This is a genomic window from Shewanella gelidii (genome assembly GCF_014647855.1).
Classification (GTDB): domain Bacteria; phylum Pseudomonadota; class Gammaproteobacteria; order Enterobacterales; family Shewanellaceae; genus Shewanella; species Shewanella gelidii.
Genome location: NZ_BMPZ01000002.1, coordinates 627660 through 685330, shown reverse-complemented (window position 1 = coordinate 685330; position 57671 = coordinate 627660). Strand labels below are relative to the sequence as shown.

The following is a 57671-nucleotide window of genomic DNA, read 5'->3' as shown; positions in this document are numbered from 1 at the left end:
TCTTCACTAAAATTGATGAACGCCATTTTATCCTGCACGATGGACTCAAATCCTGACATCAAATGATTTTGCGCAATAATCTTCGATGTCGCTTCATTCGAATCAATGTTTGGAAAGCAGTTTTTGTCCCCGTCTCGATACAGCAATTCATAAGCGATCACCTTATTCTCAGCATCAAAAATAGGTTGTCGGGCAACATAGGTGTACATCAAAAACTCCAATCGAACAGGTTATTATTTCGGCGGAAAAACAGTGGGTATTCTGTTGTTGTATTCTTCAAAAAGGATGGTTGAATCAAATACTTTTGACTGACCTCATAAAAAGATGCAGCAAATATATCAGATTAGCTTTTGGATAGCGCAGACAAAGATCATGCTTTACATGTGTTTATGGTACGCATTTCTGTATCCAAGTAAATCCAATCGCCATAACTGTATTTACCTATACCAACTATAATACTTTCGAATGACAAAATGCAGTAATTTTGTATTACATCTTATATCTAAAATTTCCAGCCGAAGCCACATAACCGCGATGCACGCAAAAAATCTTTCGCTTAGCCCTATTTTTCACAGACTTGAGCAGAATTGTCTGGGGCTTAGAAACAATTCAAATTTACCGCTTTTCAAAAGATATATTGAGTCGATACAGAGAGTCCTCTATATTGCCTCGATACTATAAAATGATGGGGTTACACGACACATGAATCAAAATGCTTTCTATCCAATTGGCACGATGGGCCAGCCTTGGAGTGAAGAAGATAAACAAGCTTGGTATCAAACTTGTCAAATTCGTCGGAGCTACTTAGAAGAAGTGGCCAGTAAAATCCAACCGCTCTCTGAACAATTTGAATTGATTCAATATGGCGCCCTAACCTATGCCCCAGAAATCTATCCACTGTTTGCCTTGAAATCAAATAATTGGGACGACGACAAGCCAACTATTCTCATTACTGGCGGCGTACACGGTTACGAGTCAAGTGGTGTACATGGCGCTATCACCTTTGTACAAACAAAGGCGAGCGATTATGAAAAGTTTTTTAACTTTATTATCGCGCCTTGTGTCAGCCCTTGGGGTTATGAAACGATCAATCGATGGAACCCAAGTGCCATAGACCCAAATCGATCATTTTATCACGACAGCCCAGCAGAAGAGTCTGCAGCACTGATGCAACTTGTAGAAGATATTGAAAATCAACACAAGCCAATTCTCGCGCACATTGATTTACATGAAACCACGGATACGGATGAACTAGAGTTTCGCCCTGCTCTGGCAGCAAGAGATGGCGTGCCTTATCAAGCGGGTTCGATCCCAGACGGCTTCTATTTAGTGGGTGATACCTTGTCCCCGCAACCTGAGTTTCAACGTGCGATCATTGAATCCGTCGCCAAAGTAACGCACATTGCACCAGCTGACGGGCAAGGACAGATCATTGGTGCAGATGTTACACAACAGGGCGTGATCAACTATCCAACCAAAGCACTTGGACTATGTGCAGGCTTAAGTCATGCCAAATATTGCACGACTACAGAAGTATACCCCGATAGCCCTCAAGTGAATGCTGATGACTGCAATCAAGCACAAGTTGCGGCAATCGTAGGCGCATTGGATTATTTACAGGCTAAAGCTCAATCACCCAGCTGACTTAACATCTTCACATTAAAAAATGGCGCGATACAGCTTTAACTGTACCGCGCCAATTCAAAATAACTTTCGATATTTAGAGACTAGTTATTAGCCTTACTAGATCCGCCCCAAGCTTGAGTACCAAACAGTGGTACGCTCGATAAAGCATGCTTATGGCTACCTTCAGTTTCTTTGGTCGAATATGACAAGTAAAGCAACGTCTGATTTTGAGCATCATATATTCGTCTCACTTTGAGCGACTTAAATAGAATACTCAAAGACTCTTTAAAGACAACTTCACCATTCTTTGATTTATCAATGCTATCAATATCTTGAGGCAAAATAGGCCCTGTTTGGCGACATGCGATACTCATATCCGATGGATCGGCAAAATCTAAATCAGCCTCAACTCGGCTAATGTGACAAGTAACCCCTGCGATTTTGGGATCTTTCCGAGCGTCAATCACAACATCTTTTGTCGTAAATAACCCTAAGCTGACCTTACCAACATCATCACCACAACCACTAACACCGGCACAAAAAGCGCCAATCAAAATATATTTAGTATAAATAGCAAGCTTAGATTTCATCGTGTAGTCCTACTTTTTCGCGATTGGTGACAATATAGTGATAGATACTTTACAGGGAATCATTTATAGATGAAAAAGCTTTCTGAGCCCAATGCGTTAAACCTGCAGTGACACTGCCAAAATGGTCACCAATGACGACTTCTGTCTCAGGAAACAGCCGAGAAATTTGATTGTAGATCACCGGGCTTTTCGCCGTGCCCCCCGTAACATAGACTAAATCTGGCTCCACACCAGCTTGAGCTACGACATCTTTCATTAAACTAATGACTTTGCTCATAGGTGCAGTTACTGCTTGCGCAAGTATGGACTGGCTGGCTGAAGTTTCTAAATTTGCCTCGATGCAAGTTAAATCAATGACCGTTTGCTGTGCATCAGAAAGCGCGATTTTGCTCAGTTCCGCTTGGCGCACGATTAGATAGCCCAATTGTTGCTGTTGCACTTTTAACAATCGTTGCAACTTTTGTGGTTGCTGCGCATCTTTTATTAAACTTTCAATATTTTTGCGGCTCGTTAACGTCGCGAAATCCCGCTGCGCACTAATATCATTCACAGCAACTGCATTCCAAAACGGTTTACTCGGCATGGGGCGTCCGGTGACTAGATCACTATGCAGACCCATTTTTGGCATTATTCCATACATCGCCAAGGCAATATCTAAATCATTGCCTCCAATGCGTTGACCACTATGGCCAAGAAAGTCTTGTGCACGTTCAGTCTTGTGACAATGACTTGGCCCCATTCTCACCATAGAGCAGTCAGTTGTACCACCACCAACGTCCACCACTAAAACAGTTTTATCTTGTGTAAGACGTGCTTCGTAATCCATCCCTGCGGCAATGGGTTCAAATAGGAATTCCACCTGACTAAATCCAGCACGGTTCGCAGCTATGCGGAGAATACTTTGTGCTTGCTGATTACTGTCTTCGCCACCAATCGCTTGAAAATTCACGGGCCGACCAATAACCGCATGGGTCAATGTTTGATGTGTTTGCAGCTCAGCTTTACACTTCACGTGATGCATCATCAAAGTGACAATATCTTCAAACAGGCCTATTTGTTCAGCTCTTAGACCCGTGGCACCCAAAAATGACTTCGGAGAGCGAACATAAAACCCTTCCTCAGGCATGTCTAAGTAGGCCTCTAACGCTTGTTCACCCACAAAAACACCGACCTCATCCACATCAAGGTCTAACTCATGCCTTACGCGTTTTGCAAGACTCAATTGCGCGGATCGCGCTTGGCTATATTCCGCTTGCTGGTTCTTGGGCAAAATTCTTAGCACTGCTTCTGCAATTAATTCTCTATCCATTGCATAAAGCATTGAAGGCATATAAGCGCTATCGGCGGTTATTTTAACGAGTTCAACTTGACCATTCTGAATGATCCCAACCGCGCAATTGGCACTTCCATAATCAAAACCAACAAACATTTGAACAATTACCTTTGCGTTAAACAGTACACTTTACCTTGCAATAGATCTCAATCGATACATGCAGGCAGAGCGATAAAATGGGGCGCAGAAGGTACCATAAAAATTGCTTCTATAAAACTTGCTAAAACGACATCGTAAGCAACAAAACTGTGACAATAGGTGCTTCGCAAATACGGCGCTCAATCTCGCTTCAATCTTCAATAGAAACTCATCGACCATGCTGCAGTATATATAGCCAATCCATGCACCAAAGCAACCGTTCTCCCCTACAACAATCAAAGAAGAATTAAGAGGGTTTACTTTGCGATTTAATTCTAGCGGCTTTAGCTGCTCGGCGTTGCGACGCGACACGATTCACATCATCACCTAAATGAGATTCCCCTCGAGATTTAGCCAGCTGCATTTGACGTTCTCTTTCTTGAAAACGTTGCATCTGCTCCTCACTATGCGTACCGACACAATGTGGACATTGGATCCCTTGGAGATAATCCTCACTTTGCATATCTTCAGCAGTAATCGGTTTTCGACAAGCATTACACTGCTCATAACTGCCTTTTTGTAACTGATGATTGACGGCAACTCGATTATCAAATACAAAACATTCCCCACGCCACATGCTTTGTTCTGATGGAACTTCTTGTAAATATTTCAATATACCGCCTTCTAAGTGGTATACGTCTTCAAACCCTTGCTCTTTTAAATAAGCCGTCGACTTTTCACAACGAATGCCACCAGTACAGAACATAGCAACCTTTTTGTGCTTAGCAGGATCAAGTTGAGTTTTAACGTATTCAGGAAAGTCACGAAAAGAATCCGTTTGTGGGTTCAATGCATTAGCGAATGTGCCAATTTTGACTTCATAATCATTGCGTGTATCAATCACTAAAACTTCGGGATCCGCAATCAATTGATTCCAATCTTTGGGTTTTACATAAGTCCCTACCACTTGCAACGGATCAATTCCTTCAACACCCATAGTGACGATTTCTCGTTTCAGCTTCACCTTCGTCCTATAAAAAGGGAGAAGTTCATCGTAAGAAAGTTTATAGCTAATTTCACCCAACCCTGGTTGCGCTGTGAGCCATGTCAATAGAACATTAATAGATGACTTTGACCCCGCCACAGTGCCATTAATCCCTTCATGTGCAAGCAATAAAGTGCCTCGGATCTGGTGTTGAGTCATTAGCTCAAACAACGGCTGACGGATAGATTCAAAATGTGGCAAAGACACAAACTTATAAAGTGCACAAACAACAACTTTAGACATAAAATCCTCAAAGAGGCTAACCAAGACTTAAATCAGGGCGCCATTGAAATTCAAAAGTGAGCGCGGCATAATCACCTCGCAACGTGACGTAGATCACGCGCGCATTTTAAAGCAAAATAGCTGAGCTAAATACAGACAGTCTTTGTGGATATTTATTTGAATTGAGCAAGATCACCGCCTACACCATCGAGGACAATGAAGGATAAATGATGCCACTGCCGATTCTCTATTCGTTTCGACGTTGTCCCTATGCAATGCGAGCTAGACTTGCGCTGCACATCGCTAGCTGTGCTGTTGAACATCGAGAAGTCATACTAAAAGAAAAACCGCCTGCGTTACTTGCTATATCGCAGAAAGCCACTGTGCCAGTACTACAAACTGAAGATGGGAAAGTCATAGATGAAAGTCTTGATATTATGCTTTGGGCACTCAATTCAGCACCATCGAACCTAGCTTTGACCCACTATAAAAGTGCTCCCGACCGGCGCATTCTTTGGCCTGAGCAAAAAAAGCTGATTGCCGAGAATGATGCTGACTTCAAATTTTGGCTCGACCGTTATAAGTATGCAGACCGTTACCCAGAACACACTCAGCATTATTATCGCTCGAAGGCGGAAGAATTTATCCTTAAATTAGAGCAAAGATTAACTCAACAAAGCACACTAAATGCATCTACCCAAATCAAACCATACCTATTTAGCGATTATCAAAGCATTGCCGATTTAGCGATCTTCCCATTTGTAAGACAATTTGCTGGTGTCGACTCGACTTGGTTTCATCAGTCCTGCTACGTCAACGTGAAATGTTGGTTAAAACGCCAATTAGAGAGTGATTCATTTCGTCAAATCATGATAAAACACCCACAATGGCGAGAATCCAGAGAGATCTAGTACTTTTACATTTATCGAGACGAAAGCGCGGAAAACCATCGAATTTGATGTAAAAATGCTGATTTAAAATACAAAAATTTTAACTTCGTCATAAAACGACTAAAAGCGATGGGGTAGTATTGCTGCTGTTTTTACAAATCACATGAAGTTTTTTGCAGACAGAGATCTCCTATGGATAACTTAGATCTAACCATACTGACCATGATTGCTACACTCGTCGTCTTGCACTGTATATTTTTCATTGCAGCACTGACGTCAAAAGTCGATATCTGCTTAAATCGCAAGTTAGTGTGGAGTGCATTCAGCCTTATTTTTGGCCCGATTGGCTATTATGCCTATCAAGGCCGTATTCCTTGCGAAGTACTCGCTGGCGAATAAAGCAGTTTACTCAAGCATTCAACGGTTTTCGCATTAACTTCTTACAATCTTTTTCGATTCGTTTATCGCCGTCGTTTAGCCTTTCACGTACAATTAACGCTCTTAGTTATTACGCCCAAAAGTTGTATATCGATTGAATTCTAGCCCTTCACATACCTCGCCAAATATAGGCATGAAGATGATGTTTTTCATCCCTATGCTTTCCGCGATTGTCGCCATCACACCGCTTGCAATTGACATGTACCTACCTGCGATGTCAATGATTGCGACTAGTTTTAATTCAAACATTACAACAATAGGCCAATCTCTTAGTATCTATCTTGCTGGTTATGCGCTGGGCATGTTGTGCTTTGGCCCAATTGCAGACCGTATTGGCAGGCGACCATTAGTCATTGCTGGCTTAAGCGGCTTTACTTTAATCAGTCTCCTACTCGCATTTTCCCAATCCGTCGAAGTTTTTTTAGGGCTGCGATTTATACAGGCCTTTATTGGCGCTGCAGCTACCGTGGTTATCCCTGGCTATATAAAAGAGGTCTACGGTGAACACACAGCCAAAGGCATGTCCTATGTCAGCCTCGTGATGATGTTGGCTCCCTTGCTTGCACCAAGCATCGGCAGTTTACTTATGGAATTTGACGGTTGGCGAACAATCTTTTTCACTTTGTGCCTGTACGGTGCTCTGTTGGTATTGCTGGTCATCACCAAGTTGCATATGCCCAGTGACCAAGACACGAGTCAGCGAAGCCGTCGTTCCTTTTTTCATGCCTATATTAGTGTATTGCGAAAAGCAGGTGTTTTACCGCTAATCCTAAGTGGCGTACTCACTTCTTTTGCATTCTTTTGCTACCTGACAGCTTCTTCATTTGTATACATGGAAGTTTTTGGACTTGATAAGTCAATGTTTGCGGTTTTGTTTAGCATGAATGTAGGTGCCCTAATGCTCGCAAACATCATTAATACGCGTATTGTCACCCGATTTGGCTCTCGCCGAATGTTACGGGTTTCAACCTTTTTTGCGATGATTTCTGCAGTGTTATTGCTTTGGGTTAATTTGCTTAGCCTAAGTTACCACTTTACTGTCGCGATGCTGATCCCACTCATGGGATGCTTAGGGATCATGTCAGTCAATGCCGATGCAATAGTATTGATGAAATTCAAAAAACAAACAGGTACGGCAACCGCTGTCATTGGGACATTACGCTTTGGGTTTGGTGCGCTTGCAGGCCCATTGCTCGCATTACTTTACACAGGTACTGCGGTTCCATTTTCCGCACTGATGTTAATTGCGGTCATTTTAGCAGCGATATGCCAATGGTACGGTTTTCGGCTAAAGCACAAACACTAGGCTAAACCGAACTCACGAGATGTCATGGTATTCCCCTGTTTGGACCCTGTTATGAGTCGCAAAGGTTCCGGCTGTCACTGATGTGTCAATCGCTCGATTTTCACAAACAACCATGATCAAGTTCATAAACCATGCTCGCCATTATCTGCGCACCAAACTATTCAACTAAAGTCTAAGGTTTCATTTAGCTTTATTTAGAAAGTACTGAATTTTATTCATTTGCAGCAGTTTTTTAGCCAAAACACTTGAAAAAATAGCTTGATTGAATATGATGAAAATCTGTCCATTTTAGACAGATGCAAACTCCTAGTTAATGAAATTAGTAGAGTAGAATCAATTGGTATCGAATTGATTATGCAATTGGCGAGTAAGAATTACCTTTCTTACTTTATTTTTAGAGCGATTACCGTCGCTGTAACAAGATACTGTTTACCGTAGCGGTAACTTAAGAGGATTAACACATGGAGATGTTATCTGGCGCTTCAATGATCGTCCGATCATTAATCGATGAAGGCGTAGAACATATTTTCGGCTATCCAGGCGGTTCTGTACTGGATATTTACGATGCTTTACACCAAAACTCTGGCATTGAGCATATTCTCGTTCGACATGAACAAGCGGCAGTCCACATGGCTGACGGCTATGCGCGAGCAACTGGTGATGTAGGCGTTGTTCTCGTCACTTCAGGCCCCGGTGCAACTAATGCCATTACAGGTATTGCTACGGCGTATATGGATTCAATTCCAATGGTTGTGCTTTCTGGTCAGGTTCCCAGTACGCTCATTGGTAATGACGCATTCCAAGAATGCGACATGATTGGCATATCACGTCCCGTTGTTAAACATAGCTTTTTGGTCACTGATGCCAAAGATATCCCCGAAATCATCAAAAAAGCATTTTATCTTGCATCCACTGGGCGCCCCGGACCGGTTGTCGTTGATTTGCCAAAAGATTGCTTAAATCCAGCAGTACTGCATGAGTACCAATATCCAAAAGATATTAAAATGCGCTCATACAACCCGACAACATCAGGCCATAAAGGCCAGATCCGTCGCGGTGTCAAAGCACTGCTTGGTGCTAAAAAGCCCGTACTTTATGTCGGTGGCGGAGCAGTCATTTCCGGTTGTGATCAACAAATTATGAAAATTGCTGAACAACTTAATATTCCAGTTGTGAGCACACTTATGGGCTTAGGTGCTTTCCCTGGCACGCATAAAAATAGCCTTGGCATGTTGGGCATGCACGGCTGCTACGAAGCCAATATGGCAATGCATCATTGTGACTTGATTTTTGGTATCGGTGTACGTTTTGATGACCGTACAACCAATAATGTCGAAAAATACTGTCCAAATGCCACGGTGCTTCATATTGACATCGACCCGTCCTCAATTTCTAAAACGATTAAAGTCGATATCCCGATTGTTGGCTCTGCAGACAACATTCTTGACCATATGCTCGATATTATCGGAGAGCAAACGAACCAAGATCCATCAGCCAATGCGTCTTGGTGGAAAGATGTGGAAACATGGCGCGCTAAAGATAGCCTCGCCTATGACACTTCAAGCGAGAAAATTAAGCCACAGCAAGTGATTGAAGTATTACATAAACTCACCAATGGTGACGCTTATGTCAGTTCAGATGTGGGTCAACACCAGATGTTTGCGGCTCTATATTACCCATTTAATAAACCAAGACGTTGGATTAATTCTGGCGGTCTCGGCACCATGGGCTTTGGTTTACCGGCAGCGATGGGAGTCAAGATGGCCAAGCCAGATGACACCGTCGTTTGTGTAACCGGCGATGGCTCAATTCAAATGAATATTCAAGAGTTGTCAACCGCCTTGCAGTACGATACACCCGTCAAAATTATCAATCTCAATAACCGCTTCTTAGGCATGGTGAAACAATGGCAAGACATGATTTATTCTGGACGCCACTCTCACTCTTATATGGATTCAGTTCCTAATTTTGCAAAAATTGCGGAGGCCTACGGCCATGTTGGGATGACCATCACCAACCCTGCGGAGCTTGAAAGTAAACTTGCAGAAGCGCTCGCGATGAAAGATAAGCTCGTTTTTGTAGACATCAATGTTGATGAAACAGAGCATGTCTATCCGATGCAGATCCGTGGTGGGTCAATGGATGAAATGTGGTTAAGCAAAACGGAGAAAAGCTAATGCGTAGAATTATTTGTGTATTGCTGGAAAACCAGCCTGGCGCCCTTTCGCGTGTTGTAGGCCTTTTCTCTCAGCGTGGTTATAACATTGAAACGCTCACCGTTGCACCCACAGATGATGAAACCTTATCTCGTCTGACCGTTTCGGTAGAAGCAGATGAGAAAGTACTCGAACAGATTGAGAAGCAACTCCATAAGCTCATCGATGTACTCAAAGTTTCCAATATTACTGAATCGGCTCATATTGAACGTGAAGTGGCATTAATTAAGGTAAAAGCTGAAGGCAATATGCGTGAAGAAATCAAGCGAACTGCTGATATTTTCCGCGGCCAAATCGTTGATGTGACCTCTGGGCTATACACAGTACAAATGGTTGGAACGTCAGATAAGCTCGATGCATTTGTGACCGCTCTTGGAGAAACAACCAAAGTTATTGAAGTTTCTCGTTCGGGTGTCGTCGGTCTTGCCCGAGGTGAAAAAGTCATGAAAGCCTAAACCGGCTTTGCTGTTGCTTGAGAACCGCTATTAAAACTAAAAAAGGGAGCAAATTGCTCCCTTTTTTACGCTATCCAGAGTCGAATATGGTTAGCTTGATTAACGCTTCGCATCCAAAGGGCGAGAAGTGTTAATCTCAATCGTTCGCGGTTTTAATGCTTCGGGAATTTCACGAACTAAATCGACATCCAATAAGCCATTTTCAAGATTTGCGCCAACCACAGTGACGTAATCTGCGAGCTGGAAAGTTCGCTCAAAGCCTCGTTCAGCGATGCCTTGATATAAATATTGACGCTCTTCTTTGGATTCAGCTTTAGTGCCTTTGACGAGTAGTTTCTCGCCTTCGCTCGTAATTTCAAGCTCTTCCATGGTAAATCCAGCGACTGCCATCGTAATGCGGTAGCGATTTTCACCGAGCAATTCAATATTGTATGGTGGGTATCCAGAGTTGCCTTTGTTTGACGCGGCATGCTCAGCCATTTGGGCTAAACGGTCAAATCCAATGGCACTGCGGTATAGGGGAGTAAGATCATAATTACGCATAATATATCCTTGTATAAAGCAATATAAATTAACAAAACCTAATCACCTTGATGTGTTAGGCAAACCAGAACCCCGAAGGCATTCTTTAATATTCAACAGCCCCTTTCAGCGACTGTAATTTATATATGGCGTTGGCATTTCCAATTTCAAGGTCAACAATAAAAATAATTAAGTAACCAATCACAAGGCCAATACCTAGCCTCAATTGGTGACTTTTGCTAAAGTGTCTCCATTAATCACCGTTCTGAGGATATTTGATGATTGTAATCAAGCCCACCGGTGTTGTTAGGTTGCATACCGCTTAAATCCTGCAATACCCGGTTCCTACCGGGGCTCATGCCCCCAATTTTTTTATGCGCAAAAGTACCGAAATACTTTGCGTAGGGGTATATACATCATGACAAACTCTTTTACTTTAGCCGAACTCGGCTGGGGTCCTTTTTTTCAACAACAATTGACGCTTGAAGAACTTGAAGCCAATACGGTTGCTCGCGTCATTTCGCACCACAAAAGTCAATTACAGCTCTTAGCTCCTCTCGGAGAAACAGCACTCCATCTATCTCCAACCATGCCATCACTTTGTGTCGGCGATTGGATCGTAATCGATCAACAAGGTAGCTTTGTCCGCAAACTAGAAAGAATGACACTCTTCAGCCGCAAATCACCCGGCTCAAGCATCAACATCCAATTGCTCGCCGCAAATATCGATACGGTATTTCTCGTAATGTCGCTCAACCACGATTTTAATTTGAGTCGACTTGAGAGGTATCTGACGTTAGTGAATGAGGCGGGCGCTGAACCTGTCGTCGTCTTAACCAAAGCCGATCTCTGCAATCATACTGAGACTTTACGTAATCAAGTGCAGCAATTAGGCCCTCTGTTAAACGTCGTCTGCGTGAATGCGCTCGACTCAGACAGTACCTGTTCGCTAAGACCATGGTGCGCCCCAGGTAAAACATTGGCGGTTTTGGGTTCTTCGGGCGTTGGGAAATCAAGTTTACTCAATACACTGCTAGGGACTGGCTCGTTAGCCACAGCTCGTATTCGAGAGGATGATAGCAAAGGTCGACATACGACAACTGCACGCTCATTACATGTTGTGAAAAACATAGGTTTATTCATGGATACTCCCGGCATGCGGGAACTGCAATTAAGTGATGTTGAAGAAGGTCTCGCGGTTACCTTTTCAGATATTGACGCTTTGATTCAGACCTGTAGATTTACTGACTGTAGCCATAAAAATGAACCCGGATGTGCGATATTAAAAGCGTTAAAATCGGGAGAGCTTGAAGAACGACGCTTGCAAAACTATCAAAAAATCTCTCGTGAACAAGCCTTAAACTCAGCCTCTCTTGCTCAACGGCGAGCAAAAGACAAAGCTTTAAGCAAAATGTATCGTGCGACACTCGCAGGCAACATGAAGCGAAAAACTTAACACCGTTTGTCAGTGATAGTTGTCGTAAAGGTGACAATCATCGATAGTCGCCCATAAAAAAAGCAGCCATGTGGCTGCTTTTTTCATTAGAATAATATAATCATTTTGATTAAATTACTCCGCAGTAATCAAGCACCCTTCGATACTTTCAGAGTTTGAATATGTCACATTACCTGCTACTGGCTCAAAGTCTGCTGCAACAATGTCACCAGTATCTTTTATAAAGGTGTAAAGTACTTCTGCATCAACATAACCAGTCATGACTGGTGTTAGTACTGGGTAACCATCACCACCTGCTGCGTTGTAGCTAGGAACCGTAAAGGTATAGCTAGCAGACGCATCATAGGCTTTGCCATTGATTTCACTAATCGCAACGGTGCTAGCAGCACAATCAACATCCATTTTTAAGCCAACAAGCTGCGCATAAGCACCAGCGCCAACTTGGAACGTGGCCACAGTATTCAAGTACTCAGTAATTTCAGCGCCTGTTAACGTACTAAGCGTAATACTGTTCCCAAATGGCTGTACCGTTAACACGTCTTTATAGGTAATCTCACCTGGCTCGATAGACGCACGGACACCACCAGAGTTCATCACAGCAAAATCTGCGGCTACTTTCGTGCGTTGTGCTTCAGCAATCAAATGACCAAGGTTGGTTTGCTGTGCTCGAACTACAGCGCGATCACCTTCAAGTTTCGCATCGGTGGTACCAATGACTTCACTGAGGCCCGCTTCACCTTTGTCTTGATACTGTTGCAGCACTTCAAGTACCGTCGCATCAGGAGTGATTTCTTCGGCGATAAACTGGCGATCACCATTTTCATCTTTTGCTTTTAAGTTGACCGGAACTAAGCTATATCCCGCCAAATGCAGTTTGTCGTTGTAATACTCAAAATCAGCACGACCTACATATTTACCCCATTCATGGGCTTGCATAATAAAGGTGCCATTTTGTACATCTGGAGCACACTCGCCACCAGGTGTAAATTCAGGATCATACGCATTGCCTTCCATACACACAGGATTTTGCGAGTGTCCACCAATGACCGCTTGTAAATCACCTTCAGTCATTGCACGGGCAAGCGCAACATCGCCGGGAGCATTGCTACCATTAGCGCCATCTGCATAGTGGCCCATATGTGTCGCTGCAAAGATCAAATCAGCTTCATCTGCAGCTTTAATGTCTGCAATAACTTTAGCGAGCTCGGCTTGCGGATCTCTAAAATCTAACTCACTAATAAATTCAGGGTTACCTAACTTAGCCGTATCTTCTGTTGTTAAACCAACAACTGCGATTCGTAAACCGTTTACATCAAATACTTTATAAGGCTCAAAGTACCGAGCACCAGAAGCTTTATCATAAATGTTTGCCGCAAGCATTGGGAACTCAGCAAGAGCTCGCTGCATGTCCACAACATCAAGAGGATTATCAAACTCGTGGTTACCGACTGCCATGGCATCGTAACCAATCAAATTCATACCTACAAAATCAGGACGAGCGTCTTGAAGATCTGATTCTGGCACCCCAGTATTGATATCACCGCCAGAAAGAAGCAAAGATTCACCACCATTGGCTTCGACTTCAGCACGAATTTGGTCAATCAATGTTTTACGAGCCGCCATGCCGTACTCGCCGTATTTGTTCTGCCAAAAGCGGCCATGGTTATCATTAGTATGAAGAACAGTGAACTTGGTACATGCATCACCCGCTTCAGCACAGCTTGCTGGTGGTGTAGGTTCAACAACTTTTTTGTGATCATCGTCATTACAACCAGCTAAAGCAGCTAAAACACTAACGGCGACGAGTCCCTTAATAAACTTGTTACTCATTTAATCAACCCCTTGATTATCATTTATGAAATAAAATCCATCATTTTCTAATTTTGAGAATTCTGTGTTCTCAGTGCCCCACATCATATCAAGAGTATTCAAAAAATGTGGCGAATTTATGAAAAATTGAAAGCTAAATGTGTAGTAAAACAAAGATTTACAACAGGGACGGACGTATAAAACAAAACAATAAAAACCCAAAAAGAAACCCCAGAACACGCAGATAAAATGCGCATTATGTAAACCTTTGTAAATTAACACCTTTGACAGGTTGGACCACCAGAGCAATTACGCTCAAATTTAAAACAAAAAAAAGCTTTCCTGAATAAGGAAAGCTGATCGTTACCGCATTACAGATTGTTTAATACTTGATCGGCATCACATTTAAGTGAGGCGTTCAGTAATCCAACGCCCTATTTCAGTCAATTGTTGAGGCAACAAGCTATGTAAAGCAGTATATTCACGCCACTCTGTATCATAACCAGAAGCTTTTAAAGTCTCATAAGCTTGCCGACCTGCAGAAACCGGAACAACATCATCATGAGAGCCATGATTTTGTAAAATCGAGGTAGAACGGTTGGCCTCAGACAGCTGTTCAGGTAATTGTTCACCACTCGCCAGATAACAAGACATTCCAATGATCCCAGCGAGTTTGTGGCGCAGACGCAGTCCAGTGTACAAGCTCAGAACTCCCCCCTGACTAAAACCCGCTAGAATGATTTTTGAACTTGGGATCCCCGACTGAATTTGCCCCTCAATAATCTCTAGAATGAGCTGCTCTGATTCATTTATTCCGTCCATGTCCACACGGTCACTCAGGCGTTCGCTTTTAATGTCATACCATGAGCGCATGATATATCCCGCGTTAATTGTCACAGGTTGCTCTGGTGCATCAGGAAGGACAAACCGAACATTCAGAGAATCATCGAGCCCAAGGTAAGGAATTACAGGAGCCATTCCAGCTCCACTGTCTCCAAGGCCATGAATCCAAATAACACATGCTTGTGCGCTCTCTTTTGGTTCAATAACAATTTTTTCTAACGACATGACTTATCCTAAATTCAAAAACGTTTTTATTTAATCTGGCTCTATCGCCAACTGCTCACAAATTTGCTGAACTTGTTCCTGATTATCTAAAGTTAGCGTCCAACGTACAGCACCTGCATCGGCAATCAGTAACAACATTTCATAGCGACACTGAATATCTTCGGCCATTGCGGTAAATGTTGCACCTTCCATACGCACTTGAACTTCGTGGGGCGTCACAATCAGTTTGCCCTTGGAGAAATTGATTACCATTAATTCATACTTCTTGAAAGTGGACGATTGTAGATGAGGAGGCCGAGTTTCCGTGCCTTAATTCCAGTCAATGGAAGCAGCTTACCATCGACTGGTCGAGTTTTGTGACTCAATAAAAGGAATCACTGGAAAGTGATCGCTAGGAGTGTTGGTGACCACCTACGCCGTGTGCATGACCATGAGCAATCTCCTCATCGGTCGCTGCACGAACTTCAACAATTTCAATATCAAAAGTTAATTCGCGCCCTGATAACGGATGGTTAATATCAACCGTTGCCATAAACTTTCCAACTTTTAGCACAGTAACCTGCCGCTGACCTTGATCAGTATTCACCAAAGCTGTCATGCCTGCTTTCCATGTCTTTGCACCTTGCAGGTGCTTCATGGAGACTCGCTTTTCACAATCTTCAATGCGCTCGCCGTATGTTTTTGTCGCTGGAAGTGTGGCAGAAAAACGCTCTCCAGCAGCTCTCCCACTAATCGCCTCTTCGACACCCGGCATCATATTATCGTTTCCATGTAGGTAAGCAATGGGGTCACTACCTTGATTCGTTTCTAGCACCTCACCTTGCTCGTCCCGTAGCGTGTAATTGAATAGTACAACTGAATTATCCTGTGCTTTCATCTTTTTTCCTTAGAACGACAAGTTTCTCTATTGAATGGATCTTAGCAGATTGACGCGTGAATTCACAAAACGAGCAAAAACAAGACAGCAGAGCTTTAAAGTCAACAGCTCCCCACGGGAGACTCATTGGCAATCAAAGCACTACCTTTTAAAACCAATTCATTGCGCACCAGGAACAATCGCTAATGGTGCAATTTTTTTCAATATATCGATATTGGCCAAAGCTAACTGACAAACACCGCTATTGATTCGGTGCCCTTTGGAGCAATCAACGCTCCACTGCCTCAATATATATGCAGCTAACGCTGCCCTGCAGCTGACTTTCAACTCACCATCGTGCATTTGGTAGTCCAAAGCTATGGCTTCTGGATGATGTAAACTCGGATGTGGTGTTAAAATCAATTCAACAATGTTCGACCAAGCTTCATCATGGCATTGCAATTCATGGTCACCGCCCTGTTGAGCACGGTTTTGGCATGATTGAATTCGGGTCACCACGAAATCACTAAATTGCTCGTGTTCTCGATCATAAGCCCGTACGTGCCAACGCTGACCATTATTCACGAGAGCATGGGGAACAATTTCCCGTGACTTTAATCCCGAAGAAGTAGAAACATAATTTACGTGTAGCACTTGCTGTTGCTGAATGGCACGCATCAATGCGGCAATAATATTTGTATCGGGATGAATAAGCTGAACAGCATCAATGCAAACGTCACTTGGATTAACTGCATGGGACAAACCGTCACCGAACCCCTTCGCAAGGCCATGTAAGATGACTTCAGGATCGTGATGAAAAAGAGGCTTAAACCCAGTTTGTCGGTGATAGCATTTCGTTCGATGCACAAGCTGCATATTGTCAGCTGCCAGCTCACGATAACTCGTAAAATCTCGCGTGGCTGCGGCTAAGCCGGTCGCGAACTTTTTAATTAAATCCTGCCGAGATATCTGACCAAAATATTGCAAAGAAAAATCGATATATGCTAAACGTTGACGTTGCGCATAACTAAGTTTTTCGAGTTTTGCATTTAGCAGTTGTTCACTTGAATCCATGGGTACCCTCTCCTCGTAAGCAATAATTCAACCTAAACCAAAACGCCCTCACATGCAATCATTATGATTGCATGTGAGGGCGTTTTCTGTTCTAAATTATAATTTTATTGAGAGCGCTTTAAACGAATCTTCACTTGGGTAACCATCAGCGATCATGCCTTGAGAACGCTGATATTGTTGCAATGCCGCAATCGACTGCTTGCCCATAATACCGTCAGCTTTTCCTAATTCATAACCCAAATCAATTAAGCTTTGTTGTAATGCTTTGATTTGCGCTCGACTAAGTCGGGTTTGCAAGGGTGGTTTTTTTTGCAAAGGCGCAGCACCGTTAATTCGATCCGCCAAATGACCAACAGCAATTGCATAATTTTCTGAACGATTCCAGCGCATAATGACATTAAAGTTTTCATAGGCTAGAAATGCTGGCCCTGCTTGCCCTGCCGGAACATATAGCGCTGCATCCATTTTCGGTGTAGAGATTGCTTGACCGTTCGCCTGCCGCACTCCAGCTTCCGCCCATTGGCTCAAAGGTAATCTATCTTTCGCACCCAAATATTTAAAATTGTAATCACTGGGTAATAACACTTCTCGACCCCAACGTTCATTACGTTGCCAACCTAATTCAGCTAAAAAGTTGGCTGCTGAGGTTAACGCGTCTTCAGTGCTATTCCATAAATCAACAATCCCATCACCATCACCATCAACCGCATATTGACTATAAGCAGAAGGCATAAACTGAGTATGACCCATTGCCCCAGCCCACGAACCAACCATTTGTTGCGGTTCGAAGCCATTTTTTTCCATTAGGCCAAGCGCAAGAATAAACTCCTGAGTAAAAAAGCTATCTCGGCGAGGATCACAAGCGAGTGTCGCCAATGCGTCTAACACTGGCATTTTCCCCTTATAACCACCGAAATTAGTTTCTAGCCCCCAAAATGACATCAAGTATTGTGGTGGCACTCCGTACTCTTTTTGCAACTTTTGCAATAAAGCGCGATGCTTCTTCAAAAGTTTTCGCCCTTGAGCGACCCGTTTTGAAGTCACTCGTTTGTTAAAGTAATCAGCAAAGGTTTGGCTAAACTCAGGTTGGCTTCGGTCTAATTTAATAACACGTTTAATGGGTTTAAGATCCCTGAGACCTTTTTCAATCGTACTTTGCTGAATCCCTTGGGCAACAGCCGCTTTTTCAAGCTTGACCTTACATTGGGAGAAATCCTGCTCTGCAGCAGATGCGCTAAAGCTCATTAGCCCTGCGCTAAACATCAACGGAATAACTGCAATTATCTGTTTCAAGAAGTGCTCCTTGGCCATAGTAATGAAGGCGGGCCTTTAGAAAAGTAGAATATTAAAAATGCCGACGTAAGTTTCTCCTTCAACACTACGCAGACTCAAAAGCAAGATATACTTTACTCTATGCCTTGAGACTCATACAACTCTTACAAGTTGCATTTGTCCAATAAAACTATTGAATTAATTGTTCTCAGCGCCACCGAAAATAAGTAGTAATCTACTGCAATTGCATAGCATTTCCGTATAATGCTAACGGTTCATTCATCCTAAGAGATCCAACATGATAGAAAACAAAGCGCTACTCGCTAAATTTGTCGCTAATGTGAAAGAAAGCCAAACACTTTGGGGGCTGCAAGATAAAGCCGGTGAAGGATGGGTCGTGTGCGATTCAAGTGAGTATGAAGAAACCGATGTGATGCCAATTTGGTCTAACAAAGAGCAGGCAGAAGGTCACTGTACACAAGAGTGGCAAGACTATGTCGCTGTTGCAATTCCTTTGGAAGAGTTCATGGAATACTGGGTATCGGATCTCAATGATGATGGCGTTCTTGTTGGGCTTGATTGGGAAGCTGAAACAGATTGCCTTGAAATGGACCCTATCGAGCTTGCTAAAGAGCTGGTCAATATCGAACAAGAGTAATATCCAGCTTGATGTATCGCGATAAATACCGTTAGGGCGTCACTTGTGAAGAGTCAAGTTCAGACGCCCCAAATTGATATTCCTTTTGCCAAGCGCCACAAGTGCTGGTTTTGTGAAGAGCCCTGTAACCTCACCTTTCAATATATCAGCACGTCCCAGTGTGCTCACCCATCGCTCAGTGTCCCCTGTTGCAAAGAATGTTTGCAATTTGCACAAAAAAATCAACTAAACTCCATTTGGAATTGTCGAGACGCTGTCAAGGATTCGCTGATGACTCGCTACCAAAAACACCTTGCGATAGGCATTAACTGGACAGAGCAAGAATTGGAGGAGTCAGAGTTTGAATGTAAGGCGCTTGGTGGTTTCAAAAAAAGTGCTTGGTTTATGTATACAGTGGCTCGCGACCGTATCAATGCACCGGGCTGGCCGATTTATATTAATGGCGTAGCCATTGATGATCATCAAGGTCACGATCCCTTTCAATTCGACGGCATGGCTTATACTTCGGTTTATCGAGCGATACAGCATTATGCGAAACATAAAAGCTTAGATCATAAATTTCTTGCAGACTTAGTGCGAGTATTAGGGGAACGGCGATTTGGTTTTTGCATTCGACTTGCTCAAATTCATATTGCGGCTAGCGCAGAGATGAAGCGTCATGTTCTTGCCGAACTACAGCAGCAAGAACATGACAATTAACACGTATTCAGCGTCCCAAAATTGATTTCAACTGTTCTTGGACCGCACCAACGAGCAGATCTGGTTGGAATTTAGAGATAAATCGATCACACCCGACTTTTTCAACCATGGCCTTGTTAAAACTGCCACTTAATGAGGTATTCAAAGTTATCGACAAACCGGACATTCTCGGATCGTTGCGAATTTCATCGGTAAGTTTATACCCGTCCATTTCAGGCATTTCTGCATCAGTAATTAACATTAATAAATCTTCTGCAGGATTACGCCCCTCATCACACCAAGCTTTCAGCATATTCCACGCTTGCAAGCCATCCGACGCCTCAGTGATTTCGATGCCTAATTGCTCTAATGTGTCTCTTACCTGACGCCGAGCGGTCGATGAATCATCCACAATAAGAATTTTTCGCCCGTGGAAAAATGGTAGTAGCTGCTCATCAAGCACGCCTTCACTTAAACGAATATCGTAGTCAATAATTTCTGCGAGGACTTTCTCTACATCAATAATCGACACGAGTTCAGTCTTTTCTTGATATTCAACACGGCTGATTGCGGTCAAATAGTTATTCTTGCCCGAAGTTTTAGGCGGCGGCAAAATATCGCTCCAAGTCATATTCACAATATGCTCGACCTTCCCAACCAAAAAACCTTGAACGCTGCGATTATACTCAGTGATGATCAAGTTGGACTCTTCATCTTGCGACATCGGCGTAAACCCTATCGCCCCCCTTAAATTAATCACGGGAATGGAGGTTCCACGAATATTGGCAACACCACTAATACTCGGGTGACTCCCAGGTAAAGCGCTCAATTGCGGCAGCTTCACAACCTCTTTGACCTTAAACACATTAATTGCAAATAGTTGACTACTATTAATTCTAAACAGCAGTAACTCTAAACGGTTTTCACCAACCAGCTGCGTTCGTTGATCTACCGAATCTAGGACTTTCGCCATATCAATCTCTTACTGTGGCACGATATTGTTTGAATGTTCTAATTATAGCGGCTAATCAAAATAAGAACCTGTTTCAGTTCGAATTTAATAAACAAAGATGCAAACAGCATGCAGATTTTATGTCAGTCACTAAATAGGGTTACTCATGTAAGTCATTGAAGTCGATGCGTCACTTTTGGCTTCGGGTATCCTGTCCATTTAAAATGATTGTGATCGCTTAAGGACTCACCGTACGTAACAGGTCTCAATAACCCAAATTGAGACGATTATGAAGTTACCTCTATTTCCGCTTAAAATTTGCTTGTTGCCCCAAGGTTATACGCAACTAAGAGTTTTTGAACCAAGATATCAACGCCTTGTATCCGAGTCACTCAAGGCACAAACTGGTTTTGGGCTTTGCATGCTAAACGATTCGCAGCAAATCTTATCCATAGGGACTTTGGTCAAAATTGTCGATTTTGAAACACTCGAGGATGGTTTGCTTGGAATCACCATCAAAGGAATTTCTCGATTGAAGATAAAAGAAATCTCAGTCGATGAAGATGGCCTGAAAATAGGAGAAGTCGAGCAACTCAATAACTGGCCAAGTGAGCCGATTCGCGAAGTAGATAAACCGATATCTGAGAAGTTACAAACATTACTTGCCCAGTACCCTGAGCACTTTCACCGCTATGAAATAAATGATTTTAAGGATGCATCTTGGACATGTCAGCGCTGGCTAGAGATCTTGCCGTTAGATAACCATCAAAAAGCCAAATGTATCCAAGCAAATAATCATCAAGCAACACTAGAAATACTGAGAACCCTCATCTAATTGCACTCTACAATTTAGACTGGTGAATTACATACTCAACAGACCTACACTTAAAGAGTCAATATGAAACCACGCCACAACCTTAACGAGAACACTGCGCACAAACACATTAGATACAACAACTTAAATCCACTAACACTCGCAAGCCTTATTAAAACTTCTAATTATTCGAGCCCTTGTTGATCTTCATTTTACTCATTGGCGTATAGAAAATTGTGCAACGAATGAGTTGATAACAAATGCGTAATGAGCACGCGCAATTTATGAAGAGTGTACAAGATGCCAGAATTGCAAACATATCGACGACAAAATCGCTATGATAACAACAGTAAATTGTTATCTGGGCGATCTATGGACAAAGACAATCAGCCTGTACCCCATGAGCATCTCGAAAAAATGATAGCGCTTGTAGCAAACCAACGCGATAAACAGGCCTTTGGTGTTTTGTTTAAGTTTTTTATGCCCAAAATTAGAAGTTTTGGCATGCAAAAGCTCGGGCACCAAGGATTAGCAATGGATTTGGTTCAAGAAACCATGCAAAACATATGGACCAAGTCTCATTTATATAACGGAGACAAAGGCGCAGTCACCACATGGGTGTATACCATCATGAGGAACCGCTGTTTTGACATGCTCCGAAAAATACAACACAACCGAGAAGATACTTTTGGTGATGATATCTGGCCAATCTTTGAGTCCGATGAGTCAATAGACACTCAACAAGATAACGATCCCCTGATGTCTAATTTACTCATGCAGCATTTAGAGCAGCTTCCCCTTGCCCAGCGACAAGTCGTCAAAGGGATCTACTTACAAGAGTTGAGCCAACAAGAGCTCGCTGAAAAATTAAACATACCGCTCGGAACAGTAAAGTCTCGACTAAGACTCGGACTTGAAAAGCTCAAAAGCTTTTTGGAGAAACATCATGATTAAACATCATCCCCAACAAGCACTTCTTGATGCTCACGCACAGGCACAGCTCCCTTTGTCCATGACAATTGCAGTGGCAGCCCATTGTGAAATGTGTCCAACTTGTCAACAGTATCTAGAACAGAGACAAGACTACATCGCGGCACAAACTCTCACATCAGCAGACAACTGCACAGATGATAGCAATGGCGACGAGATAGATTTACAAGACGACTGGTCAACAATGATCGATGATATTACCGCACTCCCGCCTGAAGAGCTTGCTCCCTTCAAGCCCGACATCGTCGAGATTAAGCAAAGAAACTATCATTTACCAAGAGCGTTCAAGCACCGCGTCAGTCGTGACTGGAGTACGCTGGGCAAAATTAGTCGCATGCGTCTGGGTATCGATGAAAATGACTCGCGAGCGAGCCTATTGCACATTGATGCCGGCGGAGATATCCCTGAGCATGGCCATGGTGCGCAAGAAATGACATTACTTTTGGCGGGCGAGTTTAGCGATGAGTACAATCAGTACCAAGCAGGGGATTTCATCGTACTCGATAAAAATCACAAACACTCACCCTCCACCATTGAAGGGTGTTTATGCTATACCGTTGTCGATGCACCGCTTCACTTCACGAAAGGGATCAGTAAATTGCTTAATCCTATCGGGAAGTTGATCTATTAACTCAAAGAAATGAGATGTAATGCAAAGTAATTGTTTGACAAGGCTGACGCCGGCTATATAATGACCGGCGTTTTGAGATTTGAGTGATTACCTGCTACATCTATCGCCTGTATCACCCCGCTAGTACAGACTTTTAAGTTGTTTTCTTCGTTTACTCATCTACAAGCTGTGTCATGTCCCCGTCATAATGATGTGCTTAACTGATCAATATTCTTAGATTGAATATTTGCGTTGCGGTGCAATTAGAGTGATTTTGTGACTTACGCTTGATTTTATTTGAAAAAACATGCTTGATTTGGCATTAAAACAAAGATAACCTCAAAATCCACTAATGATTCATCTTTCGCATAATTGCTAAGGATTTTTTATACATAAACAGTGTCACCAAAGGGTGATGTAACAAAGGAGTATGGCATATGTCATATCATGCAAACGGACATGAAATTACAGTAAACTTTCCAGTTGACTCAATTTCAGTCAATAAAACATCAATTGCTTTCACTGACAGAGAAGGGAAAAACAAAAAAACCTTTTCTAAACGTACTGAAGCAATACAATTTATGAAATGGTTAATTACCAGCAACAAATAATAACTTGCTCAATAATCGAAGTTTCATAGTAAAAGATTTAAAACGTTCGACAAGCTAAGTGTGTTTTTATTCTACGATACCCTTCCTCTCACTGTATCGGCATACTTTGCAAATCAATCCGTTGGATTCTCATTTGGCCTAGGTTGTATCTCTTCATAGAGACTCACCTAGCCAAGTGGCGATGACAAATCTCCTCAATCTCCAACAATAAATCCCTTCCCTTTCAATCACTACGAATATTTTCTTTGATACCTTGGCAGCATCGTTTGATTACCCAATACGCCCCCTTGATGAATGTACAGCACATCACAAGCACCCTTACTGCTTAAAAAATCCCTTAACGCAATGAATCCAACAGGGTCATAGAGCAACTCAAATTCAATTCCCTGCTCGCAAACTTGGCACCACATTTTGTAGCAATCTGAATGGAGTTTGCCAAAATGGTACTTTTTAGGCAGGGGGAGAATCTGTGGGTAAAAGGTTGAATCAGGGCTTAGCTGACGAAACTGTAGCGTTAAATACTCTTCATCACCAACCGTCGCACAAGTGATAACTTGGATGTTACAGCCCTGCTCTACGAAAAACTTATTTAAAAACAGTGCTGTTGTTCCCGTTCCAGAAGGCAAACAAACATAAAGATGTGGCAATGCCTGTGCTCCTGCCCATTGCATGATTTCTAATCCAAGTTGACTAACACCAAATTCCGCATATTCACAACGCCCCCCTTCTGGAACAAACAAAGCGGCTGGCTCATGGGGGAGTACTTGCTGTTGAATATATTCAATCGTCGTTAGACTCGGACTTAAAGCAAGTGCAGACACATCAATGACATTGGCACCAAAGGCGATAGATTCAGCATAGTTGCCCACGACGCTCTGCTTCACTTGTTCAGAGATATGGGCGACATAAAAATCTAATTGCCAGCCCTTCAGCTTTGCCAATGCAGACATGGAGTACAACGAATTTGCTTGCGCGGAGCCATGCCCAATCAGCTTTTTAATTCCTTTAAACTCATGTTCTAAAAAGTATGCAAATTTACGCGCTTTGTTTCCTGAAAAGTGAGGGTGAATGAGGTCATCTCTTTTAACAAAGATATCCTGCCCAAATAGGTTGATTTTATCTACTGGTGTGCTTGGAAACATGCGACGTCTCATCAATTGGCGAGTGATGAGCATTCTAACCCTTGTCATAAGTTTGAAAAACCCTAAAACCTAGTAAAACACACCAATCCATGCTGAGCACCTGCGTTAGACAAACAAATAAAAACATGAAAAACAAATAGTTAATTTATTGGCATGAATTGAGCATGGAATTTAATAGCTTATGAAATTTAGGGGAAATAAATGGCTGTTTTACGCTTACTATTTAACATTGCTTGGTTTGTATTGGGTGGATTCTTGATGGGCTTAGCGTGGTGGCTTGCGGGCATCTTATGCTATATCAGCATCATTGGTATTCCGTTTGGACGTGCATGCTTTGTCATTGGTGAACTCACTTTTTGGCCTTTTGGACAAGAACAAATGAATAGACGCCGCCTTACTGGAATGGAAGATATCGGTACCGGTACGTTTGGCACCGTTGGCAATATTATTTGGTTTTTGCTGTTTGGAATTTGGTTAGCAATTGGACACCTCACCCATGCGCTCGCTTGCTTCGTTTCAATTATTGGCATCCCATTTGGTATCCAACACTTGAAGCTCGCAGTTCTTAGCTTAACACCAATAGGGCAAACTATTGTCACTGCCGATCAACATTAGAGTTTGGCAAGTGCTGAGACATAATGGCGACGGTATCTATTTTTGCAAGACCTGCATCAAAGATATCCCGCCAGCGCCGGCCTTCAGCGGTATTTCTGAAGCCAATATATAACTGCTTTTCACCCAGTAAGCGCTGGTTAATTTGAAGTTTGGAGCGCGTTGAGTTGAACTGTTTACCCGCTATCAAATAGCGCAAAACGTGAGTGTCGATAGCCGCAGCCTGAACACGGGCTGACGCTACTTTTTGAATATTGTGTATATCTGAACTGGCAACCTCTACAGGTTGATCGCCACTGGCAATCATTTGATCAAGTTCACTGGTATTCACATATCCTTCAACGACGCCTAAATAGTATTGATTCAGATCGGCGACTTTATGCCAGCGGATTGGATGCGACTTACGCTCGACCAAACCCAAGGGGCTTGAACCCATTGAATCAGTAAAAATGAACTCCTGAGTCTGATATGAATACTCGGGAAAATAGCCTAAATACTTGCTTGATGACATTTTGGCGAGCTTTTTGGCACGACTCCACGGATAGAAATCAACCACGAGTTCGTGTCCCATCGCTTTGAGAGCTGCGCGAGCAACAGCGACACAGGCACCTTGGTGTTTGAATTCCTGGCTCGAGTAAGGTGGCCAATGCAATGAAGTTAAGTACAGCGTGTCGGCCCGTAGGTTGAAAGAAACAACAGTTCCAACACACAGTATGGAAAGGACAAAGCACAGAGACTTAATCAAATAAATCGGTTTGAAACACATGGCGTTCCCTTTACCTGCAAATGAGTCACATGGTGATTAGACCCTACAGAGTATAGTCAACTACGTCGAATGGGGGATACAGAGAGTAAAAGTTAAGCGGTAGCCACAGCTTTGTTCAAATTTATTAGAAGAGAGAAGCACATGAAAAAAACTACAATCACCCTTGTTGGCGGCACAATAACTATTCTTGGGCTCATACTGATTATTGTTCCAGGGCCTGCTTGGTTGCTACTTCCAATCGGACTTGCCATCCTAAGCATTGAGTATCCTTGGGCCAAAAAATGGCTAAAAAAAAGCCAGCGGCACATGAAAGAAAGTGCCCGCTGGCTAGATGACAAAATTGCGAAGTTAAAGAAAAAATAAGTCAACGGCTTTTAACACCTATATTCAGCGTGTTAAGGTGCAGCCTTCAAATCAGCAACACCGATACAGTCTGCGACACGATTTATTTAAGCATTAATATCTTGATGTAATTCTTGATACATCAACTCACGCATTTTAAATTTTTGAATCTTACCAGTGACTGTCATTGGATATTGTTCTACAAATTTAATATAGCGTGGCACTTTAAAGTAGGCGACTTTCTCCTGTAGAAAGTGTCTCACTTCATCAAGAGTAAGACGACTTTGGGGTCGGAGTTTAATCCAAGCACAAACTTCTTCACCATATTTTTCGCTCTGCACACCAAATACGGCAGCATCTAAAATTTCAGCATGGGTATAGAGCTTCTCTTCTAACTCTCGAGGATAAATATTTTCTCCTCCTCGAATAATCATGTCTTTTATTCGACCCACAATTTGCACAAAACCTTCTTCGTCCATGACCCCAATATCACCAGAATGGAGCCAGCCCTCAGCATCGATAGTGTCTTTAGTTTTTTGCTCATCATTCCAATAACACTGCATAATACAATACCCGCGACTACACACTTCTCCTGGATGTCCTACGGGGACAAGCTCACCAAACTCGTCCACAATTTTAACTTCGGTATGGGCTAACGCTCTGCCAACGGTGGTCACACGCTTCACTAGTGGTGAATGAATTTCTGTCATATGATTAATTGGGCTGCACTCTGTTTGACCGTAACCAATTAATACTTCCTCCATATTCATTAGTCCCTGAACCCGTTTCATCACCTCTTCTGGGCAGGTTGCACCAGCCATCACCCCGGTACGAAGGGAACTTAAATCGTAATCTTCAAAGTTTTCCAGCTCTAGCTCGGCAATAAACATTGTTGGCACACCATGTAAAGCTGTACAACGTTCTTTTTCTACAACCTCAAGGGTCACTCTCGGCTCAAATGAATCACTGGGAAAAACAGCTGCCGCCCCTTTCGCGATACACACAAGATTGCCAAGCACCATGCCAAAACAGTGATAAAGGGGAACAGGTATGCAAAGGCGATCATCCTTGGTCATTGCCATTGCCTCAGCGACAAGTAAGCCATTATTAAGAATATTGTGATGAGATAAGGTTGCCCCTTTCGGGTTGCCAGTGGTACCAGATGTAAATTGAATATTGATTGCATCTTGGGGGTCTAGCCCAGCAGCAATCCGTGTCATTTCCTTATAATCTTCGCTGGTCCCTTTCGCCATGACTTCAGCAAAATTAAACATGCCAGCACTTTTTTCTTTACCCATACGTATCACCATTTGCAGGCTTGGCAAACGGTGTGATGTCAATTGACCAGGAACACTACTCGCTAACTCAGGAGCCAATTCATTTAGCATTTGCAAGTAATCACTAGATTTAAACTGATCCGCGCAAATGATCGCGCGACATCCAACATTATTGAGCGCGTATTCAAGCTCTTCTGGACGATAGGCAGGGTTAATGCAGACCATAATGGCGCCAATTCTTGCCGTTGCAAATTGGGTTAAGCACCATTCAATATTATTCGGAGACCAGATCCCAACGCGATCACCAGGTTTTATACCGAGGGATAACAAACCACTGGCTAGTTCATCGATTTTTTGCAGGTATTGGCTGTAATTCCAGCGGATCCCTTGATGATGCATAACGATGGCAAGCTGCTCGGGATAGCGACTCGCGATGTCTCGCAGATAATCACCAATGGTTTGGTTCAATAGAGGTGTCTGGTAATCCCCCGCAAAATAGCTCTGAGTTAAAGGAAGTTTATCTTGAGAAAGAGTGCCTACAACTGACATAAAGCCCCCGGTATTGGTGAAAGTTCCAGACTAATCTAACCAATACAGAGAGTTAACTACAAGGCGAACACGTCGATTCTAGACTAAAGCACTACGTAACACGATCAACAAGGTTTTTGTTTATTGAGTGTTTGCAAGCGCTCAATAATTGCAATGAGAACACCTTTACGACGCATATTATCCAGTACACCAGGACTAAACCTTTCCAGTCGAGTCATTGCTGTCAGTAGCAACATACACTCATATCGAGATGCACTCGCAATGTACTCGGGTCTGTCAACTAAGTGGCTATTTTGATACCAGTCAGCCCAATCAAATTGAGTTAATAACAGTCCTTCTTGAGCAACATCTTCGATAAAATCCTGAATTCGACCTTGAGCAACGATATTATTGCCGCTACGAAATTCATCAATATATTGATTTAAAAATAGTTGTCTTGTTTGCTCTAAATAGGTTTGCATGATGCACCTCCGACATACTAGCTCAAGAATTCACTGCATCAGAACTAGATGTTGATTAACTTCTGAGTACTCTGCATAAGCTATACCAAGTCATATACTTCATTAGCACTTTATGAATAAGCAGCTGAACTTGCGCTTAACAAACCTATAAATGCAAAAACTTTAGAACCATTTTGTCGCAAGTCTAATCAATTGCCATGTTAAGCCACCGCCCCTCCATAACGACACTTATTTAGTCTATTTATTTCAATAACATACATAATCACACCGCTATGTACGGGTAAAAAAACAGGTCCAAATACAAGAATGACAAAGGATATTAATGCTGATCTAGCGGCGAAGAAATAAAGAAAGTTTAAAGAAAACAGCTCGATTCAGCGAAAAGAAATCACCACTTAGAAACCAAGTAAAGATCGCCGAACTTCCGCTGTATTGAAAGAAGATATCGACCTTCGACCAATTTATACAGGTCGGCTTCGACGGAACGTTTAAAATGCATTGCAAGATGCAAATCTGTTTCAACTTATCAAAAAAGGGCCAATGATGGCCCTTGATTCACTTAGCTCAACATGGATTTAACGACCATCAAGCATACGGCCAATGCCCCCGAGCACCGAACCTTCCCCGCGATCGCTACCGCCCATCGATGGTGCATGTCCAATAATTCGGTCTGCCATCCGAGAAAATGGTAAGCTTTGCAGCCACACCGTACCATGTCCACTCAAGGTTGCTAAAAATAGGCCTTCTCCACCAAAAACCATGGACTTGAGCGAACCAGAACGCTCGATGTCATAATCAATTCCCGCAGCAAAGCCCACTAAGCATCCAGTATCTACACGCAGTGTTTCACCATTCAGTTCTTTTTTAATCAGAGTTCCTCCGGCATGAACAAAAGCCATGCCATCCCCCTGCAGGCTCTGGAGAATAAAACCTTCGCCACCAAAGAACCCCGTACCCAGCTTGCGGTTAAAGCGCATACTGACAGACGTACCCATCGCTGCAGCTAAAAAGCTATCTTTCTGGCAGATAAGTTCACCACCATGCTCATTTAAATCTATCGCCAATATCGTTCCGGGATACGGCGCGGCAAATGAAACGCGCTGCTTTCCCGCACCTTGATTACTAAAGTGCGTCATAAAGATGCTCTCGCCGGTTAAAACTCGCTTGCCAGCCCCAACGAGCTTGCCGAAAAATCCGGAATCGGGTTCTGAGCCATCCCCCATTCGCGCTTCAAAATGAATACCTTCTTCCATATAAGTCATGGCACCAGCTTCGGCAATCACGGTCTCATGGGGATCAAGTTCCACTTCAACCAACTGCATGCTGTGACCTTTAATTTCGTAATCCACTTCATGACATTGCTTAGACATAGTTTCTTCCTTATCAATAAATGAGGTCCAATAACTCAAACGGCTTCAACGTGCTTTTAACCAAGTGAAATGTTACCTTTCCATGAGTGACATATTATGTCAACCTAAGAATGTATCAAGATAATTCAGCCCAGTTTGCTGAACGCTTTTCGAAGAACGCATCGACACCTTCTTCACATTCAGCAGATAACATGGCTTCCATCATACATCGACTCGCAAAGGTCAAAGCATCTTTGGTTGGCAAGTCTCGCTGGAGGTAAAACGCAGGCTTACCACTCGCGATTCCCAGAGCAGATTTAGATGCAATTTTCTGTGCCAATGATTGAGTTTGCTGTTTTAGCTCGACCGATGGCACAACGCGGTTGACTAATCCAAAACGAAACGCATCTTGCGCACTAAACATGTCGCCAGTGAGCGCCATTTCCATGGCATGTTTGCTTGCGATATTGCGACCAATTCCAACAAGCGGTGTACTACAAAAAATACCGATATTTACACCTGGAGTACAAAAACCCGCGTCTTGGCTCGCGATGGCTAGGTCGCACATAGACACCAACTGGCATCCAGCAGCCGTCGCAGCTCCTTGAACACAAGCAATGATAGGCTTTGGAGATTGATTCAATGACAACATCAACTTTGCGCAGGTGTCTAACATCGTATTTACGGTTTCTTGTTGGCTACTGCCTTTTAGGTTCTTGCGACCACTCGCTTCTTTCAAATCATGCCCTGCACTAAAAACGTGGCCGTTGGCTGCAATTACGATGACTTTTACTTTCGGATTATCATTGGCCTGCTGTAGTGCATTGGACAAGTCGGCAATCATGCCGCATGACAGGGCGTTTCGTGATTGGGGATGATTCATAATCAGCCAGTCAACGCCATTCAGATGCTCAACGTTTACCTGACGAAAACCCGAGACATTGCGCTTAATTTCTTTATTCCCACCACGATTACCTAACATACCTGCTCCATTTTCATTAGTTGTCTACTACTATCAAAAACAGATTGAATTGAATGAAAGATGATGACAACTATGCTTTAGGATGAAAGTCTAAGATTATTTTCAAGCAATTAAACTCATAATGTTCATTTTAAGCGACACTTCACACCATAGACACACATACTTCAATATGCAAAATTTTGTGACATATCACTCAGTATACATACTATTTGGTAACCATTAACTTTGATTTATATTACTGAACATGTACTTTGTAGTACCGATATTCAAAAACCAACATCAATTAACAGCTTGAAATCTAGGGCTTAAATTCGCGGGAATAAATAGAAAAGGCGACAAAATGAATCAGTATTTAAAATATGTTTCATCTCTAGTCATAAGTATTCTTCTTTTTGGCTGCGCACAAAAATTAGAGTCCATGTCGGCAGACAGTGACCAAAAGCTAGAAGAAAACATTGGTTATCTGCTATTAGGAATCGACACGAACACCGACTTGCATAGCATCACAATAGGCGGTGAAAACTACCTAAAGTTGACACAAAATGACCTTCGGCATGGTTCTAAATATATACTCGTCGATATTCCTTCAGGAAAATATAAAATAAACGACATTCGGTTTGCCAAGCGTATATATATGAAGCTAATAGACGGGTACTGGGACTTTGAGGTTAAGCCTGGCGAGGTAAATTATATAGGTGACATACATGTAGATGCGCAATCTAACGGCTTCCGAGCACTTGATATTTCAGCTACTTTGTTCTTACAAAATCGATCGACAGCAGCACTAAATTATCTAAAAACATCATTCCCCAAAGTTTTTGATTCTAAAAATGTTAGATATGTAGGCCCAGGGAACGATGATTTCCTAGAGTATGCAGAAAGTCTGGCTAAAGAAAAGGACAATACCCAATGAGAAAGCTAATATTTGTATTATGTTTGTTTACGACATTTATTGCTGAATCAAAGCCAATCCCAACAACAGTTCTTTATCAACCACCAGCTATTGCTCAGATACAGTTTGCCCCTATAGAAGGTCACCTTTCAGCATTAGTTACGGAAAATGGTCAGCAATATTTAGCACTTATTGATATTGAAAGTAAACAATACAGGCTTTTGACAAAGTTTGAGCGCTACGATCAGTTAGAAGAGTATGTCTGGATTAGCGGAAACGCGATCTACATCAACATGCACCGTAAAAACAAAAACTACAAAATTCTTCTTGAACTGTCCAATTTAGATGGAAAAATTAAAACAAAAAACTATTCTCTACCTAAGAACGGTTACTTAGTAAGTACCTTAAATAGTGAACCAAACCTCCTTCTCTATGCACAAAAAAAAGACAAAGGCGAGACAGGTAATCAATTATATAAAATATCGATCAAGCAGCTAATTGAAAAAGACTTTAAGCAATCAATAATAATTGAAAGCAAACTAAAGGATGTCATCTATTTTGCTCATGACGATACAAGCAACATGTTATTTGCAGTTACTTATCAAGCAGAAAACAATACCATCAGTGTAAAACATAGAAATTTAGAACAACAAGAATGGAACGATATTTATCAGATTAATGATGCTAACCAAACATTTCAACCAATCAGCTTCATCGATAACAAAACTTTAGCTGTACTTAGTAATGAACAAACAGATAAAGTCGCGCTTTATAAATTTGACATACACACTCAAAAGTTAACTGACATCATATTTGAACATCCAAAATATGACTTAGTCTACGCTACTCCAAATAATAGCACCGGCAAAATAGAATCTGTCTCCTACTTTGAACATGGAGTATTAAAAAGACACCACTTGGAAAAGGTGCATTTTGATGAAACTGTAAATACGAGCATTTCATCTAAATTCCCTAGTAAAAACTACAATATTATTACTACCAGTACAGATAGAAAAAAATTAGTAGTTTTTGTTTTTTCGTCTTCGGATCCGGGAAGTTTCTACTTACTCGATAACGAAGACAAGCGTTTTAGTTTACTGACTGAAATATCGCCCGAATTATCTAAGTATGACTTTAATACCACCGAGGCTTTTGTTGCAGAAAGTGAACTCGGAATCAATATTGAGGGCTACTTAACTTTACCAACAACCTCTACAGCTAATAGAACACTGATAGTTATCCCACATGGTGGCCCTATAGGCGTTAGAGATTATAGTGGTTATTTTAATGAAGAAACTCAATTTTTCACTAGCCGAGGTTACGCCGTACTAAGAGTTAATTTTAGGGGATCGCTTGGTTACGGAAAAAAATTCATGGAAAGTGGGAAAGGAGAATTTGGAAAATCCATAGAAAAAGACATTACAGCAGCGGTAAACCACGTTAATAAAACTCACCAGTTTAAAAACAAATGTGTCATGGGAGCAAGTTATGGTGGATATTCATCTATGATGCTTGCGATTATGCATCCAAATGAATACCAATGTGTTATAGGAGCTTATGGTGTATATGATTTACCTTTACTTTTTAACAGTTACAACTTTAATATGTCGGATGACGCTAAAAAGTCAATAGAAGAAATTGTTGGTCTAGAAAATTCTGAACTCCTCAACTACTCCCCCGTATATTTAGCTAAATACATTAATTCACCTGTTCTTCTCATTGCAGGTAAAGATGACCTAATTGCTAGTATTGAACACTCTTTGCGAATGGAGTATGTACTAAAACACTTCAACGCTAACGTAGAAACTCTCTTTTATGATGAGACAGGCCACGGACACATTTCTACAAAATGGCGTAGGCATGAACTTGCGTATATTGCTGATTACATTCAAAGACAATTAAACCACGAACAGAAACCAAAACGAACTCCACTAGATCCTGTTGATGAACAATTGCTTGCAAAAGACATTGCTATGATCGCAGATGGCTTTAACTTCGACAACCGAGCTCCATCAAATATAGATAAAGCACTAGAATATTATCTAAAAGCTGACAAGATGCTACATACTCGCTCTGCAAATAATGCTGGGTACTTACTATTAAGAAAGGGGGATTTAATTTTAGAGGAGAGTAAACACAATCAAAATCCGATCTCTGACGCTATTCCTCCAAATGCACAAAAATACATTGCTGACGCTATAAAATTTTATAAAAAAGCAGCAAACAAAAACGATGTCAATTCGCATACATCTTTAGGACATATATATCGAGAAGGACGTTATGCAGCGAGAGATTTAGAACAGTCTTTACATCACTATTCTACAGCTGCGAAACTTGGCTCAAATGCAGAAGTATTTATTCAAATGGCAAAAATCTACTGCCTTTATTATGAAAGCAATAGGGATGTAGAGAAATGTACACAACTATTGTCATTAAAAAACATTAAAAGTGATTCAGAAAACAAACCATTTAATGCGGTCAATAACAAAACGAGAAACACCCAACGAGAAGCTCTAGTTCAAATATTCACTGAGGGTAAGTTCGACTCCTCTGAGCTAAAATTGCTTCAAGAAATGGTAGCTAACGAATTCAAATATAAACACCATGAGTTTGAAATTGATGACATAGAGTTTGGCCTAGCAGAACATAGTAAGCGCCATTGGAGATGGGACATAATCAATTCCCCAGAAAGACTCAGCCGTACCAAAAATGTTGATTTGGCACTAATATATGAAATTGATTTTTTGCATGCTTCAAGAAGTGACAAAACAGCGCTCTTTGCGACTTGGACACATATTTCTCCAAACGGATACAGGAAAAATATTGCTCGCCACTTACTTTATGGAAATGACAAGGGTCAATGGTCCTCTAAAGTAAGCGTCGGCGGGCCAAATGAATGGCCAGGAAAAGTTGAAGCTACATTGGTAGATTTAAATGGCAAAGTACTAGTCAAGAAATCCATACAACTTTTTTAATAATGACGGTGAGAGAAGTATGTTCTCTCACCCCTTTCGATGAATAAAAAAGGTTGCTCTCAAATATTGCTCCAATGTTTTACAGGTACTCATTAAATCACCTTATTCTATGGAACCGGTATGAGACTCATGTTGCATAGCTGAAAACTCTTCTGCTACAAGCTGAGTGAACAGCGCACCAGCCCGCCCCAGTGGCCGCTCGAGCGTAGCAACTAATTGTGGAGTAAAGCTAAAGCGACTGCCCCCGACAAAGTCTACCTCGACTAGTTCACCTGCATCTAAAGATTCTTTAACCATAAAGTCTGGCATCCATCCATAACCCAAGCCCATACTCAAAGCGTTTTTTTTCATAATAAACCCCGACAGATAGAATACTTTATCGCCCCCAAACTGCATCTCATCTCGAAACGTTTTCTCTGGTGACGAGTCTTCAATCGTTAATTCAACATGTTGTTGCAATTCATTTAAATTGACATTCGACTGCACCGATAATGGGTGATGGCGCGATACAACTAGCACGCTGGTGATTTTGGGTAATGTTTGCGGTACATATGCAGGGCCACTTCGGTAGTCTTTAACTAACATTAAATCGGCTTTATCACGTTCGAACCGATGTTGAACCCCTCCTAAAAATTCCATGTTCAGCTGGATTTTTGTAGGAATTTGATGCTCGGTCATCCGTTTCAAAGCGATCATGATGGGCTCCATGGGCAGCGCACCATCAATAATTATCGTTAGCTTCGGTTCCCAACCTTGACTATAGCGATCTGCTAGGTGCTCAATATTGGCGAGCTGCTGTAACAGCCTTTGGCCCTCTGTAAGAATCGCTGCACCCTCAGCCGTCAATTGAGCGCGATATGGGTCTCTATCGAATAGCTTGACACCAAGGTGGCGTTCAAGCTTTTTCACTTGGTAACTCACCGCCGATTGAGCCTTATGAAGTCGCAGCGCGGCTTTTGCAAAACTGCCCTCTTCAACCAGCACTTGAATAACATGAAAAGCTTCGATATCAATTCGCATTTTCTTATCCCCTTGGTTATAAATCGCACTTCACGTTATCAATCAACAAACACCTTTTTATAACAAACAATCATATTTTTTGATTAAGACAACCAATTTATTATTCTTTTTTTTGTTCTTTCGAGCAACTAAATTGTTAACTAGATCACATTAAATAAGAAGCGATGTTCAGCGCTCCCTGCCACCAATTGTCGTGGCTTGCTATGGAAAGGAAGATGATTCATGCCATTTTATATATCACAAGGCGATATCCCACCTAAGCGCCACACCACGTTTGAAAAGCCAAACGGAGAACTCTACCGAGAAGAATTATTTTCGACCCACGGGTTTGCCAATATTTATTCCAATAAATACCACCACAATATGCCCACTAAGACGTTGCAAGTCCGTCCATACCAACTCTCTCATGGGGATAGTTGGCATGATCCATTAGTCCAAAACTATAAACTTGATTCTCGATTAGCGGACACTCAAGGCAACTTTTTTAGCGCACGCAACAAGCTCTTTTTCAATGCTGACGTTGCGATGTATACCGCAAAAGTAACCGAAGACACGGAAGAGTTTTATCGCAATGCCTACTGTGATGAAGTGATTTTTGTCCATGAGGGTCAGGGGGAATTGCGAAGTGAATATGGTGCGATTGCGATCAAGAAGTGGGATTACCTTGTCATTCCTCGCGGCACCATCTATCAGTTGAAGTTTAGCGACTATAAACAGGTTAGGTTGTTTGTGATTGAATCGAGTTCTATGGTTGAAGTGCCCAAACACTTCCGCAATGAATATGGCCAACTACTTGAGTCAGCTCCATATTGTGAACGAGATATTCGTACACCCACCCTGCAGCGCCCTGTCGTTGAACAAGGCGAATTTCCACTTATCAGTAAATTTGGCGAGCGATATCAGCAACATGATTTAGAATGGCATCCCTTTGATTTAGTCGGTTGGGATGGGTGTGTCTATCCTTGGGCATTCAACATTGAGGAATACGCCCCTAAAGTTGGCAAAATCCATTTGCCTCCTTCTGACCACTTGCTATTTACCGCTCACAACTTTGTGATCTGTAATTTTGTGCCCCGTCCCTATGACTTCCACCCTCAGGCAATACCAGCACCCTATTACCACAATAATATTGATAGTGATGAAGTGCTTTACTACGTCGATGGTGACTTTATGAGCCGTAGCGGTATCGAAGCAGGCTACCTCACATTGCATCAAAAAGGAGTTCCCCATGGGCCACAACCTGGGCGAACCGAAGCATCCATAGGTAAAAAAGAAACCTATGAATACGCCGTCATGGTTGACACTTTTGCCCCCCTAAAACTCACAGAACACGTTCAATCAACGATGAGCACAGACTACAACCGCTCATGGCTTGAAAACTAAAACACTTTTATCAATGACGCGTATGTAATACGCCAACTAACGCAAGACAACACTGACAGAGAATCAGTGCAGAAAAGAGGAAATTGACATGGCTAGCGAACAAAACCCTTTGGGCTTACTTGGAATCGAATTTACCGAGTTTGCCAGCCCTGACGGCGATTTTATGCACCAAGTGTTTTTAGACTTTGGCTTTTCCATGCTGAAAAAGGCGAAAGACAAAGACATCGTGTATTACAAACAAAACGATATTAACTTTCTGCTCAACCGGCAAAAATCTGGATTTAGCGCGGAATTCGCCAAAAGCCATGGCCCAGCAATATGTTCGATGGGCTGGCGGGTAGAAGACGCGCAATTCGCGTTTAACCTCGCTGTGGAGCGCGGTGCCAAACCGGCGACGGAATCAGCAAAAGATCTGTCTTATCCGGCAATTTATGGCATTGGCGACAGCCTGATTTATTTTGTAGATACATTTACAGGTGACAATAACCTTTACGCAACGGATTTTGTCGATTTAGAAACTCCGATTCTCGTAGAAGAAAAGGGTTTTATCGAAGTCGATCACCTCACCAACAATGTTTACAAAGGCACCATGGAAAAATGGGCCAATTTTTATAAAGACATTTTTGGCTTCACCGAAGTGCGCTATTTCGACATTAAAGGCTCTCAAACTGCGCTTATTTCTTACGCTTTGCGCTCGCCAGATGGCAGCTTTTGTATCCCGATTAATGAAGGGAAAGGCAATGATAAGAACCAAATCGATGAGTATTTAAATGAATATAACGGCCCAGGTGTGCAGCACTTAGCATTTCGGAGCCGTGATATCGTCGGTTCGCTCGATGCGATGGAAGGTACATCAATTCAAACGCTAGATATTATTCCTGAATATTACGACACAATCTTTGACAAATTGCCACAAGTCACCGAAGACAGAGAGCGCATTAAACATCACCAGATATTGGTAGATGGCGACGAGCAAGGTTACTTATTGCAGATCTTTACCAAAAACCTGTTTGGGCCAATTTTTATTGAAATCATTCAACGTAAAAATAACCTTGGTTTTGGAGAAGGTAACTTCAAGGCTCTATTTGAATCCATAGAGCGTGATCAGGTCCGGCGTGGCGTGCTGTAAGTTCAACACACAAGAGTTTCTATTTTAAGCTCAGTTCATCTTGAATAATGAGCATTATATAGGGCGTTTAGACCTTGGGGCTGAGCGCCTTTTTCTCTATTTTACCTTTGCCTGATTAGCTAGGCTCCCAATGCACTGTCAAGCTTAACATTAAGCTACAAAGCTGCTTCTTTCACACCGACGGATCTACTACACTATGGCCTTTCTCATTGCCTATACGAATTTTAATGCCTGATTTTACGCTGCTCGCGGTATTCCTCCCAACTTTCTTCTTTGTTTCTATTACCCCTGGTATGTGTATGACACTGGCAATGACCTTAGGCATGACAATTGGCGTACGTCGCACGATGTGGATGATGCTAGGAGAACTCGTCGGTGTGGCCTTAGTCGGAATCGCTGCAGTAATGGGAGTTGCCAGTGTGATGCTCAATTACCCCGAACTTTTTAACGCGCTCAAATATATCGGTGGGCTTTATTTAGGGTTTGTGGGTTTTCAAATGTGGCGGGCAAAAGGGCGTATGGCGAACTTAAATGGCGAGCCCATATCAACCACTCGAGTTGGCCTAATTTCCCAAGGCTTTATAACCGCAATAGCCAATCCCAAAGGCTGGGCATTTATGATCTCGCTGCTGCCGCCTTTTATCAATGTGGAATACCCTGTCGTTCCGCAACTTGCGGGCCTTTTAGCCGTGATTACAGTCACTGAATTTACCAGTATGATGGCCTATGCTAGCGGAGGAAAAAGTTTGAGACTGTTTCTAGCCCGTGGTGACAATATCAAATGGATGAATCGAATTGCTGGCAGCTTAATGGTCGGCGTTGGTTTATGGCTCGCACTCGGCTAGTCTGATCATCAATACTCCTGCCTATCAATTTATAATGCTTACCCATTCAGTGGCAGCTTCTCCTTTCCTTTTCTCATTAGAGAAATTAACTCACGAATTACCCATCAACGTTGTCCCCTTTTTTAAAGGGTAATGCTGCCTGAGACTGTTGCAAATATACCTTCATATTTCGTCGTTCCTGAGCCGTATACTCGGCAATCGCTTGATAAAATTCAGGATGAGCAATTTGATGATTGGAGTATGTTTGAACCGGCTCAAAGCCTCTTGCTAATTTATGCTCTCCCTGAGCACCCGCATCAAATACCTGTAATCCATTGGCAATACAGTAGTCTATTCCTTGGTAATAACAGGCTTCAAAATGCAACCCTTCCACCTCTTCCAATGCCCCCCAATAGCGACCATAAAGATGCGTCTGGCTTTTAAAAAATAGTGAAGAGGCAACTAACCGACTTTGAGGCTCGACATTGTCGTCACTGAGGTCTTCAGGTGGAACGCTTTGCGAAGTTGGCCCAAATAACTGCGGCTTAAGCTGTTCTTTCCCCTCGCTCGATGCAACCCGTTGTCTATCGAGTACTCTCAGCATTAACACTTGCTCAGGCATACTCATCACTAAGTGTTCAAAAAATGCCAAATTGAGATACCCATGATGCCCTGAGCGCTTCAAATAAGTCACTTGATAACAATGATAAAACTCTTGAATTTGGGCTTTACTCAGTCGTGTTCCTTCCACAAATTCAAACTCAAACTTCATCGATTGCGGCGTTTGACTAGAAGCTCGCGGTGCAAACACAGCCCGCTCTTTACGGATGTTTTTACGCTTTCTTGAGGTGAGTGTGGCCAAAAAGTCTTCAAAACATCGATAACCTTTATTTTGCCAATGAAATTGTACTCCGTGACGAGCTAACCCGTATGCTGGCGACTCCGGATCAGCGCAAGCAGCAATCGCCCCCTTAGATGACAATGTCATCACTGACTGGGGCTTGCCGTCGGCGTGTTGCCCCATCAACTGTCGCCATTGATTTTGAGGCAAAAAAAGACAATGCCAGCTCGATAAATCAAGCTGCAACATCAGTTGATCGAGTTGCGTTCTCAATAGCTGATAAACTTGATCAATTTCTCCCTTGGCTAACCATGTGGCGATTCCAATTCGATTTCCAGCAACTGGCGTAAAAGGGATTGACGATAACAGCTTGGGATAATACTCAATTTGATGTCGCTCATAGGCCTTAGCCCACGCCCAATCAAAAACATACTCACCATAGCTATGACTTTTTAAATAGAGCGGCATGACCGCAACAATATGTTGATTACTCTTCAATACTATATGCATTGGGCGCCAACCCGTTTTGGCCGATACACATCCGGATTGTTCGAGCGCATGCAAGAAATGATGGCGATTAAATGGATTCAAGCCTTCAGGGTGACCGTTCAGGCTTATCGAATCAGAATCTGGATTTCCTAGCGATGCCATCAAATCATCCCAGATTTTCGCGTCGATTTTTCCGATGCTATCTAAGGTTTCAAGGGTCAAAGATTCAAGCAATAAAAAGTGCCTCCAATTGGTTGCAATTCAGGTGCATAACCGTCACATTGCTATATGAATTCGGCGACTAATCGCAGAATATTTTTCGCAGCTTACCTTGAGAACCTAACAGATATGCTACTAATCAAAAAGGCGGCGTTTACTTTTGTTATCGCCATTTTGTGTTTCAGTACCCCTAGTACTTACGCTAATTCATCTTCAATATTTAGTTATCAAGCGACAGCCCAACCAGTGTGGGCAAAGCATGGCATGGTTGCTAGCCAAGAAGCCCTAGCAACACAAGTCGGCGTTGATATTCTCAAACAAGGTGGCAATGCCGTCGATGCTGCCGTTGCGGTTGGATTTAGCCTTGCTGTAACGCTCCCCCGAGCTGGTAACCTTGGTGGAGGCGGTTTCATGTTGGTGCATTTGGCCAAAGAAAATAAAAGCATTGCAATCGATTATCGTGAAATGGCACCCGCAAAAGCACATCAAGATATTTTTCTCGATACCGAGGGGAATCCAGTGAGTGCGCTAAGCCGTAGCCACGGTTTAGCCGTTGGTGTTCCCGGCACAGTCATGGGTATGGAGCTCGCATTAGCGCAATACGGCACCATGAGCATGCAACAGGTGATTCAACCCGCGATCAAACTCGCACAGGAAGGGATTATCGTCACTGACGACCTTGCGCGTTCTCTCACAGGTCTGCAACGTCGATTGAGTAAGTGGCCCAGTACTGCTGCGGTTTTTTATAAAGAGAATAATGTCCCCTATATGGCCGGAGAGCGATTAATTCAAACGGATTTAGCCGCAACCTTAAAAAATATTGCGGAGCAAGGCAGCAAAGGCTTTTATGAGGGCGAGACCGCAGAGAAAATAATTGCCAGTATCCAACAAGCCGGTGGCGTGATGTCTCTAAATGACTTAGCAAATTATAAAGCCGTCGCTCGTCAGCCAATTCGCGGGAGCTACCGCGGCTACCAGATCATCTCCATGCCGCCGCCATCATCTGGCGGAGTCCATATTATTCAAATGCTGAATGTCCTCGAGCAATTCCCAATTGCTCATTACGGTCATAACACCGCAAATACGATTCACCTGATGGTGGAAGCCATGAAACGTGCTTATGCGGATCGCAGTGAATATTTAGGAGACCCTGACTTTTATGATGTGCCGCTTCTCCAGCTTACCGATAAGCAGTACGCCAAACAGATAGCAAAATCAATCCGTCTTGCCAAAGCGACCCCGAGCAATACGATAAAGCCGGGACTTCTTTTGCCCTATGAGAGCGATCAAACAACCCACTTTTCAGTCGTCGATCAGTGGGGAAATGCGGTTTCAAATACTTATACACTGAACTTTAGCTATGGCTCAGGACTCGTAGCACAAGGCACTGGAGTATTACTGAACAATGAAATGGATGATTTTTCAGCAAAACCAGGAACCCCTAATGGCTATGGCTTAATTGGCGGTGTCGCGAATAACGTGCAGGCCCATAAACGCCCGCTAAGTTCGATGAGTCCAACGATTGTGATGAAAGACAACGCCCCTTATTTAGTCACTGGTAGCCCCGGCGGTTCAAGGATTATCACCACAACATTACAAGTGATTATGAACGTGATCGATCACGGTTTGAATATTGCTGAAGCAAGCATCGCACCGCGCATTCATCACCAATGGCAGCCGGATTACGTTCGCGTTGAACGCAGCCTAAACCAAGATAGCGTTTCTTTGTTAAAGTCCAAAGGCCATGATGTCCGCGTTAAAAATGCCATGGGAAGTACGCAATCCATTATGGTGACAGAAAAAGGATTATACGGCGCTTCAGATCCACGACGTTCCGGCAGTGCTGTCGGTGGGTACTAGGTTTAACCCTGAATTCGGCTTTCTAACAAGGAGTATCTACAATGGGATGGCAAAACAGAACAACACAATGTTTGAATACTTTCATTATTCTATGCTGCACAACATATGCTCAACTGAGCGCTGCCAATGGATTGCCAGATCACCGTTATATCTCTGTTACGGGTTCAGCAGAAGTTACTGCAAAACCCGATATCGCAGTCGTTCAACTCCACCTAGAAAGTACGCAACCGACTAGTTTGGCTGCTAAAAATAATGTTGATCAGCGGGTAAATCAGTTTCTAAAAGGCCTAAAGGCATTTAAAGTCGATAAACAGAACGTTTCCGCCTCAAGCATCAATACCCAGCCAAATTACCAATATGGCTCTAAAAATAAACGGGAAATCACCGGCTATAGTGCCCGCAGAGATGTCACTGTCAGCCTAGAAGACATTTCTCTATTAAACGCCTTGATGGATTTTGCACTTGAAGTCAAAGTGAATCAGATTCGCCACATAGAACTCAAGTCTTCAAAAGCTGAATCACTGAAGGCTGACGCTATCCAGTTAGCCGTAAAAAATGCGCGGAATCAGGGGCAGATATTGGCCCAGTCTTTTGGAGCTAAACTTGGCCCAATTTATAGTATCAGCCAACATACCCAGCACAGTCAGTATCGCTTTGGTGCCAACCGTGCAGTCGAAATGATGGCTGACGCCAAAGCTGCCAATGCACCAGGTCAATATCTCCAAGAAAACATCAAATTCAGTGCTTCTGTGAACGCAGTATTTGATCTCACGATAGATTAAGTATTCATCCAAAACGAAAGCTTTAGTGGAGAAGCCCATCCGCTAAACAAGGTAGAATCATGAAAATGGAGCAATTTCTGTGAACAATTGCCATCAACTTCTAAGAAAATTAACACTCTTTGCTATGCTTTTTTTGAGTACAAACACTGCTTGGGCTCAATGGCATCAAAAAACATTCAATGTGATGGGGACACGTGCTCATGTTGAATTCTGGCTTAATGACACCGCCAACGCCCCTCGCCTAGCCACAGATTACATCCAATTAGTAGAACAAGAAATGCAGCGGATTGACGCCGCGATGAGCCCCTATATTGAAAGCAGTGAGCTTAGTCGTATCAACCAAGAAGCTGCAAAACATCCCGTTCAAATTAGCGCTGAGCTATATCAGTTAATCAAAACGGCACTGGATGTTTCGATTCTTAGCCAAGGTGCATTCGACATTACCTATGCCTCTGTAGGTTACCACTATAATTATCGCAAACATCAAAAACCAAGTGAGGCACAAATCTCAAAGTCACTGACAGCCATTGACTACCAAGCCATAAAACTCAACTCGAAAGAGCAAAGTATTCAGTTCGACAAAACAGACGTAAAAATCGATTTAGGTGGGATAGCCAAGGGCCATGCAGTAAAAAACTGTCTAGCCATTTTAAAAAATAATGGCGTTGAACATGCCTTAGTCAGTGCCGGTGGGGATACAGGTTTATTGGGCGATCGCCGCGGACGTCCTTGGCATGTTGGCATTAAACACCCCAGAGCAGAGCAGAAAACTGCCGTTCATTTGCCATTAAATGATGAAGCCATATCCACATCTGGAGATTATGAGCGTTACTTTATTCAAGATGGTGTTCGTTACCATCATATTATCAACCCAAAAACTGGCGACTCCGCACGAAAAGTTGTGAGTGTCTCCATTATAGGTAAAGACCCAACTTACGTTGATGCGCTCTCCACTGCTGTTTTTGTAAAGGGTTTAGTCGATGGCATGACTTTAATTAATAAATTGCCAGAATTTGAAGCCATTATTATTGATAATCAGCAAACGATGCATGTTTCCAGAGGCTTACAACAAAATTAACGTCTAGATTCGCGCTGTATCGAAGCATGCAATCACATGGATAAAAAAGCCTCGGACTCTCATCCAAGGCTTTTTTATTGTCACAATAATAACATCACAAACTCAGGTAAACGACATTCAATTCATCCACTAGACAATGGGTTGAAAAGCAGTCAAAGCATCTAGTGCCGCCCCACTCCCTAGGCCTTGACGAGGTGCAACATTCGCAAATTGGCCTTGTTCGCCGTGCAGAGCCATGTAGTTAAGTAAGACCGTATCTACCAGCAAATTGACATTGTTGGCGGCTGGGGCCGATGCAGTATCAACCGATGCATCAGGTCGCATGAAACCGATTTGCTGATGACGAGCCGCTTGTTCAACGTCAGCCCCCATCAGTTGCGGTCGTCCGCCAGGGTTATAAACCAAAAAGAATGAAGCACCCGTTGATGAGTTGTCACCAGTCCACTCCCCTTTCCCTCGTCCTTCAACGGAGTCATCAATGCGGCCATTACTTGCGACCGAACCGTCACTAAAGACATACAACATTAATGGCATATTGCGACGGGCTGCGTACTCTAAACAAGCGCCCATACAGCGTCCAGCGCGAAGATCTCTGAGCTCTCCAGTTCCACGTTCGCCAGTATGGTAATCAAATCCTCCCATGGTAACTGTGCCCGCGCCTGAATAGCCATTAACAACCAGCTTCATTATGGAAGAGGTCTTTCTAAACTCTGATTCATTGTCAAACTCTTCGATATTAAAAATACCCCCAGGGCCAACAATATCAGGATCAAGCACAGGGTTTAATGTCGAGGGATCCCCAAAGCGGTCAGCCAAATCAGCACTCTTCACATACCCACAATTGACCATATCTTTAATGACGTCATCTCGGGTCACTTGACTATTCACCGACGACATTTTTTGTGCACTCACGCGCTGGATACTTTCCATCACAGCAACCGCATCACTTTGAGACAGTAAGCCAAATAGGTCCCCAACATCCACCAAACCAGTCACATCTGAGGGACGGTCAATTTTGGTTGGGCGTTTACTCAAATCAATAAAACTTGCCGGAGCCATCGAATTACCACCAGAATCGGTGTTACGCGAACCAATTAACGGCATCAATGAACCATTGGCACCTGCTGCGGCAATTGCATACATCGGATTGTGGGGGTTATTGCCTGTATCATTGTCAGAACGACATGGAATAACCGCCCCGTTAATTCGGCTTGCCGTTTCAGGGGAAACCTTTTCTAAAATCCCCCTTAAAAAACTGGAATCGGAGTGAAATGCAAGCCCCAAGTCGGTATTAACAAAATCTGAAGCCCCCGTGTCTGGATTGGCAATCGAAGGCGCCATATCCCCAGGAAGGCCGAGCTTGTTATATCCCGCCGTCGACAAAAAGTCTTGCTGCCCGCCAGCACCACCGACCAGCACATTAGAGCCTGCTATGTTGGCGCCACCAGCTAAATCAAAGCCAATAAAAGGTATTTTCCCAGCCCCTTGAACACTGATCCCGCAGGAGTCTCGCAATGCCTCAAGATCACTAGAAAGCGCGCCATAAGCTTGGTTAGGATTCGCAAATAAACTGAACAAGGACATGCCGGCTATAGCTTGGCCGCCTTTACACAAGCCGGTTGCAATAAATTCCCGTCTTGTCAGCGGGCGTCTATGATCGGCAAATAGTAAAGGACTATCCGGGTGTAAATGCTTCTTTTTCATCATGGCTTCATCCTTTTACACTTGCTTATTCTTTCCATCGACGTTTGCCCACACGCAATCCATAAGGCCCCAGGACGAATGATCACACCGACAAGGTGCTGAGGCAGAACTTCAACGTCAATTCGTTTTAGCATGCTTAAACTATTCATTCATCCCCCTATTGAACCAACATCACTGCGCTGGCTAATACAGCTGCGCAACTTGATTTTGCGATGGTTCTGGTTCGCTCTGCATTACAATTGCTGCCACAGACCGAAAGCCGAGTCACTAAATTATCGAGTTCAGTGTAAACGGTAGATTGATCAGGCTGAGTCGTTAAATCGAGAGGCATAAGCTTTGCGATCAAAGGCGTCAATAACTGGCTGCGATTGGCGGCACTTAAAGCACTCGCAGGGGCTTGGGTAAAATCAATGCCTGGAAACCATTGTGTGCGAATGCTGCTGTCTTCTATTGCGGTATCACAATAGGCAATCGCTAACTGAGTAATTCCCATTTGCTGCGCTGAGATAAAGGTTTCAATATTTTCTATATTCGGTAACTGACGTTTCACCAATTGATAGGTCTCTGCAACCTTACTTTCATTTTGAGCGACGCCAGTTAGCAGGCTCATTGAATGATGAATTTCAGCAAAGTTACGAATACCAATTTGTGCAGTTTCTGAGGTCGCAGGCACCTCATCGACAGGCACAATCACCCCAGGGATGACCACATTTGTATGTTCGCCGAGTTGCTCAAAAGTCAGGAAGAACTCATCTTGGCTTGCACCTTTTTCAAGACCAATAATCGTCCCTAATCGAGATAAAGATAAGGGTGAAGCAAGCGCTTGACCACTTACAATTGATTCACTCAAGTTGGAGTAGGCTTGTCCTTGAGCACTTTCTTTACCGTTTAAACCAATACGGAGCCCTTTCACCTCAAAACTATCAGAGACTGAGGAACCATCTATATTGACAAGTGCCGCATCATTAAACAGGTAGCTATAGTTATCAAATTGGCTGACCTCAAACATGACATAGGTTTTTGGTAAATCGATTAAATGACTAATAGAGAACAACAAGAAAAACTTCTCACCAACGCCCACATTATAATTTTGCTGAATTTGTTCAGTCTCTAGTGCGCGGTTATAAATAGCTAATAACCGAACATCACCTTGCCATACATGTTGATTTGATGCCTCCCGGCCTAAAATTAACGCGAAGCTATCATCCCAAGAAGCCAACGGGGCAATATCTTCATCGGTAACCTCAATAAGTTGGCCATTGACATAAATACGTCGCCCATCCGTAGCACTATAGGTTAATACCACATGTTGCAAAGTCGCTTGTAACACTTCTGAGGCGTCTGGTGTGCTTAAAGCGGGTTCACCATTGGGGCTTGAAGCTTCGCTACGAAGCATAAAGTCATAATTGTATTGAGTCTGACCTAAAGTGAAATTTCTCTCATTATCTCCCGCAGAATAGGTCACAATTCTTGCGGGTCCTTCTTGAACAACGTTGTTCGGGGTAACCCAAGCCTCAATAGAAAATTCATTGGTTGCGGTAATCAAATCATGAAGCTTTTTACTGCTCGCGGTACTGGCTTGGGCTTTGCCGTTATTAAAGGTTAACCCCCAACTTCCTAACCACTCAAAATCACCAGTTAAAGTCAGATTCGCTGCGGGTGAAATTCCCGACGTATCATAAGCGGTATTCCCTTCGCCCGCTTTAAACTGGTATAGCGCAATCACATCATTTTCAAACCGCCCCCCACTTGAAGCCGTAATGCCATCAGTCAAGCGCAATGATCTCGAAACAACCATTTCAGCTGAAATTTCATCGACAGGGATCTGATCTGTCATCGCAGTTATGGCTGCAAGCATTTCGGCGCTGTTCGCCTGACAACTCGACCAGCAGTTGTGGAATTCCGTGCCAAGACGAACCACGAGGCGTGATTGGGCGGGTTCATCTAAGCTGATCACTTGTTTCGCAGACTCGTAAGCTTGCACCATATCGCCACTGGCGAAGAATGGCGATTGCGCGACATCTGCAGCTTCGTTATGGCATTCAACACAATATTGATTCAGCAGTGGATAAACATTTTGCGCAAACAAAGCTGAGTCAGCAGGAAAGTTTTTACTGGCACCCGGTTGCCGCTCAACTGGCTCGGTTAACTCAATTGTATTGGCTGTGCTGACTCTGTCATCTGACCACAGTTTGATCCATTGGGTCATGGTTTCACCACAAGCGATATCGCTTGCCAGCCAACAGTTATGACCTCCGGCAACCTTTTCAACGAGCCGAGAAGTCGCAGGGTTAACCAAATCAACCAGTGGGTTTGTAGCGGCATAAGCATCATTGACATTATTGCGGCTAGCGAAAAATGGCGCTTGATTACCTTCCGTATGACAGGCACCACACTTGTCTTCAGTCCAGATATTGTCCCACAAAGAGACTTTATACTTTTGAATATCTTCGGTTTGCGGCGCCGGCCCCGTATATTCATTTGATTGCGGGTCTTGTTGCTGCGGCGGGTTAGATTCAACATCACCACCGCCACATGCACTCAGCAGGAGGGTAAATGCGATAATCGAGATATAGCTTTTCATTGGATGATTCACAATCATTCTCCCATACAATAACCACTAACTTCGGCAAAGACTTGCTTCAGTTGATAATCACTTTGCTTAAATGATTCTGTGGTGACGTGTATTTGGCTCAAATCCGCTTCGCTTTCCGCATCCCGTAAGCACACGGTTCGAAAAACCTTTTTCACTTGGCATTGTGCAAAAGCTTGACTGTTTGCCAGCTCCTCACCCAGTGACTTCATTCCACTACCTTGACCCGTCAAATTGGGGCTCCAGCCTAACCTTTGATTTGGGCCTTCACGCCAATAATTCTGCCAGTTGTCGTTTTCAGTCACATAACCATAAGGAAATGTCGTGGCATTGATATGATATTTCGCCGTCACTCGACTTCCGGTTGCCGCATCAATTTGCCCACTTTGGTTATAATGAATCGCACCATTTTCCCCTAACGGATCCGCATCACGGTCAAACTGATAATCATAATAGGCAAAAGCTTGCGCTAACGGGTCCATCCCAGCATGGCACGCCAAGCAGTTATTAATAAATAGGCGACTATCTCCACCGGGGCTTCGGCTAATATCTTGGCGGATCCGATCTGCAGCCCGAGTATTGTCTTTAATCGGCTCAAGATCAGTACACATGTGGTTCATCAGAGTAAACCTCAGCATGGCTCGGTTCGTGCCTAAATAAAAAAATGATTTTGCAGCCGCTCGGCTGGTCATCACACCTGCGGTTGCCGCAGCAGGTAACCCATTCACACTCGATTGTGTCGTCCGCTCTAGGCCATCTGCAAGGTCAACAAAACGTTCATCTAACGCCTCATAATGGTCATTGTTGTTGGTGTTATAAGCTGGCAAGTTTAGGCTAGCCTTTCCCACATAAACCATATCCGCTTGCAGAATTTGTCGAAAATCCACATCATCTCGCACCGCCCCGATCACCGTTGCGGTGTAATCATTTAACGGCGCAAAATTGTCCTGATCGATATTCGTCCAAGGCGTTGCGAATAACTTTAATGTGGTTGAATAAAATGCTGGCGACTCCATTGCCAAATAAGCAGCATCTATGACTTGATTGTTATCAATCATATTTGCCATCGTGACGAGGGTCGCCTCAGAAGCCGGTACACCAGCAATTCGGTCATGCAGTCGTTTTGCTTGCTCTAATGAACCCGCATGAGCGTTCTGTCCAACGGAAAAAAGGCAACCCAAAACAGTGGCGAAAGTCGTCACAACAAGGTTTTTTCTACTTGTGGAAATCGCAGATTTTTTAGCAAGACATGTATTCGTATAAAGTTGTTTCTTCATACCTTCTCCCTGTCACCATTTCGTCCTTCGCTTCTATACAATAACAATTCAATTCATATTTACAGCACATGAAAAAAGGCAGCAACCATATAACTTGCTGCCGCAATTTCAAACAGCTTAAACATCATGAGGACAAAAATTAATTTTTACCGAAAAGTGTTGAAACACTGATATCAGACAGCAATAATGTCAAGTTAAATCACAATCTGTTATCTAGCGCACAAAACCACTCTCACTTTTTGTGGTAAGAGCTAAGCAGCGTTGATAGATCATTAAGGAAAATGAATGGGATCGACCATAGCCGATAAAGCACTGCTGTTATTCATATTTGTAATTTTAACCGCATGTGATACCGACACGGCAATAAAGGATGAACAGCCTGATCCTGTTCTAGTCGAATACCCAGTCCTTTATATAGAACGCGATTCGGTAATCGAAGATGGTGATACCACAGAAATCCCCCGGTTCTCTCCAAGAGAACCTGCCCGCTTCAATCCTGGAGCAAACTTATTCGTCAAGCGTAATGCGTTCGCAGATTCCCCAGCCACAAATATCACAGCAGGCTTGTTTGCAGCAGAACAACCTATAGATATTCGTGATATTTCAGTTTCTGATGACGGCCAACAAGTATTATTGTCAATTCGAGCTCCCGAAATCGAAGGGGCTGACGATGAAGACCAACCTAAATGGAACATATGGCGTTACGACCAAACAACGCAAATTTTGGAACGCGTGATAGTTAGCGATACAACCGCAGAACAAGGTGATGATTTGATGCCATCTTTTCTGCCCGATGGTCGTATCATTTTTGCTTCAACTCGGCAAAGATTAGCTCGTGCGATTCTACTCGATGAAGGTAAACCCCAATATACGGCCCTTGATGAATCTCGGAACACTGCCGCTTTTAATATTCATGTGATGAACGCTGACGGTACTGGGATTGAGCAAATCAGCTTTAATTTAAGCCACGACTTATACCCACTGGTCCTGCAAAGCGGACAAATATTATATAGCCGCTGGGATGCCATGGGCGGTAATCATGGTATCAACCTTTATCGCATGAACCCTGATGGGACCGAGAACCAATTAATGTTTGGTTGGCACTCACACCAACTGCCTCTTGATGAGCAAGACGAATTAGTGGAATTCATTAAACCCCAGCAAACGCCTGATGGGAAAATCCTTATGCTGCTGGCTTCTCAGGATGATCGTGCTTTGCAAAAACGGCCTGTCATAGTCAATCTTACAGATTATACGGACCACCAGCAGCCTATTGCTGCAGCGACACCACAACAAGCAGCGGTGACCGATTTAACACTTAACTTTGATTTTGATTTTAACTTCTCTGATTCACTTTCCCTTTCTGGTCGACTCAACCACCTCTTCCCACTCCCAGATACAAGTGAACGGTATTTGATGAGTTGGGAGCTTTGTCGAGCGATTGTAGAAGAACAAATTCGAGCCTGTGGTCAACTCACACCAGAACAACTAGCAGATGAAAACTTACAACTTGCCCCCCCTCTTTATGAGCTTTGGCTGCTAAATAACAAAGACAGCACACAACAACTTGTCGCTTCAACTCTTGAGGGTAAAGTAATTACAGAAGCCGTCGTCATGCAGCCCTCTGAGCAGCCGAAAACATTTATCCCAAACCAAATTATTGGTAATGAGTTAGACGCCCAATTGAGCCAAGACCTTGCTGCTGCAATCCATATTCGTAGTGTTTATGACTTTGACGGCCAAGACTCAAGCATCCAAGCAAATAATATAGGTGGCATCACTCAACTCAGTGACCCAACCCAAACTACAGCAGCTCAGCGACCAGCTCGCTTTATGCGAATAGTGAGGGGCGTCCCCATGCCGCCTCAAGACGTTAGAAACATACCCAACACTGATTTTGGCCGCAGTACGAATCAATTAATGCGAGAAATTATTGGCTATACCCCAATCCAACCTGATGGCTCTGTGAAAGTAAAAGTTCCAGCCAATATTCCACTGGCAATTAGTATATTGGATGACAAGGGGCAGAGAATTGGGGGCCGCCATCGTCAGTGGATAACCTTAAAAGCAGGTGAAACACTTGAGTGTCAGGGGTGTCATACCGCAAATAGCACGCTCCCACATGGTCGACTCAACGCACAAGCGACGAGTATTAATCTAGGGGCTTCTGGCGGCACTGCTTATCCCAACACCAACTCCAATATCATTCCTGAACAAGGCCAAACCATGGCACAGGCGGATGAGATGACTAACGGCTTAGCCACACTTTCAGCTGATATCCGTTACCAAGACATCTGGACAGATCCTGCGCTGTCGGCTATCAATCCTGCGCTGAATTATCAATATCAGGAGCTTTCAACCCAAGCACCCAATGGTCATGAATGTTTTAGCAATTGGACTGCTTATTGCCGAATTCAAATTAACTATGTCGAACATATTCAACCCTTGTGGGAGCTTCCACGCATACAAATAGACGAGATAACACAAGAGGTCATTGCAGATAACACCTGTACTCGCTGTCATAACATTGTCGATACCGATAGTGCAGCAATGGTTCCTGCAGGCCAATTAGAGTTACTCGGCACGCCTTCTGGCGATCAAGCTGCTCATCTCACCAGTTATCGCGAACTCTTTTTCAACGATGTTGAACAAGAAGAAGTTGATGGAATTTTAATTGACCGACTTGTCGAAGTCCTCGATGAAAATGGCAATGTCGTCTATCAAGTCGACAGCAATGGAGAGTTAATCTTGGACGCAGATGGCAACCCCATTCCGGTACTAACAACAGTGGGCGTGTCACCTATAATGTCGGTGAACGGTGCCGCTGCTAGTGAAAGATTCTTTGATATTCAATCAAATAGCACACATGATGGTATGCTAACCGAGCATGAACTTAAGCTGCTACGAGAGTGGCTTGATATTGGTGCTCAATATTACAATACGCCTTTTTACCCACAAGATTAAATCGGCCCAATGGCAATTGTATGGCAACTCGTGACTAAAGAAACAAAGGGATTTATGAATAAAGCGCTACTTAATTTCATAACTGCAATTTTGATGCTTGTATTGTCACCCGTGGTTTGGAGTGCTTCAGATTCAAACCCAAGCTTAAAAATTGAAGTACCATACGTTGAGCTCCGCTCAGGCCCGAGTGCTGGATATCCGGTCGTGCATGTAGTCGAAAACAGTGAATATGTAACGGTTCTTGTTAAGCGTACAAGCTGGCTAAAAGTCAAAGATAAACGCGGTATAGAGGGTTGGTTCCACGAAGACGATCTTTTGGGGCTAACACAAGGCGGACAAGCCATCTCGAACCCACAAATAGATGAACAAGATTTCCAGCAGCGAAATTTTGAAGTCGGCGTCATGTATGGCGATCTAGAAGGCGCAAATTTTTATAACTTATATGGCAGCTATGCCTTGAGTTCTGTATTTAGCACTGAGCTATCGGTTGGTAAGGCGCTCGGAAATATTTCAGACAGTGATGTCATTGAGTTAATGCTCATGAGTCAGCCATTTCCTGAGTGGACCGTTATCCCATATGTTGGGGTCGGTGGCGGGATGATAAATACCACGCCCCATAGTGTCCTTGCGGATTCAGAATCACGTCGTAGCACTCTCATGAGTGCAGCGACAGGGATTAAATATCACATCGCGCGAAATTTCTTATTGCGTGCCGAATATAGATTCTCGCTTGCTTTAACAGACCGAGACGACAACGAAGAGATCCAAACATGGAAACTAGGTTTCAGCGTATTTTTTTAATGCCTATGATGACTGCAGGGCTGTGTGCAGTTGCAGCTTTGGCCATCCCTCAAATTGCGCAAGCAGCAGAGCCAGAGGCAACAGGCACAGTGAAAGCCGATGTCGACCGCCGGACGGTATTAGACGATGTTCTCGACACAGAGAACTTTGAAGCTGGATTGCACGGCGGAATTATCTCGATTGAAGATTTTGAGTCTAGTGGCTGGGTTAATGCTCATGTGGGCTATCACATCAACGAATATTTTTATGTTAAAGCGCGTTATGGCCAAGCAAAAGCTGGCACAACAAGTTTTGAAAAGCTTGCTAATGCAGCGCCTTTGCTTACCGATGATGAACGAGACCTAACGTACTATGGCCTCAATATCGGTTACAACCTATTACCAGGTGAGATTTTTTTTAGCAAAGACACCGTTTTTAACAGTATGTTTTCAATTGAACTTGGTGGCGGAAACACTGAGTTTGCCGGCGACGAACAGTTTACTGTAAATGTGACGGCTAATTATCGTGTATTTCTAAATGACTGGGTTGCTTGGGATATCAGTATGAGTGACTACATTTTTGATACCCAAGTGACGGGTGAGTCTAAAACAACGCACAACCTAAACTTTACTACGGGAATCGCCGTGTACTTTTAACCGACCTAGGTCGATTTGAATTGAACAATAAATTCATGGAGCGCCAATGCGATTGAATATGAATATCTGGAAACCCCTGAGTATTGCTTGCGTAATGCTATTCACAACCGCTGCTAACGCGCTTACAGCAGGAGAAAACGCACCAGACTTTACACTCAAAAGCATGGCGGGCGACAACTACAAGCTTGCAGAGCAACGGGGCAACATCATTCTGATCAATTTTTGGGCATCATGGTGTGGTCCTTGTAGAAAAGAGATGCCTGTATTACAGAAGTTACAAGATAAATACCAAGATTTAGGCGTACAAGTATGGGGAATAAATGTCGAGCAAGAAAACCAAGCGGGCAAAGATTTTCTAGCTGAATTGGATTTAAGCTTTCCCATTTTCTTTGATGATGAAAACACATTGTCAAAATCCTACAAAGTGGAAGCAATGCCAACCACAGTAATTATTGATCGCAATGGTACGGTTCGACACATTTTCCTTGGATACCAAAGCGGTTACGAAAAGAAATACGCAAAAGCAATTAAAACACTGATTAGAGAATAACTTATGGATAAGTGGCAGCGTAAAATTGGCACAATAACCTTCTTGCTCGCTCTGGGTGGATTATCTGGTTGTTCAAGCCTCGAGATTGAACCATGGGTAAAGCCCTATGAGCGACAAAACCTCGCCGATCCAATCATGAATTATAGCCGCCATCCAATTGCGAATATGCATGTCGCACACGTTTTAGAAGCGCGGGAATCTGCACGAGGTGCAGAAGGCACAGGAGGAGGCGGTTGTGGCTGTAACTAAGATGTTCCCTGAGAACAAGATATGCCAAAACATCCTTCAGGTGACGTGGCTAGTACTTCTCTGCTGCGCATTCAGCTTGTTTACATTACAGGCGAATGCAGCCGTATTAGCGCCCGATCGCGCAGATATTTTGTACCACAGCTATGAAGGCGGTGGAATGAAGATTGACGGTCCATCGCTTCTCGTTCGTAAAAAAACCTCAGAATCCCTCGCTTTTAAAGCGTATTACTACCTAGATAGCATCTCTTCTGCATCGGTTGATGTCATGAGTACTGCCAGCCCTTATTCTGAAACTCGCCATGAGGGACAGCTTGGTGTGGAGTACCTCCATGGTAAAACACTCATGTCCTTCAATATTCGCCAAAGTGATGAAGATGACTTTCTGGCACGCTCGTTTGGTTTCAATGTTTCCCAAGATACATTTGGTGATCTCACGAATCTTAGCCTTGGGTTTGCGTATGGTGATAACGAAATCGGCCGCAATGGCGATGAATCTTTTCAAGAACAAAGTGAGCAATACCGCATAAATGCCGGGATCAGCCAAATTTTAACCCGTAACTTAACCGCAAGCCTCAATTTTGAAGCTATCGCAGATAAAGGTTACCTGAATAATCCTTATCGAACCGTGCGGTTTATTGATAATTCGCTGCCTTCAGGGGTTGGTTACCAAACCGAAATCTACCCAGAAACTCGAAACTCGTTTGCCGCCAAGCTATCGGCCAGTTACTACCTGCCCTACCGAGCAGCCTTATTCTTTCATTATCGCCATTTCAGCGATAGTTGGGAAATTACAGCGAGTGATGTAGAGCTCGGCTATCGACATCCTTTTGGTGATTCTTTCGAGTTAGAACTAAAAGCAAGGTATTACCAGCAAACACAAGCTGAGTTCTACAGTGATTTGTTCCCCTATCGAGATGCGCAAAACTACCTTGCGCGTGATAAGGAGCTGAGTGACTTCAACGACCTCACCTTAGGAATCGGTTTGACTTATACAATGCCAGCATCATTGTCGTTCAATGATTGGCCCGCTGAAGCCACACTGCAATGGGACTATATGAAATTTGACTATAACAATTTCAGAGATCCCACCGCAGAAGGCGGCATTGGTAACGAACCATTTTATGGATTCTCAGCCAATGTCATCAGAGCCTTTTACAGTTTGTATTTCTAACGGAAAACGTAATCTGCGAATAACAGGGATTGAGACGGCTCAATTCTCAACTAAGCCATTGTAAATGAAAACAGAATCATAATAAGCAATGGACATAAAGAGTATATGGATATGACGCATACAGCTTTTTGGATTTACCGGCATACAATTTCTCAATTTGGGCGCTTATTCATTGGCCTTTTTACGCTTGCCTTATGCGCATCAACAGCAGCAAATGAACTGGATACTCAAAAGCCACTCGCAACAGAACTTGAAGAGATTAAAAGCCAAGTTCTGCAACTCAACCGTGATTTATTTATCTTAGAAGAAGATCTACTTTTCCCAGCCAGTACTCAAATCGCAGTATTTGTTTCCGTCGATGTTGGCCGATTCTTCGCAATTGATAGCGTGGAACTGAAGATCAATAACAGCAGTGTGGTTGGTTTTTTGTACACACCAAGACAACGACAGGCTTTAGAACAAGGGGGAATACAACGTTTATACCTGGGTAATTTGAAAACAGGCGCACACCAGCTAACTGCGATTTTCACAGGCAAAGATGCGGAAGGACGAACGATACAACGCGCAGCAACACATCAATTCGACAAAGATGATGAAACCGTCATGATTGAATTAAAAGTGGTCGACAGTGAGTCAAATTACCGCGCAGATGTTCAAATTGAAGATTGGGTGCTCTAGTTCATGTCCGATTTAAAGCACATGCGCTCGCTGCCATTCACCTTCAAATTACACGATATGTTCGTGCCCAAGGTACGCGTTTGCATCCAGCTTTTAATGGTTAGTTTAATCCTAGTTTTAACGCTGTCCGTCAATGCAGAAGAAACTACAGTTCAACCTGCCCCGGCCCCCACACTGCAAGAAAAGCAATACCGTCAAGCTCTCTATTTTTATTTCGCAGGTGATTATGCATCAGCATTACGGCAAGTCAGTTTAAACCGCAAAAAATCAAAATCATCGTCAGCTAAAAGCAATTTATTTGAAGCGGGACTGCAGGTTTCAGTGGGGCTCCACCAACAAGCAACTGAAACACTAGAAGGCTTTGAAGCAAGCCTATCATCTGCTCTGAAACCAACGAAGTCATCACAACAGTCGAGCAACACAAGTCCGCAGGAGTTATTGCTCATCGCACAACTTCAGCTGGCTGAGCAGCAATTTCTGCAAGGAAGCATCACCACTGCTCGCCAAA

General features: G+C 43.2%; 55 protein-coding genes (2 of these 55 cut by a window edge). 31 read left to right on the top strand and 24 right to left on the bottom strand.

Annotation, left to right across the window (positions count from 1 at the left end; genetic code table 11):
- Positions 1-209, bottom strand: partial view of an EAL and HDOD domain-containing protein gene (locus IEY18_RS06530; protein ID WP_188918993.1) — the start only. The gene continues 1006 nt to the left of window position 1, outside the view; only the first 209 of its 1215 coding nucleotides appear in the window; its start codon is at positions 207-209; the stop codon falls past the left edge of the window.
- A gap of 493 nt (positions 210-702) precedes the next feature.
- Between IEY18_RS06530 and IEY18_RS06525 the strand changes: the two genes are divergently transcribed.
- Positions 703-1644, top strand: coding sequence for a M14 family metallopeptidase (locus IEY18_RS06525; RefSeq protein ID WP_188918991.1), 942 nt, complete (start codon positions 703-705; stop codon positions 1642-1644).
- 83 nt (positions 1645-1727) lie between these two features.
- Here the strand turns inward: IEY18_RS06525 and IEY18_RS06520 are convergent, their stop codons facing one another.
- The 3 genes from IEY18_RS06520 to trhO all read right to left on the bottom strand — a co-directional run bounded on the left by IEY18_RS06520 (position 1728) and on the right by trhO (position 4915).
- A complete protein-coding gene (locus IEY18_RS06520; protein WP_188918989.1) occupies positions 1728-2216 on the bottom strand; it encodes a CreA family protein in 489 nt (162 codons plus the stop codon).
- 49 nt (positions 2217-2265) lie between these two features.
- Positions 2266-3645, bottom strand: coding sequence for a molecular chaperone (gene yegD, locus IEY18_RS06515; protein WP_188918987.1), 1380 nt, complete (start codon positions 3643-3645; stop codon positions 2266-2268).
- Positions 3646-3934: 289 nt separating this feature from the next.
- Positions 3935-4915 carry an oxygen-dependent tRNA uridine(34) hydroxylase TrhO gene (gene trhO, locus IEY18_RS06510; RefSeq protein WP_188918985.1) on the bottom strand — a complete coding sequence of 327 codons (981 nt, stop codon included), beginning with the start codon at positions 4913-4915 and terminating at the stop codon, positions 3935-3937.
- Positions 4916-5121: 206 nt separating this feature from the next.
- On the opposite strand from trhO, the gene IEY18_RS06505 reads away from it, so the two are divergent.
- The 5 genes from IEY18_RS06505 to ilvN all read left to right on the top strand — a co-directional run bounded on the left by IEY18_RS06505 (position 5122) and on the right by ilvN (position 10199).
- Positions 5122-5805: a glutathione S-transferase gene (locus tag IEY18_RS06505; protein ID WP_308424049.1), complete on the top strand. Its 684-nt coding sequence runs from the start codon at positions 5122-5124 to the stop codon at positions 5803-5805.
- Positions 5806-5976: 171 nt separating this feature from the next.
- Complete coding sequence (locus IEY18_RS06500; protein WP_188918983.1) at positions 5977-6183, top strand: hypothetical protein; 207 nt, start codon at positions 5977-5979, stop codon at positions 6181-6183.
- A 178-nt stretch (positions 6184-6361) separates the two neighbouring features.
- A complete protein-coding gene (locus tag IEY18_RS06495; protein ID WP_229779755.1) occupies positions 6362-7528 on the top strand; it encodes a multidrug effflux MFS transporter in 1167 nt (388 codons plus the stop codon).
- 461 nt (positions 7529-7989) lie between these two features.
- A complete protein-coding gene (locus IEY18_RS06490) occupies positions 7990-9705 on the top strand; it encodes an acetolactate synthase 3 large subunit (protein WP_188918981.1) in 1716 nt (571 codons plus the stop codon).
- Positions 9705-10199, top strand: a complete 495-nt coding sequence (ilvN, locus tag IEY18_RS06485) for an acetolactate synthase small subunit (protein WP_188918979.1) — start codon at positions 9705-9707, stop codon at positions 10197-10199. Before IEY18_RS06490 ends, ilvN begins: the two co-directional genes overlap by 1 nt.
- 99 nt (positions 10200-10298) lie before the next feature.
- Here ilvN and IEY18_RS06480 read toward each other — a convergent pair whose 3' ends face one another.
- Positions 10299-10742 carry an Hsp20 family protein gene (locus IEY18_RS06480; RefSeq protein WP_188918977.1) on the bottom strand — a complete coding sequence of 148 codons (444 nt, stop codon included), beginning with the start codon at positions 10740-10742 and terminating at the stop codon, positions 10299-10301.
- A gap of 397 nt (positions 10743-11139) precedes the next feature.
- Here IEY18_RS06480 and rsgA point away from each other — a divergent pair, with 397 nt between their 5' ends.
- Complete coding sequence (gene rsgA / locus IEY18_RS06475) at positions 11140-12177, top strand: ribosome small subunit-dependent GTPase A (protein ID WP_188918975.1); 1038 nt, start codon at positions 11140-11142, stop codon at positions 12175-12177.
- Positions 12178-12291: 114 nt separating this feature from the next.
- On the opposite strand, the gene ushA is transcribed toward rsgA, so the two are convergent.
- The 6 genes from ushA to IEY18_RS06445 form a co-directional block, all read right to left on the bottom strand.
- The gene (gene ushA, locus IEY18_RS06470) at positions 12292-14007 is read right to left on the bottom strand and encodes a bifunctional UDP-sugar hydrolase/5'-nucleotidase UshA (protein ID WP_188918973.1); all 1716 of its coding nucleotides are present in this window, start codon (positions 14005-14007) and stop codon (positions 12292-12294) included.
- A 384-nt stretch (positions 14008-14391) separates the two neighbouring features.
- Complete coding sequence (locus IEY18_RS06465; protein ID WP_188918971.1) at positions 14392-15054, bottom strand: alpha/beta hydrolase; 663 nt, start codon at positions 15052-15054, stop codon at positions 14392-14394.
- A gap of 30 nt (positions 15055-15084) precedes the next feature.
- Positions 15085-15306 carry a DUF3389 family protein gene (locus IEY18_RS06460; RefSeq protein WP_188918969.1) on the bottom strand — a complete coding sequence of 74 codons (222 nt, stop codon included), beginning with the start codon at positions 15304-15306 and terminating at the stop codon, positions 15085-15087.
- Between the two features lie 139 nt (positions 15307-15445).
- Entirely contained in the window at positions 15446-15931 is a 486-nt protein-coding gene (locus tag IEY18_RS06455; RefSeq protein WP_188918952.1) for an FKBP-type peptidyl-prolyl cis-trans isomerase, read from the bottom strand.
- Between the two features lie 159 nt (positions 15932-16090).
- Entirely contained in the window at positions 16091-16984 is an 894-nt protein-coding gene (locus IEY18_RS06450) for a WYL domain-containing protein (protein ID WP_188918950.1), read from the bottom strand.
- Between the two features lie 96 nt (positions 16985-17080).
- Positions 17081-18247, bottom strand: a complete 1167-nt coding sequence (locus IEY18_RS06445; protein ID WP_373290722.1) for a lytic murein transglycosylase — start codon at positions 18245-18247, stop codon at positions 17081-17083.
- Between the two features lie 307 nt (positions 18248-18554).
- On the opposite strand from IEY18_RS06445, the gene IEY18_RS06440 reads away from it, so the two are divergent.
- Both IEY18_RS06440 and IEY18_RS06435 read left to right on the top strand, forming a co-directional pair.
- Positions 18555-18914 (top strand): DUF2750 domain-containing protein, encoded by a 360-nt coding sequence (locus tag IEY18_RS06440; RefSeq protein WP_188918946.1) that lies wholly within the window; start codon positions 18555-18557, stop codon positions 18912-18914.
- Between the two features lie 45 nt (positions 18915-18959).
- The gene (locus IEY18_RS06435) at positions 18960-19613 is read left to right on the top strand and encodes a hypothetical protein (RefSeq protein WP_188918944.1); all 654 of its coding nucleotides are present in this window, start codon (positions 18960-18962) and stop codon (positions 19611-19613) included.
- A gap of 7 nt (positions 19614-19620) precedes the next feature.
- On the opposite strand, the gene IEY18_RS06430 is transcribed toward IEY18_RS06435, so the two are convergent.
- Positions 19621-20565, bottom strand: a complete 945-nt coding sequence (locus IEY18_RS06430; protein WP_188918941.1) for a chemotaxis protein CheV — start codon at positions 20563-20565, stop codon at positions 19621-19623.
- A 268-nt stretch (positions 20566-20833) separates the two neighbouring features.
- Between IEY18_RS06430 and IEY18_RS06425 the strand changes: the two genes are divergently transcribed.
- From IEY18_RS06425 to IEY18_RS06410, 4 genes are all read left to right on the top strand, one after another.
- Positions 20834-21379, top strand: a complete 546-nt coding sequence (locus tag IEY18_RS06425; protein ID WP_188918939.1) for an LON peptidase substrate-binding domain-containing protein — start codon at positions 20834-20836, stop codon at positions 21377-21379.
- 279 nt (positions 21380-21658) lie between these two features.
- The gene (locus tag IEY18_RS06420; RefSeq protein ID WP_188918937.1) at positions 21659-22312 is read left to right on the top strand and encodes a sigma-70 family RNA polymerase sigma factor; all 654 of its coding nucleotides are present in this window, start codon (positions 21659-21661) and stop codon (positions 22310-22312) included.
- Positions 22305-22979, top strand: coding sequence for a ChrR family anti-sigma-E factor (locus IEY18_RS06415; protein ID WP_188918935.1), 675 nt, complete (start codon positions 22305-22307; stop codon positions 22977-22979). Before IEY18_RS06420 ends, IEY18_RS06415 begins: the two co-directional genes overlap by 8 nt.
- Positions 22980-23395: 416 nt before the next feature.
- Entirely contained in the window at positions 23396-23569 is a 174-nt protein-coding gene (locus IEY18_RS06410) for a hypothetical protein (RefSeq protein WP_188918933.1), read from the top strand.
- A 230-nt stretch (positions 23570-23799) separates the two neighbouring features.
- On the opposite strand, the gene IEY18_RS06405 is transcribed toward IEY18_RS06410, so the two are convergent.
- On the bottom strand, positions 23800-24711 hold the full coding sequence (locus tag IEY18_RS06405) for a pyridoxal-phosphate dependent enzyme (RefSeq protein ID WP_188918931.1): 912 nt from the start codon (positions 24709-24711) through the stop codon (positions 23800-23802).
- Positions 24712-24912: 201 nt separating this feature from the next.
- Here IEY18_RS06405 and IEY18_RS06400 point away from each other — a divergent pair, with 201 nt between their 5' ends.
- A complete protein-coding gene (locus IEY18_RS06400) occupies positions 24913-25326 on the top strand; it encodes a YccF domain-containing protein (protein WP_188918929.1) in 414 nt (137 codons plus the stop codon).
- On the opposite strand, the gene IEY18_RS06395 is transcribed toward IEY18_RS06400, so the two are convergent.
- Positions 25307-26089, bottom strand: coding sequence for a substrate-binding periplasmic protein (locus tag IEY18_RS06395; protein WP_188918927.1), 783 nt, complete (start codon positions 26087-26089; stop codon positions 25307-25309). The two genes, IEY18_RS06400 and IEY18_RS06395, sit on opposite strands and share 20 nt — an antisense overlap.
- 141 nt (positions 26090-26230) lie before the next feature.
- Here IEY18_RS06395 and IEY18_RS06390 point away from each other — a divergent pair, with 141 nt between their 5' ends.
- Complete coding sequence (locus tag IEY18_RS06390) at positions 26231-26452, top strand: PGPGW domain-containing protein (RefSeq protein ID WP_188918925.1); 222 nt, start codon at positions 26231-26233, stop codon at positions 26450-26452.
- Between the two features lie 86 nt (positions 26453-26538).
- On the opposite strand, the gene IEY18_RS06385 is transcribed toward IEY18_RS06390, so the two are convergent.
- From IEY18_RS06385 to IEY18_RS06370, 4 genes are all read right to left on the bottom strand, one after another.
- Complete coding sequence (locus IEY18_RS06385) at positions 26539-28257, bottom strand: AMP-binding protein (RefSeq protein ID WP_188918923.1); 1719 nt, start codon at positions 28255-28257, stop codon at positions 26539-26541.
- Positions 28258-28361: 104 nt separating this feature from the next.
- Entirely contained in the window at positions 28362-28718 is a 357-nt protein-coding gene (locus IEY18_RS06380) for a DUF6508 domain-containing protein (protein ID WP_188918921.1), read from the bottom strand.
- A 575-nt stretch (positions 28719-29293) separates the two neighbouring features.
- Positions 29294-30088 (bottom strand): TIGR00266 family protein, encoded by a 795-nt coding sequence (locus tag IEY18_RS06375; RefSeq protein WP_188918919.1) that lies wholly within the window; start codon positions 30086-30088, stop codon positions 29294-29296.
- Positions 30089-30203: 115 nt separating this feature from the next.
- Positions 30204-31049: an enoyl-CoA hydratase gene (locus tag IEY18_RS06370; RefSeq protein WP_188918917.1), complete on the bottom strand. Its 846-nt coding sequence runs from the start codon at positions 31047-31049 to the stop codon at positions 30204-30206.
- Positions 31050-31389: 340 nt separating this feature from the next.
- Between IEY18_RS06370 and IEY18_RS06365 the strand changes: the two genes are divergently transcribed.
- Positions 31390-31962: a hypothetical protein gene (locus IEY18_RS06365; protein ID WP_188918915.1), complete on the top strand. Its 573-nt coding sequence runs from the start codon at positions 31390-31392 to the stop codon at positions 31960-31962.
- Entirely contained in the window at positions 31959-34916 is a 2958-nt protein-coding gene (locus IEY18_RS06360; RefSeq protein ID WP_188918913.1) for a prolyl oligopeptidase family serine peptidase, read from the top strand. Before IEY18_RS06365 ends, IEY18_RS06360 begins: the two co-directional genes overlap by 4 nt.
- A gap of 102 nt (positions 34917-35018) precedes the next feature.
- On the opposite strand, the gene IEY18_RS06355 is transcribed toward IEY18_RS06360, so the two are convergent.
- Positions 35019-35936, bottom strand: a complete 918-nt coding sequence (locus tag IEY18_RS06355) for a LysR family transcriptional regulator (RefSeq protein ID WP_188918911.1) — start codon at positions 35934-35936, stop codon at positions 35019-35021.
- Between the two features lie 222 nt (positions 35937-36158).
- Here IEY18_RS06355 and IEY18_RS06350 point away from each other — a divergent pair, with 222 nt between their 5' ends.
- The 3 genes from IEY18_RS06350 (at position 36159) to IEY18_RS06340 (ending at position 39293) form a co-directional block, all read left to right on the top strand.
- Positions 36159-37319 carry a homogentisate 1,2-dioxygenase gene (locus tag IEY18_RS06350; protein ID WP_188918909.1) on the top strand — a complete coding sequence of 387 codons (1161 nt, stop codon included), beginning with the start codon at positions 36159-36161 and terminating at the stop codon, positions 37317-37319.
- An 88-nt stretch (positions 37320-37407) separates the two neighbouring features.
- Positions 37408-38448 (top strand): 4-hydroxyphenylpyruvate dioxygenase, encoded by a 1041-nt coding sequence (hppD, locus tag IEY18_RS06345; RefSeq protein WP_188918907.1) that lies wholly within the window; start codon positions 37408-37410, stop codon positions 38446-38448.
- A gap of 227 nt (positions 38449-38675) precedes the next feature.
- Positions 38676-39293, top strand: a complete 618-nt coding sequence (locus IEY18_RS06340; protein ID WP_188918905.1) for a LysE family translocator — start codon at positions 38676-38678, stop codon at positions 39291-39293.
- Positions 39294-39390: 97 nt separating this feature from the next.
- Here the strand turns inward: IEY18_RS06340 and IEY18_RS06335 are convergent, their stop codons facing one another.
- Positions 39391-40836, bottom strand: coding sequence for a GNAT family N-acetyltransferase (locus IEY18_RS06335; RefSeq protein ID WP_229779754.1), 1446 nt, complete (start codon positions 40834-40836; stop codon positions 39391-39393).
- Between the two features lie 114 nt (positions 40837-40950).
- On the opposite strand from IEY18_RS06335, the gene ggt reads away from it, so the two are divergent.
- From ggt to IEY18_RS06320, 3 genes are all read left to right on the top strand, one after another.
- Positions 40951-42681, top strand: a complete 1731-nt coding sequence (ggt, locus tag IEY18_RS06330; RefSeq protein ID WP_188918903.1) for a gamma-glutamyltransferase — start codon at positions 40951-40953, stop codon at positions 42679-42681.
- A gap of 41 nt (positions 42682-42722) precedes the next feature.
- Complete coding sequence (locus IEY18_RS06325) at positions 42723-43463, top strand: SIMPL domain-containing protein (protein ID WP_188918901.1); 741 nt, start codon at positions 42723-42725, stop codon at positions 43461-43463.
- A gap of 124 nt (positions 43464-43587) precedes the next feature.
- Positions 43588-44541 carry an FAD:protein FMN transferase gene (locus IEY18_RS06320; RefSeq protein ID WP_188919201.1) on the top strand — a complete coding sequence of 318 codons (954 nt, stop codon included), beginning with the start codon at positions 43588-43590 and terminating at the stop codon, positions 44539-44541.
- A gap of 129 nt (positions 44542-44670) precedes the next feature.
- On the opposite strand, the gene IEY18_RS06315 is transcribed toward IEY18_RS06320, so the two are convergent.
- From IEY18_RS06315 to IEY18_RS06300, 4 genes are read right to left on the bottom strand one after another with little or no spacing between them, the layout of a single operon-like run.
- Positions 44671-46248 carry a general secretion pathway protein GspF gene (locus IEY18_RS06315; protein ID WP_188918899.1) on the bottom strand — a complete coding sequence of 526 codons (1578 nt, stop codon included), beginning with the start codon at positions 46246-46248 and terminating at the stop codon, positions 44671-44673.
- Positions 46245-46394 carry a hypothetical protein gene (locus tag IEY18_RS06310; protein ID WP_188918897.1) on the bottom strand — a complete coding sequence of 50 codons (150 nt, stop codon included), beginning with the start codon at positions 46392-46394 and terminating at the stop codon, positions 46245-46247. Before IEY18_RS06310 ends, IEY18_RS06315 begins: the two co-directional genes overlap by 4 nt.
- Before the next feature lie 8 nt (positions 46395-46402).
- Entirely contained in the window at positions 46403-48841 is a 2439-nt protein-coding gene (locus IEY18_RS06305) for a LamG domain-containing protein (RefSeq protein WP_229779753.1), read from the bottom strand.
- A 2-nt stretch (positions 48842-48843) separates the two neighbouring features.
- Positions 48844-50115 (bottom strand): hypothetical protein, encoded by a 1272-nt coding sequence (locus tag IEY18_RS06300; protein WP_229779752.1) that lies wholly within the window; start codon positions 50113-50115, stop codon positions 48844-48846.
- 285 nt (positions 50116-50400) lie between these two features.
- On the opposite strand from IEY18_RS06300, the gene IEY18_RS06295 reads away from it, so the two are divergent.
- The 8 genes from IEY18_RS06295 to IEY18_RS06260 form a co-directional block, all read left to right on the top strand.
- The gene (locus IEY18_RS06295) at positions 50401-53079 is read left to right on the top strand and encodes an HzsA-related protein (RefSeq protein ID WP_188918895.1); all 2679 of its coding nucleotides are present in this window, start codon (positions 50401-50403) and stop codon (positions 53077-53079) included.
- 9 nt (positions 53080-53088) lie between these two features.
- A complete protein-coding gene (locus tag IEY18_RS06290; RefSeq protein WP_188918893.1) occupies positions 53089-53880 on the top strand; it encodes an SH3 domain-containing protein in 792 nt (263 codons plus the stop codon).
- Entirely contained in the window at positions 53850-54515 is a 666-nt protein-coding gene (locus tag IEY18_RS06285; protein ID WP_229779751.1) for an outer membrane beta-barrel domain-containing protein, read from the top strand. The genes IEY18_RS06290 and IEY18_RS06285 overlap by 31 nt, the downstream gene beginning before the upstream one ends.
- A 46-nt stretch (positions 54516-54561) precedes the next feature.
- Complete coding sequence (locus IEY18_RS06280; protein WP_229779750.1) at positions 54562-55065, top strand: TlpA family protein disulfide reductase; 504 nt, start codon at positions 54562-54564, stop codon at positions 55063-55065.
- A 3-nt stretch (positions 55066-55068) separates the two neighbouring features.
- The gene (locus IEY18_RS06275) at positions 55069-55314 is read left to right on the top strand and encodes a DUF4266 domain-containing protein (protein ID WP_188918891.1); all 246 of its coding nucleotides are present in this window, start codon (positions 55069-55071) and stop codon (positions 55312-55314) included.
- Entirely contained in the window at positions 55301-56485 is a 1185-nt protein-coding gene (locus tag IEY18_RS06270) for a DUF3570 domain-containing protein (protein ID WP_229779749.1), read from the top strand. The genes IEY18_RS06275 and IEY18_RS06270 overlap by 14 nt, the downstream gene beginning before the upstream one ends.
- Before the next feature lie 111 nt (positions 56486-56596).
- Positions 56597-57163 carry an AraC family transcriptional regulator gene (locus IEY18_RS06265; RefSeq protein ID WP_229779748.1) on the top strand — a complete coding sequence of 189 codons (567 nt, stop codon included), beginning with the start codon at positions 56597-56599 and terminating at the stop codon, positions 57161-57163.
- Between the two features lie 96 nt (positions 57164-57259).
- Positions 57260-57671, top strand: the 5' portion of a protein-coding gene (locus IEY18_RS06260) for a coiled-coil domain-containing protein (RefSeq protein WP_188918888.1). It continues 1679 nt past the right edge of the window; only the first 412 of its 2091 coding nucleotides appear in the window; it begins with the start codon at positions 57260-57262; the stop codon falls past the right edge of the window.

What these genes read in the sequence shown, in the direction of transcription:
- IEY18_RS06525 (WP_188918991.1), top strand. Translation starts at nt 703, where the DNA reads ATGAATCAAAATGCTTTCTATCCAATTGGCACGATGGGCCAGCCTTGG.
- IEY18_RS06520 (WP_188918989.1), bottom strand. Translation starts at nt 2,216, where the DNA reads ATGAAATCTAAGCTTGCTATTTATACTAAATATATTTTGATTGGCGCT.
- yegD (WP_188918987.1), bottom strand. Translation starts at nt 3,645, where the DNA reads ATGTTTGTTGGTTTTGATTATGGAAGTGCCAATTGCGCGGTTGGGATC.
- trhO (WP_188918985.1), bottom strand. Translation starts at nt 4,915, where the DNA reads ATGTCTAAAGTTGTTGTTTGTGCACTTTATAAGTTTGTGTCTTTGCCA.
- IEY18_RS06505 (WP_308424049.1), top strand. Translation starts at nt 5,122, where the DNA reads ATGATGCCACTGCCGATTCTCTATTCGTTTCGACGTTGTCCCTATGCA.
- IEY18_RS06500 (WP_188918983.1), top strand. Translation starts at nt 5,977, where the DNA reads ATGGATAACTTAGATCTAACCATACTGACCATGATTGCTACACTCGTC.
- IEY18_RS06495 (WP_229779755.1), top strand. Translation starts at nt 6,362, where the DNA reads ATGATGTTTTTCATCCCTATGCTTTCCGCGATTGTCGCCATCACACCG.
- IEY18_RS06490 (WP_188918981.1), top strand. Translation starts at nt 7,990, where the DNA reads ATGGAGATGTTATCTGGCGCTTCAATGATCGTCCGATCATTAATCGAT.
- ilvN (WP_188918979.1), top strand. Translation starts at nt 9,705, where the DNA reads ATGCGTAGAATTATTTGTGTATTGCTGGAAAACCAGCCTGGCGCCCTT.
- IEY18_RS06480 (WP_188918977.1), bottom strand. Translation starts at nt 10,742, where the DNA reads ATGCGTAATTATGATCTTACTCCCCTATACCGCAGTGCCATTGGATTT.
- rsgA (WP_188918975.1), top strand. Translation starts at nt 11,140, where the DNA reads ATGACAAACTCTTTTACTTTAGCCGAACTCGGCTGGGGTCCTTTTTTT.
- ushA (WP_188918973.1), bottom strand. Translation starts at nt 14,007, where the DNA reads ATGAGTAACAAGTTTATTAAGGGACTCGTCGCCGTTAGTGTTTTAGCT.
- IEY18_RS06465 (WP_188918971.1), bottom strand. Translation starts at nt 15,054, where the DNA reads ATGTCGTTAGAAAAAATTGTTATTGAACCAAAAGAGAGCGCACAAGCA.
- IEY18_RS06460 (WP_188918969.1), bottom strand. Translation starts at nt 15,306, where the DNA reads ATGGTAATCAATTTCTCCAAGGGCAAACTGATTGTGACGCCCCACGAA.
- IEY18_RS06455 (WP_188918952.1), bottom strand. Translation starts at nt 15,931, where the DNA reads ATGAAAGCACAGGATAATTCAGTTGTACTATTCAATTACACGCTACGG.
- IEY18_RS06450 (WP_188918950.1), bottom strand. Translation starts at nt 16,984, where the DNA reads ATGGATTCAAGTGAACAACTGCTAAATGCAAAACTCGAAAAACTTAGT.
- IEY18_RS06445 (WP_373290722.1), bottom strand. Translation starts at nt 18,247, where the DNA reads ATGTTTAGCGCAGGGCTAATGAGCTTTAGCGCATCTGCTGCAGAGCAG.
- IEY18_RS06440 (WP_188918946.1), top strand. Translation starts at nt 18,555, where the DNA reads ATGATAGAAAACAAAGCGCTACTCGCTAAATTTGTCGCTAATGTGAAA.
- IEY18_RS06430 (WP_188918941.1), bottom strand. Translation starts at nt 20,565, where the DNA reads ATGGCGAAAGTCCTAGATTCGGTAGATCAACGAACGCAGCTGGTTGGT.
- IEY18_RS06425 (WP_188918939.1), top strand. Translation starts at nt 20,834, where the DNA reads ATGAAGTTACCTCTATTTCCGCTTAAAATTTGCTTGTTGCCCCAAGGT.
- IEY18_RS06420 (WP_188918937.1), top strand. Translation starts at nt 21,659, where the DNA reads ATGCCAGAATTGCAAACATATCGACGACAAAATCGCTATGATAACAAC.
- IEY18_RS06415 (WP_188918935.1), top strand. Translation starts at nt 22,305, where the DNA reads ATGATTAAACATCATCCCCAACAAGCACTTCTTGATGCTCACGCACAG.
- IEY18_RS06410 (WP_188918933.1), top strand. Translation starts at nt 23,396, where the DNA reads ATGTCATATCATGCAAACGGACATGAAATTACAGTAAACTTTCCAGTT.
- IEY18_RS06405 (WP_188918931.1), bottom strand. Translation starts at nt 24,711, where the DNA reads ATGTTTCCAAGCACACCAGTAGATAAAATCAACCTATTTGGGCAGGAT.
- IEY18_RS06400 (WP_188918929.1), top strand. Translation starts at nt 24,913, where the DNA reads ATGGCTGTTTTACGCTTACTATTTAACATTGCTTGGTTTGTATTGGGT.
- IEY18_RS06395 (WP_188918927.1), bottom strand. Translation starts at nt 26,089, where the DNA reads ATGTGTTTCAAACCGATTTATTTGATTAAGTCTCTGTGCTTTGTCCTT.
- IEY18_RS06390 (WP_188918925.1), top strand. Translation starts at nt 26,231, where the DNA reads ATGAAAAAAACTACAATCACCCTTGTTGGCGGCACAATAACTATTCTT.
- IEY18_RS06385 (WP_188918923.1), bottom strand. Translation starts at nt 28,257, where the DNA reads ATGTCAGTTGTAGGCACTCTTTCTCAAGATAAACTTCCTTTAACTCAG.
- IEY18_RS06380 (WP_188918921.1), bottom strand. Translation starts at nt 28,718, where the DNA reads ATGCAAACCTATTTAGAGCAAACAAGACAACTATTTTTAAATCAATAT.
- IEY18_RS06375 (WP_188918919.1), bottom strand. Translation starts at nt 30,088, where the DNA reads ATGTCTAAGCAATGTCATGAAGTGGATTACGAAATTAAAGGTCACAGC.
- IEY18_RS06370 (WP_188918917.1), bottom strand. Translation starts at nt 31,049, where the DNA reads ATGTTAGGTAATCGTGGTGGGAATAAAGAAATTAAGCGCAATGTCTCG.
- IEY18_RS06365 (WP_188918915.1), top strand. Translation starts at nt 31,390, where the DNA reads ATGAATCAGTATTTAAAATATGTTTCATCTCTAGTCATAAGTATTCTT.
- IEY18_RS06360 (WP_188918913.1), top strand. Translation starts at nt 31,959, where the DNA reads ATGAGAAAGCTAATATTTGTATTATGTTTGTTTACGACATTTATTGCT.
- IEY18_RS06355 (WP_188918911.1), bottom strand. Translation starts at nt 35,936, where the DNA reads ATGCGAATTGATATCGAAGCTTTTCATGTTATTCAAGTGCTGGTTGAA.
- IEY18_RS06350 (WP_188918909.1), top strand. Translation starts at nt 36,159, where the DNA reads ATGCCATTTTATATATCACAAGGCGATATCCCACCTAAGCGCCACACC.
- hppD (WP_188918907.1), top strand. Translation starts at nt 37,408, where the DNA reads ATGGCTAGCGAACAAAACCCTTTGGGCTTACTTGGAATCGAATTTACC.
- IEY18_RS06340 (WP_188918905.1), top strand. Translation starts at nt 38,676, where the DNA reads ATGCCTGATTTTACGCTGCTCGCGGTATTCCTCCCAACTTTCTTCTTT.
- ggt (WP_188918903.1), top strand. Translation starts at nt 40,951, where the DNA reads ATGCTACTAATCAAAAAGGCGGCGTTTACTTTTGTTATCGCCATTTTG.
- IEY18_RS06325 (WP_188918901.1), top strand. Translation starts at nt 42,723, where the DNA reads ATGGGATGGCAAAACAGAACAACACAATGTTTGAATACTTTCATTATT.
- IEY18_RS06320 (WP_188919201.1), top strand. Translation starts at nt 43,588, where the DNA reads ATGCTTTTTTTGAGTACAAACACTGCTTGGGCTCAATGGCATCAAAAA.
- IEY18_RS06315 (WP_188918899.1), bottom strand. Translation starts at nt 46,248, where the DNA reads ATGATGAAAAAGAAGCATTTACACCCGGATAGTCCTTTACTATTTGCC.
- IEY18_RS06310 (WP_188918897.1), bottom strand. Translation starts at nt 46,394, where the DNA reads ATGAATAGTTTAAGCATGCTAAAACGAATTGACGTTGAAGTTCTGCCT.
- IEY18_RS06300 (WP_229779752.1), bottom strand. Translation starts at nt 50,115, where the DNA reads ATGAAGAAACAACTTTATACGAATACATGTCTTGCTAAAAAATCTGCG.
- IEY18_RS06295 (WP_188918895.1), top strand. Translation starts at nt 50,401, where the DNA reads ATGGGATCGACCATAGCCGATAAAGCACTGCTGTTATTCATATTTGTA.
- IEY18_RS06290 (WP_188918893.1), top strand. Translation starts at nt 53,089, where the DNA reads ATGGCAATTGTATGGCAACTCGTGACTAAAGAAACAAAGGGATTTATG.
- IEY18_RS06285 (WP_229779751.1), top strand. Translation starts at nt 53,850, where the DNA reads ATGGAAACTAGGTTTCAGCGTATTTTTTTAATGCCTATGATGACTGCA.
- IEY18_RS06280 (WP_229779750.1), top strand. Translation starts at nt 54,562, where the DNA reads ATGCGATTGAATATGAATATCTGGAAACCCCTGAGTATTGCTTGCGTA.
- IEY18_RS06275 (WP_188918891.1), top strand. Translation starts at nt 55,069, where the DNA reads ATGGATAAGTGGCAGCGTAAAATTGGCACAATAACCTTCTTGCTCGCT.
- IEY18_RS06265 (WP_229779748.1), top strand. Translation starts at nt 56,597, where the DNA reads ATGACGCATACAGCTTTTTGGATTTACCGGCATACAATTTCTCAATTT.